General features: G+C 33.8%; 58 protein-coding genes and 1 tRNA gene (1 of these 59 only partly in view). 44 read left to right on the plus strand and 15 right to left on the minus strand.

Features of this window, described 5'->3' with window-relative positions; genetic code table 11:
• Nucleotides 1-284: 284 nt before the first annotated feature.
• A complete protein-coding gene (locus SB689_RS21565; protein WP_410694144.1) occupies nucleotides 285-2,147 on the plus strand; it encodes a M1 family metallopeptidase in 1,863 nt (620 codons plus the stop codon).
• 82 nt (nucleotides 2,148-2,229) lie between these two features.
• On the opposite strand, the gene SB689_RS21570 is transcribed toward SB689_RS21565, so the two are convergent.
• The 5 genes from SB689_RS21570 to clpB all read right to left on the minus strand — a co-directional run bounded on the left by SB689_RS21570 (nucleotide 2,230) and on the right by clpB (nucleotide 7,695).
• Entirely contained in the window at nucleotides 2,230-2,874 is a 645-nt protein-coding gene (locus tag SB689_RS21570; RefSeq protein ID WP_410694145.1) for a response regulator, read from the minus strand.
• The gene (locus SB689_RS21575; RefSeq protein WP_228394358.1) at nucleotides 2,871-3,605 is read right to left on the minus strand and encodes a sensor histidine kinase; all 735 of its coding nucleotides are present in this window, start codon (nucleotides 3,603-3,605) and stop codon (nucleotides 2,871-2,873) included. Before SB689_RS21575 ends, SB689_RS21570 begins: the two co-directional genes overlap by 4 nt.
• A gap of 29 nt (nucleotides 3,606-3,634) precedes the next feature.
• Nucleotides 3,635-4,282: a hypothetical protein gene (locus tag SB689_RS21580; protein WP_410694146.1), complete on the minus strand. Its 648-nt coding sequence runs from the start codon at nucleotides 4,280-4,282 to the stop codon at nucleotides 3,635-3,637.
• A 35-nt stretch (nucleotides 4,283-4,317) separates the two neighbouring features.
• On the minus strand, nucleotides 4,318-4,878 hold the full coding sequence (locus tag SB689_RS21585; RefSeq protein WP_410694147.1) for a hypothetical protein: 561 nt from the start codon (nucleotides 4,876-4,878) through the stop codon (nucleotides 4,318-4,320).
• A 222-nt stretch (nucleotides 4,879-5,100) separates the two neighbouring features.
• Nucleotides 5,101-7,695, minus strand: coding sequence for an ATP-dependent chaperone ClpB (clpB, locus tag SB689_RS21590; RefSeq protein WP_410694148.1), 2,595 nt, complete (start codon nucleotides 7,693-7,695; stop codon nucleotides 5,101-5,103).
• A gap of 347 nt (nucleotides 7,696-8,042) precedes the next feature.
• Here clpB and SB689_RS21595 point away from each other — a divergent pair, with 347 nt between their 5' ends.
• From SB689_RS21595 to SB689_RS21710, 24 genes are all read left to right on the plus strand, one after another.
• Complete coding sequence (locus tag SB689_RS21595; protein WP_410694149.1) at nucleotides 8,043-8,621, plus strand: TetR/AcrR family transcriptional regulator; 579 nt, start codon at nucleotides 8,043-8,045, stop codon at nucleotides 8,619-8,621.
• Nucleotides 8,608-9,324 (plus strand): hypothetical protein, encoded by a 717-nt coding sequence (locus SB689_RS21600; RefSeq protein WP_410694150.1) that lies wholly within the window; start codon nucleotides 8,608-8,610, stop codon nucleotides 9,322-9,324. Before SB689_RS21595 ends, SB689_RS21600 begins: the two co-directional genes overlap by 14 nt.
• An 87-nt stretch (nucleotides 9,325-9,411) precedes the next feature.
• Nucleotides 9,412-10,731 (plus strand): phenylacetate--CoA ligase family protein, encoded by a 1,320-nt coding sequence (locus SB689_RS21605; protein ID WP_410694151.1) that lies wholly within the window; start codon nucleotides 9,412-9,414, stop codon nucleotides 10,729-10,731.
• On the plus strand, nucleotides 10,728-11,813 hold the full coding sequence (locus tag SB689_RS21610) for a 2Fe-2S iron-sulfur cluster-binding protein (protein ID WP_410694152.1): 1,086 nt from the start codon (nucleotides 10,728-10,730) through the stop codon (nucleotides 11,811-11,813). The genes SB689_RS21605 and SB689_RS21610 overlap by 4 nt, the downstream gene beginning before the upstream one ends.
• 39 nt (nucleotides 11,814-11,852) lie before the next feature.
• Entirely contained in the window at nucleotides 11,853-12,791 is a 939-nt protein-coding gene (gene paaA / locus SB689_RS21615) for a 1,2-phenylacetyl-CoA epoxidase subunit PaaA (RefSeq protein ID WP_242803079.1), read from the plus strand.
• A 175-nt stretch (nucleotides 12,792-12,966) separates the two neighbouring features.
• Nucleotides 12,967-13,248, plus strand: coding sequence for a 1,2-phenylacetyl-CoA epoxidase subunit PaaB (paaB, locus tag SB689_RS21620; RefSeq protein WP_034679196.1), 282 nt, complete (start codon nucleotides 12,967-12,969; stop codon nucleotides 13,246-13,248).
• A 71-nt stretch (nucleotides 13,249-13,319) separates the two neighbouring features.
• Nucleotides 13,320-14,069, plus strand: coding sequence for a 1,2-phenylacetyl-CoA epoxidase subunit PaaC (paaC, locus tag SB689_RS21625; RefSeq protein ID WP_410694153.1), 750 nt, complete (start codon nucleotides 13,320-13,322; stop codon nucleotides 14,067-14,069).
• Between the two features lie 116 nt (nucleotides 14,070-14,185).
• Nucleotides 14,186-14,650, plus strand: a complete 465-nt coding sequence (gene paaD, locus SB689_RS21630; RefSeq protein ID WP_054511920.1) for a 1,2-phenylacetyl-CoA epoxidase subunit PaaD — start codon at nucleotides 14,186-14,188, stop codon at nucleotides 14,648-14,650.
• An 82-nt stretch (nucleotides 14,651-14,732) separates the two neighbouring features.
• Nucleotides 14,733-15,533: an enoyl-CoA hydratase/isomerase family protein gene (locus SB689_RS21635; protein ID WP_410694154.1), complete on the plus strand. Its 801-nt coding sequence runs from the start codon at nucleotides 14,733-14,735 to the stop codon at nucleotides 15,531-15,533.
• 86 nt (nucleotides 15,534-15,619) lie between these two features.
• Nucleotides 15,620-16,753, plus strand: coding sequence for a 3-hydroxyacyl-CoA dehydrogenase NAD-binding domain-containing protein (locus SB689_RS21640; protein ID WP_410694155.1), 1,134 nt, complete (start codon nucleotides 15,620-15,622; stop codon nucleotides 16,751-16,753).
• Between the two features lie 2 nt (nucleotides 16,754-16,755).
• Nucleotides 16,756-17,073: a hypothetical protein gene (locus SB689_RS21645; RefSeq protein ID WP_410694156.1), complete on the plus strand. Its 318-nt coding sequence runs from the start codon at nucleotides 16,756-16,758 to the stop codon at nucleotides 17,071-17,073.
• A gap of 2 nt (nucleotides 17,074-17,075) precedes the next feature.
• Nucleotides 17,076-17,489 carry a PaaI family thioesterase gene (locus SB689_RS21650; RefSeq protein ID WP_410694157.1) on the plus strand — a complete coding sequence of 138 codons (414 nt, stop codon included), beginning with the start codon at nucleotides 17,076-17,078 and terminating at the stop codon, nucleotides 17,487-17,489.
• A 67-nt stretch (nucleotides 17,490-17,556) separates the two neighbouring features.
• A complete protein-coding gene (locus tag SB689_RS21655; RefSeq protein ID WP_410694158.1) occupies nucleotides 17,557-17,811 on the plus strand; it encodes a hypothetical protein in 255 nt (84 codons plus the stop codon).
• Between the two features lie 62 nt (nucleotides 17,812-17,873).
• Nucleotides 17,874-19,079 (plus strand): 3-oxoadipyl-CoA thiolase, encoded by a 1,206-nt coding sequence (gene pcaF / locus SB689_RS21660; protein WP_410694159.1) that lies wholly within the window; start codon nucleotides 17,874-17,876, stop codon nucleotides 19,077-19,079.
• A 187-nt stretch (nucleotides 19,080-19,266) separates the two neighbouring features.
• Nucleotides 19,267-19,860, plus strand: a complete 594-nt coding sequence (locus SB689_RS21665) for a transferase hexapeptide repeat family protein (RefSeq protein WP_410694160.1) — start codon at nucleotides 19,267-19,269, stop codon at nucleotides 19,858-19,860.
• A 21-nt stretch (nucleotides 19,861-19,881) separates the two neighbouring features.
• Nucleotides 19,882-20,709: an alpha/beta hydrolase gene (locus SB689_RS21670; RefSeq protein WP_410694161.1), complete on the plus strand. Its 828-nt coding sequence runs from the start codon at nucleotides 19,882-19,884 to the stop codon at nucleotides 20,707-20,709.
• Nucleotides 20,710-21,005: 296 nt separating this feature from the next.
• Nucleotides 21,006-23,495, plus strand: a complete 2,490-nt coding sequence (gene paaZ / locus SB689_RS21675) for a phenylacetic acid degradation bifunctional protein PaaZ (protein ID WP_410694162.1) — start codon at nucleotides 21,006-21,008, stop codon at nucleotides 23,493-23,495.
• Nucleotides 23,496-23,614: 119 nt separating this feature from the next.
• A complete protein-coding gene (locus tag SB689_RS21680) occupies nucleotides 23,615-24,226 on the plus strand; it encodes a transposase (protein ID WP_410694163.1) in 612 nt (203 codons plus the stop codon).
• 157 nt (nucleotides 24,227-24,383) lie between these two features.
• The gene (locus SB689_RS21685) at nucleotides 24,384-24,920 is read left to right on the plus strand and encodes an SMI1/KNR4 family protein (protein WP_410694164.1); all 537 of its coding nucleotides are present in this window, start codon (nucleotides 24,384-24,386) and stop codon (nucleotides 24,918-24,920) included.
• A 43-nt stretch (nucleotides 24,921-24,963) separates the two neighbouring features.
• On the plus strand, nucleotides 24,964-25,743 hold the full coding sequence (locus SB689_RS21690; RefSeq protein ID WP_410694165.1) for a DUF4241 domain-containing protein: 780 nt from the start codon (nucleotides 24,964-24,966) through the stop codon (nucleotides 25,741-25,743).
• A 205-nt stretch (nucleotides 25,744-25,948) separates the two neighbouring features.
• On the plus strand, nucleotides 25,949-26,311 hold the full coding sequence (locus tag SB689_RS21695) for a hypothetical protein (protein ID WP_410694166.1): 363 nt from the start codon (nucleotides 25,949-25,951) through the stop codon (nucleotides 26,309-26,311).
• 20 nt (nucleotides 26,312-26,331) lie between these two features.
• On the plus strand, nucleotides 26,332-26,823 hold the full coding sequence (locus SB689_RS21700; protein ID WP_410694167.1) for a hypothetical protein: 492 nt from the start codon (nucleotides 26,332-26,334) through the stop codon (nucleotides 26,821-26,823).
• Between the two features lie 95 nt (nucleotides 26,824-26,918).
• Entirely contained in the window at nucleotides 26,919-27,614 is a 696-nt protein-coding gene (locus tag SB689_RS21705) for an SMUG2 DNA glycosylase family protein (protein WP_410694168.1), read from the plus strand.
• On the plus strand, nucleotides 27,611-30,301 hold the full coding sequence (locus tag SB689_RS21710) for a DEAD/DEAH box helicase family protein (protein WP_410694169.1): 2,691 nt from the start codon (nucleotides 27,611-27,613) through the stop codon (nucleotides 30,299-30,301). Before SB689_RS21705 ends, SB689_RS21710 begins: the two co-directional genes overlap by 4 nt.
• 111 nt (nucleotides 30,302-30,412) lie before the next feature.
• Here SB689_RS21710 and SB689_RS21715 read toward each other — a convergent pair whose 3' ends face one another.
• The 4 genes from SB689_RS21715 to SB689_RS21730 all read right to left on the minus strand — a co-directional run bounded on the left by SB689_RS21715 (nucleotide 30,413) and on the right by SB689_RS21730 (nucleotide 33,062).
• Complete coding sequence (locus tag SB689_RS21715) at nucleotides 30,413-31,243, minus strand: T9SS type A sorting domain-containing protein (RefSeq protein ID WP_410694170.1); 831 nt, start codon at nucleotides 31,241-31,243, stop codon at nucleotides 30,413-30,415.
• Nucleotides 31,244-31,276: 33 nt separating this feature from the next.
• Entirely contained in the window at nucleotides 31,277-31,819 is a 543-nt protein-coding gene (locus tag SB689_RS21720) for a phage tail protein (RefSeq protein ID WP_410694171.1), read from the minus strand.
• Nucleotides 31,820-31,866: 47 nt separating this feature from the next.
• The gene (locus SB689_RS21725; protein WP_410694172.1) at nucleotides 31,867-32,415 is read right to left on the minus strand and encodes a phage tail protein; all 549 of its coding nucleotides are present in this window, start codon (nucleotides 32,413-32,415) and stop codon (nucleotides 31,867-31,869) included.
• A gap of 302 nt (nucleotides 32,416-32,717) precedes the next feature.
• Nucleotides 32,718-33,062 carry a hypothetical protein gene (locus SB689_RS21730; RefSeq protein WP_410694173.1) on the minus strand — a complete coding sequence of 115 codons (345 nt, stop codon included), beginning with the start codon at nucleotides 33,060-33,062 and terminating at the stop codon, nucleotides 32,718-32,720.
• Nucleotides 33,063-33,339: 277 nt separating this feature from the next.
• On the opposite strand from SB689_RS21730, the gene SB689_RS21735 reads away from it, so the two are divergent.
• The 12 genes from SB689_RS21735 to SB689_RS21790 all read left to right on the plus strand — a co-directional run bounded on the left by SB689_RS21735 (nucleotide 33,340) and on the right by SB689_RS21790 (nucleotide 44,644).
• A complete protein-coding gene (locus SB689_RS21735) occupies nucleotides 33,340-34,104 on the plus strand; it encodes an enoyl-CoA hydratase/isomerase family protein (RefSeq protein WP_410694174.1) in 765 nt (254 codons plus the stop codon).
• A 271-nt stretch (nucleotides 34,105-34,375) separates the two neighbouring features.
• Nucleotides 34,376-37,339: a SusC/RagA family TonB-linked outer membrane protein gene (locus tag SB689_RS21740; RefSeq protein WP_410694175.1), complete on the plus strand. Its 2,964-nt coding sequence runs from the start codon at nucleotides 34,376-34,378 to the stop codon at nucleotides 37,337-37,339.
• A gap of 11 nt (nucleotides 37,340-37,350) precedes the next feature.
• Entirely contained in the window at nucleotides 37,351-38,862 is a 1,512-nt protein-coding gene (locus SB689_RS21745) for a RagB/SusD family nutrient uptake outer membrane protein (protein ID WP_410694176.1), read from the plus strand.
• 147 nt (nucleotides 38,863-39,009) lie between these two features.
• Entirely contained in the window at nucleotides 39,010-39,627 is a 618-nt protein-coding gene (locus tag SB689_RS21750; protein ID WP_410694177.1) for a hypothetical protein, read from the plus strand.
• 59 nt (nucleotides 39,628-39,686) lie between these two features.
• Nucleotides 39,687-39,977: a winged helix-turn-helix domain-containing protein gene (locus tag SB689_RS21755; protein WP_054511899.1), complete on the plus strand. Its 291-nt coding sequence runs from the start codon at nucleotides 39,687-39,689 to the stop codon at nucleotides 39,975-39,977.
• A 75-nt stretch (nucleotides 39,978-40,052) separates the two neighbouring features.
• The gene (locus tag SB689_RS21760; RefSeq protein WP_410694178.1) at nucleotides 40,053-40,352 is read left to right on the plus strand and encodes a hypothetical protein; all 300 of its coding nucleotides are present in this window, start codon (nucleotides 40,053-40,055) and stop codon (nucleotides 40,350-40,352) included.
• Between the two features lie 16 nt (nucleotides 40,353-40,368).
• Nucleotides 40,369-40,854 carry a Coq4 family protein gene (locus tag SB689_RS21765; RefSeq protein ID WP_410694179.1) on the plus strand — a complete coding sequence of 162 codons (486 nt, stop codon included), beginning with the start codon at nucleotides 40,369-40,371 and terminating at the stop codon, nucleotides 40,852-40,854.
• 7 nt (nucleotides 40,855-40,861) lie between these two features.
• The gene (locus SB689_RS21770; protein WP_410694180.1) at nucleotides 40,862-41,152 is read left to right on the plus strand and encodes a hypothetical protein; all 291 of its coding nucleotides are present in this window, start codon (nucleotides 40,862-40,864) and stop codon (nucleotides 41,150-41,152) included.
• Nucleotides 41,153-41,170: 18 nt separating this feature from the next.
• On the plus strand, nucleotides 41,171-42,541 hold the full coding sequence (locus SB689_RS21775) for a DUF4173 domain-containing protein (RefSeq protein ID WP_410694181.1): 1,371 nt from the start codon (nucleotides 41,171-41,173) through the stop codon (nucleotides 42,539-42,541).
• Between the two features lie 10 nt (nucleotides 42,542-42,551).
• Nucleotides 42,552-43,223 carry a DUF1361 domain-containing protein gene (locus tag SB689_RS21780; protein WP_410694182.1) on the plus strand — a complete coding sequence of 224 codons (672 nt, stop codon included), beginning with the start codon at nucleotides 42,552-42,554 and terminating at the stop codon, nucleotides 43,221-43,223.
• Nucleotides 43,224-43,546: 323 nt separating this feature from the next.
• On the plus strand, nucleotides 43,547-44,086 hold the full coding sequence (locus tag SB689_RS21785; protein ID WP_410694183.1) for a hypothetical protein: 540 nt from the start codon (nucleotides 43,547-43,549) through the stop codon (nucleotides 44,084-44,086).
• A 45-nt stretch (nucleotides 44,087-44,131) separates the two neighbouring features.
• Nucleotides 44,132-44,644 carry a hypothetical protein gene (locus SB689_RS21790; RefSeq protein ID WP_066752482.1) on the plus strand — a complete coding sequence of 171 codons (513 nt, stop codon included), beginning with the start codon at nucleotides 44,132-44,134 and terminating at the stop codon, nucleotides 44,642-44,644.
• Nucleotides 44,645-44,830: 186 nt separating this feature from the next.
• Here SB689_RS21790 and SB689_RS21795 read toward each other — a convergent pair whose 3' ends face one another.
• The 4 genes from SB689_RS21795 to SB689_RS21810 form a co-directional block, all read right to left on the minus strand.
• Nucleotides 44,831-46,516 carry a S8 family peptidase gene (locus SB689_RS21795; protein WP_410694184.1) on the minus strand — a complete coding sequence of 562 codons (1,686 nt, stop codon included), beginning with the start codon at nucleotides 46,514-46,516 and terminating at the stop codon, nucleotides 44,831-44,833.
• A 126-nt stretch (nucleotides 46,517-46,642) separates the two neighbouring features.
• Entirely contained in the window at nucleotides 46,643-47,326 is a 684-nt protein-coding gene (locus SB689_RS21800; RefSeq protein WP_410694185.1) for an FKBP-type peptidyl-prolyl cis-trans isomerase, read from the minus strand.
• 30 nt (nucleotides 47,327-47,356) lie between these two features.
• A complete protein-coding gene (dtd, locus tag SB689_RS21805; RefSeq protein ID WP_410694186.1) occupies nucleotides 47,357-47,806 on the minus strand; it encodes a D-aminoacyl-tRNA deacylase in 450 nt (149 codons plus the stop codon).
• A 2-nt stretch (nucleotides 47,807-47,808) separates the two neighbouring features.
• Nucleotides 47,809-48,261: a hypothetical protein gene (locus SB689_RS21810; RefSeq protein WP_410694187.1), complete on the minus strand. Its 453-nt coding sequence runs from the start codon at nucleotides 48,259-48,261 to the stop codon at nucleotides 47,809-47,811.
• A 109-nt stretch (nucleotides 48,262-48,370) separates the two neighbouring features.
• On the opposite strand from SB689_RS21810, the gene greA reads away from it, so the two are divergent.
• The 7 genes from greA to SB689_RS21845 all read left to right on the plus strand — a co-directional run bounded on the left by greA (nucleotide 48,371) and on the right by SB689_RS21845 (nucleotide 54,269).
• Entirely contained in the window at nucleotides 48,371-48,841 is a 471-nt protein-coding gene (gene greA, locus SB689_RS21815; protein WP_410694188.1) for a transcription elongation factor GreA, read from the plus strand.
• Nucleotides 48,842-48,894: 53 nt separating this feature from the next.
• Nucleotides 48,895-49,284 (plus strand): HIT family protein, encoded by a 390-nt coding sequence (locus SB689_RS21820; RefSeq protein WP_410694189.1) that lies wholly within the window; start codon nucleotides 48,895-48,897, stop codon nucleotides 49,282-49,284.
• A 66-nt stretch (nucleotides 49,285-49,350) separates the two neighbouring features.
• Complete coding sequence (gene clpX, locus SB689_RS21825) at nucleotides 49,351-50,538, plus strand: ATP-dependent Clp protease ATP-binding subunit ClpX (protein WP_410694190.1); 1,188 nt, start codon at nucleotides 49,351-49,353, stop codon at nucleotides 50,536-50,538.
• 77 nt (nucleotides 50,539-50,615) lie between these two features.
• The gene (locus tag SB689_RS21830; protein ID WP_410694191.1) at nucleotides 50,616-52,586 is read left to right on the plus strand and encodes a T9SS type A sorting domain-containing protein; all 1,971 of its coding nucleotides are present in this window, start codon (nucleotides 50,616-50,618) and stop codon (nucleotides 52,584-52,586) included.
• A 5-nt stretch (nucleotides 52,587-52,591) separates the two neighbouring features.
• Nucleotides 52,592-52,804, plus strand: coding sequence for a signal peptidase (locus SB689_RS21835; RefSeq protein ID WP_410694192.1), 213 nt, complete (start codon nucleotides 52,592-52,594; stop codon nucleotides 52,802-52,804).
• 60 nt (nucleotides 52,805-52,864) lie between these two features.
• Entirely contained in the window at nucleotides 52,865-54,151 is a 1,287-nt protein-coding gene (locus tag SB689_RS21840) for a TlpA family protein disulfide reductase (protein ID WP_410694193.1), read from the plus strand.
• Nucleotides 54,152-54,195: 44 nt separating this feature from the next.
• A tRNA-Met gene (locus tag SB689_RS21845) sits at nucleotides 54,196-54,269 on the plus strand.
• Nucleotides 54,270-54,331: 62 nt separating this feature from the next.
• Here the strand turns inward: SB689_RS21845 and SB689_RS21850 are convergent.
• Nucleotides 54,332-55,636, minus strand: a complete 1,305-nt coding sequence (locus SB689_RS21850) for an HlyD family secretion protein (RefSeq protein ID WP_410694194.1) — start codon at nucleotides 55,634-55,636, stop codon at nucleotides 54,332-54,334.
• A protein-coding gene (locus tag SB689_RS21855; protein ID WP_410694200.1) for a peptidase domain-containing ABC transporter crosses the window boundary here: on the minus strand, nucleotides 55,626-57,671 show its 3' portion. It continues 147 nt past the right edge of the window; 2,046 of the gene's 2,193 nt are visible here — the last part of the coding sequence; its start codon lies off the right edge, out of view; the stop codon is at nucleotides 55,626-55,628. Before SB689_RS21855 ends, SB689_RS21850 begins: the two co-directional genes overlap by 11 nt.

The raw sequence follows: 57,671 nt of genomic DNA on the forward strand, positions 1-57,671 counted from the left end.
AATCTATTATGCAAGTTATAAAATACACTCTTACTGTTTGATAGAATAAAGATAAGAGTTTTTATAATGGAATATATTAATATTATTGCAATTAGATATTTGTATTCTAAATGACCGTTTTAGGATTTTAATTTTCTTGCTATTTTGTATTTTAATGTAAAATTTTAATTGAAAAGACAATTAAATCAAAAAAGAGGAAAAAGTTTTTAATGCAAAGCGCAACTAGATATTGCCATTTTTGTTACTTTTATGTTAAATTGAATACTTATTGTAAAATAATTGAAATGAGAGGGATAATTTTAGCGTTTGCTTTTGCAATTTCTTGTCAGATTTCTGCGCAGGAATTATATATGCCGAGAAATATTAAGAAAGCTTATGAAAACGGAACAAGAGATATTTCTGGCGCTCCGGGAAAAAACTATTGGCAGAATAAAGGGATTTATAACGTTGATGTAAAGGTTGATGCCAACACGAAAGTCGTGTCTGGGAAAGAAACAATTGTTTATACTAACAACAGCCCGAATGATCTGAATGAATTAGCCATAAGATTCGTTAATAACTTACATAAACCACAGTCACCAAGGTCAGGATCTGTTTCCAAAGACTTTTTGTCTTCAGGTCTACATATCAAATCTTTCATCGTAAATGGTGAAAAATACGAAGTAAATAGTGACGATTGGGGAACGGTTGAAAAAGTAAAATTAAATTCAGTTTTAAAATCTAAAGCCAAAGCTGAGGTTAAAATTGAGTGGGAATATCCGTTATCTGTGCAAAGTGGAAGAGAAGGGCAAATTGATTCCGAAACGTTCTATATAGCCTATTCTTTCCCAAGAATTTCTGTGTACGACGATTACAACGGTTGGGATATGCTTCCGCACTCCGACAGACAGGAGTTTTACAACGATTTTAATGATTATAGTTTCGCGATTACGGCTCCGAAAAACTATGTGGTTTGGTCAACGGGAGATTTCTTAAATCCTGATGCCGTACTTCAACCGGAATATTTAAAAAGATATAAATCTTCGTTAAAAAGTGACAAAGTGATACACGTTGCCACCGAACAGGAAATGAAATCGGGGAAAGTAACTAAACCTAATAAGTGGAATGTCTGGAAATTTAAGGCCAATAATATCACCGATTTCTGTTTTGCCTTGAGCAATCATTACGTTTGGGATGCAGCAAGTGTTCAGTTGAAAACAAAAAGAGCCAGTGTTCAAGCGGGATACAAAGCAGGAGCAAAAGATTTTGAACATTATGTAGACTGGATGCGTTATAATCTGGATTGGTTCTCAAAAAACTGGCCGGGTGTAGAATATCCCTACAATGTGATGACGGCAATTCAGGGATATGCAGATATGGAATATCCAATGATGATCAATGATTCAACGGTTCCGGATAATTTTCAGGATGCGAGATTAACGGCGGATCACGAAATTGCACACACGTATTTCCCTTTCTACATGGGCATCAACGAAACGCGTTATGCTTTTATGGATGAAGGTTGGGCAACGACTTTGGAATATTTAATTGGAATTGATGAAAACGGAGAAGCTGCAGCCAAAGAATTCTATCAAAATTTTAGAGTTAAAAAATGGATCAATGATCCTTCTGCAGAACAAGATCAGCCGATTATTTCGATGAGTACGCAGGTAAGTGGAGCAGGTTATGGAAACAATTCTTACGTGAAAGCGTCTCTGTCTTATTTAGCATTAAAAGATTATTTGGGTGATGAAGTTTTCAAAAAAGCATTACATCATTATATGGATAACTGGAATGGAAAACACCCAATTCCGTGGGATTATTTCTATTCTATGAACTCAGGTTCAGGGAAAAATTTAAATTGGTTTTTCAATAACTGGTTTTATACCAATAATTATATTGATTTAAAAATCGCAAACGTTTCTCAGTTGAACGACCTTTTAACCGTTAATATTGATAATGTAGGTGGTTTTGCCATTCCTTTTGAAGCGATATTGACCTACGAAGACGGAACTGTGGAAAAGCTTCATTTCTCGCCATCACTTTGGGAGAAAGATCAAAAACAGGCTGTTTTAACGATTCCGATTAAAAAGAAAGTAAAATCTGTGAATTTAGACGGTGGTCTTTTTATGGATTACACGCCGGCAGATAATTCTAAGAATTTATAGAAAAAATTAAATAAAGAAAAAAATCCTTTTCAGACCGAAAAGGATTTTTTTATGTTTAAATGTGTATTTGGAAATATGTAAATTATGATTCCGCAAAGCCATTTTTAATAGCAAAAACTGCCAAACCGACACGCGTTTTTAAATCTAATTTATCACAAAGCTGATCTCTGTAACTTTCAACTGTTCTTGGACTACAGCACATTTTATCGGCAATTTCTTTATAACTGAGTTCGGTTACGGTGTATCGTAAAAACTCTTTTTCGCGGTCAGAAATTCTTACTCCGTTTTCAGTGCCTTTATCATTATTCATATTAGAAAAAATGATCTTTGAAGCCCATTCCGGATAGAAAAAACCGTCTGAATTTAATTTAATAAGAGCATTCTCAAGTTCTTTTGGGTGGGTGTTTTTCAGTAAATAACCTTTTGCTCCGTTTTTGATCATTTTAATGACACTTTTATCGTCACCCTGCATGCTCAGCGCCATTACTTTGATGTTTGGCTGATTTTCTTTGAGCCACAATACAGTTTCAAAACCATCCATAATCGGCATGCTGATGTCTAAAAGAATGATGTCTGGAATTTTGCTGTTATTCTCAAATTTTTGGATGAGGTCTTTCCCATTTTCAGCAACATAAATTACTTCAAAATCTTTAAAATTATCAATAATTCCTTCTAAAGCTTTTGCGATAAGTACATGATCATCAACAATAACTATAGTTTTTTTCATGGCTGTTTTTTTAAAATAATATTGAGTGTAGTTCCGAGGTTTTTCTGGCTTTCAAGGCTGAAATCTGCCCCGATGATCTCGGCTCTGTTTTTCATGTTGGTTAAACCGATTCCGTTTGAGGTGATCTTCGAACGATCAAATCCCAAGCCGTCATCCTTGATATTCAATTCCCAAAAAGATTCGTCAGAAGTGTTCAGATTAATGAAAATATTTTTACATTTTGCGTGTTTTATACTATTCTGAATGAATTCCTGAGTAATTCTTAAAAGCATATTTTTCTGAACAAAGTCTAAATCAAGGTTTTCGAAATTATGCTGAAAATTAACTTTACACTTTTTAAAGCTGTTGGTATTGTCAACTTCTTCCTGTATTAAAGTTACGATTTCCTTTTGACTTATATTGTCATCCGTCAATGTTTTTGAAAGGCTCCTCAAATCCTGTAAAGACTGATTGATGATCTGTGAAACCTGTTCTATCCTTTCACTCACCTCAGGAACTTTATTTTCATATAAAAGTTGCTGGGTGTAAAGACTTACAAGGGTTAATTTCTGTCCGATATTATCATGAAGCTCACGCCCGATCTGCTGCATGGTCGCCTGCTGAATTTCCAGCTGTGTTGCCAGAAGTTCTTTCTGATGGATCTCGTTTTTTATTTCAATTTCAGTTAAATATTCCTTTTTACGCTGCTTATATTTTCGGATATAAACCATGATCGCGGCGACAAACAACACAAAAAATATGTTGAATAGGATTAACGTTATTAAGAGCTCTGTTTTCCCCATATGAATGAAATTGAGAATAATAAGTACATCACGATCCCGGAAATAAGGAAGTAAGCAAAATAGATATTGTAGATTTCTCTATATGTTCTGATAAGAGGAAAAAATGTCCAGAAAGGTAAAGTCCCAATATAAAATAATGTTACTCCTAAATTGATATAAAACATTGGATTCTTACTGAAATTAAGAATATTTGATGAATTAATTTGCTTATAATATTCCATTACAACGAGTATCATCAAAATTAGGCATCCAAATGTGTAATTGATCGAAAACATTACCTTATCGGTATCCAAAATGAATTCACTTGGTATAAATGAAAGTAAATAAATTCCGGATAATACTAGAAATGTTTTCTTTTTTTCAAACGATTTAGCTGCATAAAGCCAAAAGAAAAAGATAAATTGAACTGGAATTACAAAATAGTTGTAGAATGCCTGCTTATTATAATCAACAACAAGTGATCCCCATTTTCCAATTGCTTCACACAGAAAAATAAATATTAAATAAAATACAAAGTACTTCCAAGACTGATTTTTTATACGGTTATAATATAAAATTGAGATAAGTGCAGCGATACCCTCACTCCAGAACAAAGATTCATATATCACTTTTTGGAAGTCCGTCATTGTGTTAGTTTAATATTGGATTAAATATAAAAAATTTAGAATGATTCTGTTACAGTATTATCTGGCGGAATAAGATTTCCGTGATTCTGACATAAAATAGCTGATAAAGCCTTATTCATTGCCATTACTTCTCCCTGTTCGCCATCATTATCACTGTTCTGATTATAAGTGGAAGCGTCCAAAGGATTGAAGTCATAACTTAAAGTTTCTCCTTCTGTATTCTCCATTTTCAATGTAGGAATCATTACTAAAGTATGTTTTCCTGCATAGTTCGTTCCGATTGGAGTGCCTTCCATTGTGTTCCAGTTTTCAACCTGTGGATATGCTGCATAATAAAATCTAACGCCTAAATCATTTTCTGTAATTGCTGGATTTACTTTTTTCGCTTCATTCTCAATATCTGAAATAAATTTTTTCAAGGTTGATAAATCGAAACGGATAGAATGAGCATCTTCAATCCCAAATTTGGTATTGATTGCAGCTAATTGATTATCACGGTAGTTATCAACTAATTTTTGAACAAATGATGAAGACATCGTGTTTGGAGCCTCTGTTAACTCAATGGTGTCTCCGTTAAAGATAGGTTTTGTTTTCATAATGTTAGCTTTTATAGTAGAATGTTAGTTAGTATTGCAAATTTCGTAAATTTTTTATGTTAAATGATACGTTTTTTACCTATTAATTCTCCGTGATTTTACGGATTGTTATGTATGGTTAAAATTATTAAGGATTTGGAAGTATTTGTATAAAAAAAATAAGTGCCGTAGATTGGGTCTACAGCACTTATTACAAAAATAATATATATGAAAAAAAACTACTTATTTTTCTGCAGGTCTGAAAACCAAACCTGTTTCTTCGAAATAATCTAACGTGATTCTATCGCCTTCATTCACCGTTCCTGCAAGAATCTCTCTTGATAATTTATTTAAAACTTCCTGTTGAATTACTCTTTTCAACGGTCTTGCTCCGAAAGCCGGATCATAACCTTTGTTCATTAAATAATCTACAGCATCCTGAGTAGAAGTCATAATAATATTTCGTTTTGCCAAAAGATCATTATATCCTCTCAATTGATACTGAACGATTTTTCCAATTTCTTTTTTTCTTAAAGGTTGGAATAATACGGTCTCATCAATTCTGTTCAAGAATTCTGGACGTAAAGTTTGTTTCAACAGATCAAAAACCTCAATTTTAGTTCTGTCAACAATTTGATCTTGATTTTCTTCAGTAATATTTTCAAAATTTTCCTGAATGATGTGCGAACCTAAATTCGAAGTCATAATGATAATTGAATTCTTGAAGTTTACAACTCTACCTTTATTATCCGTCAAACGACCATCATCCAAAACTTGCAATAACGTGTTGAAAACATCAGGATGCGCTTTTTCAATTTCATCTAAAAGCACGACTGAATACGGTCTTCTTCTTACAGCTTCTGTCAACTGACCGCCTTCATCGTATCCAACATATCCCGGAGGCGCACCGACAAGCCTAGACACGCTGTGTCTTTCCTGATATTCACTCATATCAATTCTGGTCATATTGTTTTCGTCGTCAAATAAAAACTCAGCCAACGCTTTTGCAAGCTCAGTCTTACCAACACCCGTCGTACCTAAGAAAAGGAATGACCCGATTGGTTTTTTCTCGTCGCTTAACCCAGCTCTGTTTCTTCTGATCGCATCTGCAACCGCACCAATTGCTTCCTCCTGACCTACAACTCTGTGATGAAGTTCGGTTTCAAGATGTAATAATTTTTCTCTTTCTGATTGAAGTAATTTGGTAACAGGAATTCCTGTCCATTTTCCGATAACTTCAGAGATATTGTCTGCGGTTACTTCTTCTTTAATTAATTCATTCTGATGGTTTTGCATCTCCAATTCGAGTTTCTGCAAAGCATCTTCCTTCTCTTTTATTTTTCCGTACTGAATTTCAGCAACTTTTGCGTAATCTCCTGCTCTTGAAGCTCTTTCTGCTTCTAATTTCAGGGATTCTATATCTTTTTTAATCTGGGTTAAATCCTCAGATTTTTGTTTTTCTTTAAGCCATTTAGCATTAATTTCATTTCTTTCCTCAGAAATTTTCGAAATATCTTCTTTTAAATGGTCAATTTTTGTTTGATTGCCTTCTCTTGAAATGGCAGCCAATTCAATTTCCATCTGCATCAATTTTCTGTCTAAAACATCCAGTTCTTCAGGTTTTGAATTGATTTCCATTCTCAACTTAGCCGAAGCCTCATCAATAAGGTCAATCGCTTTATCCGGTAAAAATCGGTCTGAAATATATCGTTGAGACATTTCCACCGCTGCAATAATCGCCTCGTCTTTGATTCTTACTTTGTGGTGAGCTTCATATTTATCTTTAATTCCACGAAGAATAGAGATTGCAGATTCAGTATCCGGTTCTTCCACCATCACTTTCTGGAAACGTCTTTCAAGCGCTTTATCTTTTTCGAAATATTTCTGATATTCATTTAAAGTCGTTGCACCAATCGCTCTTAATTCTCCTCTTGCCAAAGCGGGTTTAAGGATATTTGCAGCATCCATCGCACCTTCACCACCTCCGGCTCCCACCAAAGTATGAATCTCGTCGATGAAAAGAATAATCTGTCCGTCTGATTTTGTAACCTCATTGATAACCGATTTTAACCTTTCTTCAAATTCTCCTTTATATTTTGCACCGGCGATCAAAGCCCCCATATCCAATGAATACAACGTTTTATCCATTAAATTTTCAGGAATATCTCCGCTGATAATTCTGTGGGCAATTCCTTCTGCGATTGCGGTTTTACCAACACCCGGTTCACCAATTAAGATCGGATTGTTCTTCGTTCTTCTTGAAAGAATCTGTAAAACTCTCCTGATTTCTTCATCACGACCAATAACTGGATCTAATTTTCCCTCAGCAGCAAGTTCGTTGAAGTTTTTAGCGTATTTTTTTAAGGATTGATACGTTTCTTCTGAGCTTGCAGATGTCGCGGTACTCCCTTTTCTTAATTCTTTAATTCCGCCTTCCAAAAGACTTTTTGTAACACCCATATCTTTCAATGTTTTCGAAACTTCAGAATTGGTTTCTAAAAGTGAAAGCCATAAATGTTCGATCGTTACAAATTCATCACCCATTTTTTTGGCGATGTTGGGAGCATCCAACAAAACTTTATTTGCTGATTGTGAAAGATAAATATTTCCTCCCTGTACTTTCGGAAGTTTTTCTAAATTTTCACGGTTTCGCTCTCTTACCAAATTGGCATCTGCTTCAGATTTTTTTAATAAGAAAGGCGATATATTTTCATCTATTTGAAAGATTCCTTCCAATAGATGTTGAGGTTCTATGCTTTGATTGCCAAATTCCATAGCAACTTGCTGTGCTGCCTGGATGGCTTCCTGTGATTTTACTGTATATTGATTTAAGTTCATATTTTTATATTTTTTGTAATGGTTACGTCTGGTCTAATTTTCTTAAAAAACATCAAGAAACCAAATTTCAAGGCTCAGTTTCTTAATGCTATCAATTATTTATCATTTAATTCGATTAGCTTATCGCAAAAAGTGTTCTATTATTAAATTTTCAAATATTTAAGACAAAATTTCCGAAATATGTATTTTTGAGTAAAAACAAAACGACAAAATTTCCGATTCGTAATAATTTAGATTAAAATGATGGAAAAATCGTCAGTGTTAAAATGTAATCTAAAACTTTTCTGGGTTTTATTGCTCAAAAAACTACAGATTAAAATCAAAATAATTACTTTTGCGTTTACCAGATGGAGTTAAAAGAAAAACAAAGGAAAATACTAGACGTTGCTGTAGAACTTTTCAAAGAGAAAGGGTATATGGGCAGCTCTGTGAGAGACTTGGCGACAAAGCTTAATATTAAAGCTGCTTCTTTATATGCACACATCCGTTCAAAAGAAGAAATTCTGGAATGGATTTGTTTTGGCATCGCTCAGGAATTCTTTGACGAACTTCAATTGGTGAAAAACACAGACATCAATCCAAAAGATAAATTGAATTTATTCATTGATAAACATTTATCAATAGTTCTTAGAAACCGCGATGTCACACATATTTATTCTAATGAATGGAAGCATTTGGAGGAAAGACTTCCCGAATTTGTAGAATTAAGAAAAAAATATCAACAGGAAGTTGAAGAATTGATTTCTGAAATTTATCAAGCCGAAAACTGGGAACTCAAATCATCTACTTTTACGACAAGATTTATTCTTCATACATTAAACAATTCTTATTTCTGGTTCAAAAGAAATATAGAATCGACTACTGAAATTACTGATGAAATAAGGGATAAAATTCTTTTTGGGCTTTTAGGAAATGAAAAGCGATAAGGAATTGTCAATTTGGTTTCGCTTTTTTAGTTTTATTTACAAACCAAAAATAGATAAGCTTTCTAAATCATTTATAAGAAATAGTTTAGAACTTTTATCATTATTTATCTTTGGTTTTGTTTTAAGAATTACGATTTCTCTTATTACTCCATATTTTGTAAATATTCCAATGGAAGGTGTATCTGGAGATGATGAAACTAGTTTATATTTTATTTTAGTTGCCTGTCTACTGAGTCCATTGATAGAAGAAATTGCATTTAGGCTACCTCTACTTTTCTCTAATATAAACTTCTCTTTTTCTGCAACAATTATTTCTTTTTTTATTGTAAACAGATTTTTCCATTTAGATGATCATTTTGATGTACAGCATTATTTTATTTTAAGGGTAATAATATCATGTTTATTCGGTTTTTTAGTGTGGTTGATCGTTAGGAAGTATCATATTATTTTTGAAAATTTTTACAACAAAAGATTAGAAGTTATAGTGTATAGTTATAGCCTATTATTTGCTTTTATGCATATTGCTAATTATGATATGGAAAGCGCAAATTACTTACTGTTTTCAATATTTATAATGTTACCTCACTTTATTTCAGCATTTATTTTAAGTTTTGTCAGATTAAACTACGGATTCTCGTATGCTTTATTTTTACATATTTTAAATAATATGATCCCTTTAATAATTATTTGTTTCATTATTTAGAATCATTCAAAATATGACGAAAGTCATAAAAATTTTGTCACCTCCCAAATTCTTTTTAAATTTACACCTAACAAATGTTAGTTAGTCATGAAGTTTGATGTTGAATATTTAAATCTTAACCAATTGAAACAGCTCCAGTCGGAAAGATTGGTGAATTTGGTGGGTTATCTTGAGGAGAAGTCGGATTTTTATAAAGGAAAATTTGATGAATTAGGAATATCTCCACAGGAAATAAGGACAATTGAAGATATTACGAAACTTCCGATTACTTACAAACAGGACTTAAGAGACAATTATCCGTTCGGATTATTTACTGTTCCAAAGAATGAATTGCAAAGAATTCACTGTTCAAGCGGAACAACAGGAAAACCAACGGTGGTAGGATATACAAAAGAAGATGTTGATTTATTCAGTGAAGTGGTAGCAAGATCATTGAATGCAGCGGGAGCAGAACCGGGAATGCAGTTACACAACGCCTATGGATATGGAATTTTCACGGGCGGACTTGGACTTCATTACGGAGCAGAAAAATTAGGGATGAGTGTCCTTCCAATTTCAGGAGGAATGACAACGAGACAGGTTGATTTAATTATAGATTTTAAACCTGAAGTGATCTGTTGCTCACCGTCTTATGCTTTAACAATTGCTGATGAATTTGCTAAAAGAGGAATTTCGGCAGACGAAATCAGTTTAAAATATGCCGTTTTAGGTTCAGAGCCGTGGACGGAGATTATCAGACATCATATTGAAGAAAAATTGGGAGTTCACGCTACCAATATTTATGGCTTAAGTGAAATTATCGGACCCGGAGTTTCGATGGAAGATTTTGAGGAAAAAGGTGGTTCTTACATTTGGGAAGACCATTTTTATCCTGAAATTTTAGATCCGATTACAAAACAGCCGGTTCCTTTTGGCGAAGAAGGTGTTTTGGTGATTACGACTTTAACGAAAAAAGCAATGCCGCTTTTACGTTATTGGACGAATGATATCACAGGTCTTTATTATGAAGAAAACTCGAAAAGAAGCATGGTTAAAATGAAACCAATTCTTGGAAGAGTCGACGATATGCTGATTGTAAGAGGGGTAAATGTATATCCAAGTCAGATTGAAGAAGCATTTTCTCATGTGGAAGGAGTGGTTCCGAATTATTATTTAACACCAATTGAGAAAGAACAAATGTGTGTTGCATTGGATATTGATCTGGAAATTGATGATGAATTTGTGAGAGCCAAACAAATTGAAATAAATACCGATGATTATGCTATTTTTGTCGGAAACTTTGGAAAAAGTATAGAAAACGAAATAAAAAAACGAGTAGGAATTACCACAAAAGTGAAAATTCATGCTCAGGACAGTTTGCCTAAGTGCGAAGGTGGAAAAATTAATAGAATACTTAAAACAAAATGAATTCATTTTATAAATTAAAAACTGTAAGGGTTCAGAAAGATACCAACGATGCTGTAAATGTAGCCGTTGAAATTCCTGAGGAACTGAAAGATAAATTCAGATTCAAGCAGGGGCAGTATCTTAACTTCCGAATGATGATCGACGGAAACGAAGAGAGACGTTCTTATTCTATCTGCAATGCTCCAAGTGAAAAAAGCAACACGCTGGAAGTATTGGTTAAGCTTTTAGAAAATGGAAAAGTTTCGGGTTATTTCAACGAACATCTTCACATGGATGAAGTTCTTGAAGTGATGCCTCCGATGGGCGGTTTTCATACGTCTTATCACCCGACAAACGTGAAAACTTACGTTGGTTTGGCGGCAGGAAGCGGAATTTCTCCGGTGTTGTCGAATATTAAAGAAAGTCTTTATCAGGAACCGAATTCTAATGCTTATCTGTTCTACAGCAACAGAAGCATGAATCACGTGATGAAAAAGGCTGAAATCGACAAATTGGTTGAAACTTTTAATGGAAGACTGAAAGTTGTTTATTTAGTAAGCCGTGAGCAACATGAAGACCCGATTTTTGAAGGAAGAATTTCTCCTGAAAAATTAGACTTATTATTTGAAAGATATGCAGATATCGATGTTAAAGAATCTACATTTTTCATTTGCGGACCTGCAGAAATGATTAAAGGGATCGCAGATTATTTAAAGAAAGAGAAAAAAGTACCTGCAATTCAGGTTTTATTTGAATATTTCACCGCTCCTGACGACGAAAATTCTGAGGAAATGAGCGATGAATTCAAAGCAATTGCCAACATAGAAAGTATGGTAACGGTCATTATCGATGATGATGAATATTCGTTCCACCTTAATTCTAAAAAAGAGAGTATCTTAGATAAAGCATTGAAAGACAATCTTCCAGTACCTTTTGCTTGCAAAGGAGGAGTTTGTTGTACGTGTAAAGCGCAGGTTTTGGAAGGGGAAGTTTTCATGGAGAAAAATTTCGCGCTTACCGAAGACGAGGTAGCAAGAGGATTTGTTCTTACTTGCCAATGTCACCCGACAACCAATGTGGTGATGCTTAATTATGATGTTTAATTTTTAATGAATTTTTTTCATTATTAAAACTAAAAAAAGATGGACTTAGAAAAATTTGTTCAATACGTTCACGACGAAAATAAAGTAGAACCAAAAGATGTAATGCCCGATGATTACAGAAAATTATTGGTTCGTCAGATTTCACAGCACGCGCATTCTGAGATTGTCGGAATGCTGCCGGAAGCGAACTGGATTTCAAGAGCACCTTCATTGAGAAGAAAAATGGCTCTTTTAGCTAAAGTTCAGGATGAAGCCGGTCACGGTTTATATCTTTATTCTGCTACTGAAACTCTAGGAAACGGAACCATCAGAGCTGATAGAGATGCGACTTACGATGATATGTTGGAAGGCAAAGCGAAATACTCAAGTATTTTCAATTATCCAACATTAAGCTGGGCAGATATCGGTGCTATCGGTTGGTTGGTTGATGGTGCTGCAATCATGAATCAGGTAATGTTGATGGGAAATTCTTACGGTCCTTATTCAAGAGCGATGGTGAAAATCTGTAAAGAAGAATCTTTCCACCAAAGACAGGGTTATGAGATTTTGATGGCACTTTGCCGTGGCACAAAACAGCAGAAAGAAATGGCTCAGGCTTCGTTAAACCGTTTCTGGTGGCCAGCTTTAATGATGTTTGGACCTAATGATGACAGTTCGCCAAACTCTAAAATCTCTATGAATTACAGAGTAAAAAGAGAAAGTAACGACAGTCTTCGTCAGAGATTTATCGACGTTACCGTTTCTCAGGCTGAATTTTTAGGATTAACCATGCCTGATAAAGACCTGAAATGGAATGAGGAAAGACAACATTATGATTTCGGAGAACTTCCTTGGGATGAATTCATGGAGATCTTAAAAGGAAATGGACCTTGTAATAAGAAAAGATTACAGACAAAAGTGAAAGCGCAACAAGAAAACCTTTGGGTAAAAGAGGCAGCGATTGCTTTTGCAGAGAAACAACAAAAAGAAGTAATATAATATTTAATTTAAACCATTAAGATTTGTTTAGGAGTTTAGTTTAATTAAGATAAATCATTGTGATTGTAAATCTAAATGCGAAGCTAAACTTAATATTCTTAACAACTTAATTGTCCTTAATGGTTCAAAAATTAAAGTTTAAAATAATTCAAAACTTAGAATTTAAAATTTGACTATGGCAAATTTAGATATGTGGGAAGTGTTTATTCAGACTAAACCGGGATTATCTCACAAACACGTTGGAATAGTACAGGCGCCAACAGCAGAAATGGCTTTACAGAACGCAAGAGACGTTTATACAAGAAGAAAAGAAGGGACTTCTGTTTGGGTTGTACCAAGTAAATATATTGTGACTTCAGAAGGAATTGATAAAGAAGCTTTCTTTGATCCGGCTGATGATAAATTGTACCGTCACCCGACGTTCTACGATATTCCTAACGATGTAAAAAACATGTAATAAAGAAGTTAGAAGTTAGATTCTAGAATTTAGTCTAATTTCTAACCTCTAATTTCTAAATTCTATAAAAAATGAATCCATTATATAATTATTTATTAAAGTTTGCTGATGACAGTTTCATCATGGGACAAAGATTGTCTGCATGGTGTGGCGAAGGTCCTTATTTAGAGGAAGATATTGCCTTAACAAACATCGCATTGGACGAACTTGGGCAGGCAAATAACTTTTATGTTTACGCTTCAAGAGTTGCTGATAACGGAAAAAGTGAAGATGATTTAGCATTTTTGAGATACGAGCACGAATACGTAAATGCACATTGGGTTGAACTTCCGAATGAAGATTACGCGCAGACGATTCTTAAAGTGTATGTATTTGCTGTATATCAGAAATTGATGTACGAGGCATTATCAAATTCTGCGGATGAAGAACTTTCTGCTCTTGCTCAAAAATCATTGAAAGAAGTAAGATACCACTATACTCACGCTGCATCTTGGATGAAAATTTTTGCTCAGGGAACAGAAGAAAGTAAAGCTCGTTTGGTAAAATCTCTTGAAAATATTTGGGAATACACAAAAGGTTTATTCGCAAAAGTGGAAGGAGAAGATGATTTAATTGCTTTAAATATCGCTCCAAATGTTGATGCTCTTTATGAAGATTTCCTAGCTATTACACAAAAAGATTTTGCAGATTTTGGTTTAGAATATCCTGCAAATCCTTTTATGCAGCCAAAATCAAGAACGGGATATCACACAGAATATTTCGGATTTATGCTTTGTGAGTTGCAGTATATGCAGAGAGCGTATCCGGGTTGTACTTGGTAATTTTTTTTTTTGGACTTTGCTAAGTGAAACGCCTTTGCGAACTTAAAAACGTTTAGTAGTTTAAAAAAATCTTTGCGCACTTTGCGTTAAAATAAAACTTTCAGATAAAAAGAAGATTGAAAAATCCTTTAGAAATATTAGAATTAGTCCCCGATCCGGAAATTCCAGTAATCAATATCGTGGAATTAGGTATTGTAAGAGAAGCGAAAATTACGAGCGAGAATTCTTGTGAAGTAACGATTACGCCGACTTATTCTGCCTGTCCTGCTATGTTTACCATTGAGGAAGACATCATGAAAATCATGAAAGAAAACGGTTGGGATGCAAAAGTAGTCACCAAAATGTTTCCGATTTGGACAACAGATTGGTTGACAGATGAAGCAAGAGAAAAACTTCGTGTGTACGGAATTTCACCTCCCGAAAAAGGAGCAGACGAACATCACATCGGGAAACCGAAAAAATGCCCGCGTTGTGGTTCCATGCATTCAAAACAGATCAGCAGATTCGGATCTACATTATGCAAGGCTTCTTATCAGTGTTTAGACTGTTTAGAGCCTTTTGATTATTTTAAATGTCATTAAAATGGTGCATTGCTAGGTTATTTAATATTGTTAAATTAGAGCAGTGTAATTTTTTAATTCTTTAATCATTAAATTTAAAACCATGTATACACAACTTGATATTGAAACGCATTTTGAAGGAAAGCTAAAAATCGCTTACCTCAATCAACCCGATACAATGAACGCGCTTACAAAGCCTTCTTTATCAGATTTAAAAGATTTTATTAAAGAATGTAGCGATGACGAAACAGTAAGATGCGTGGCAATTTCAGGAAGAGGAAGAGCTTTTTGCTCAGGTCAAAACCTGGATGATGCTTTCGTACAAGGCAACGAACATCATGATAACGATATCATCAGAAAGATTGTAGTAGATTATTACAATCCTTTGGTGACAGAAATTACACGTTGCAAAAAACCGGTTGTTGCATTGGTAAATGGTCCTGCAGTAGGAGCTGGTGCGATGTTGGCATTAATCTGTGACTTCGTTTTAGCGGTTGATAAATCATATTTTGCTCAGGCATTTTCAAATATCGGCTTGATTCCTGATACGGGAGGAACGTATTTCTTACCAAAATTATTAGGAAGACAATTGGCAAATTATTTAGCATTCACAGGGAAAAGATTATCTGCTGATGAAGCAAAATCTTACGGTTTGGTTGCTGAAATTTTCAATGAAGAAGAATTCGCTCCAAAATCAATGGAAATCCTTGAAAAAATGTCAAATATGCCGACTGCAGCGATTAAATTGACTAAAAAAGCTTTCGCTCAGTCTTATACAAATACTCTGAGAGAACAACTTGAATTAGAAGGAGATCTACAGCAGGAAGCTGCTGAAACAGAAGATTTCAAAGAAGGAGTAAGCGCCTTTTTACAAAAAAGAAAGCCTAATTATAAAGGAAAATAATATTATAGAAATTAGAAATTAGAGGTTAGAAATTAGCAGGTAAAAAATCTAACTTCTAACTTCTAGATTCTAACATCTATAAATTAATGAAAAATATCGGAATTATTGGTGCAGGAACTATGGGCGTAGGAATCGCTCAGGTGGCTGCAACAGCGGGTTGCAAAGTTGTTTTATTCGATGCAAATACTCCGCAAATTGATAAAGCACTTTCAGGCTTAGAGAAAACATTAAATAAGTTAGTTGAAAAAGCTAAAATTTCTCAGGAAAAAGCCACAGAAATCAGAAATAATATCGTTAAAGGTGAAACTTTACAGGATTTAAAAGATTCTGATTTAGTGATCGAAGCCATTATCGAAAACAAAGAAATCAAAACCAAAGTTTTCACAGAATTAGAGACTTACGTTTCAGAAAACTGTATTATTGGTTCTAATACATCATCTATTTCCATCACCTCCCTTGGTGCGGAATTACAAAAACCGGAGCGTTTCATCGGAATTCATTTTTTCAATCCGGCTCCTTTAATGCCTTTAGTTGAGGTCATTCCATCTTTATTAACAGAAAAAACTTTAGCGGAAAAAATCTACAATCTGATGAAAGATTGGGGCAAAACTCCAGTTATTGCTAAAGATATTCCCGGATTTATCGTCAACAGAATTGCTCGTCCTTACTACGGTGAAGGATTGAGAATTGTTGAAGAAAACATCGCAACTATAGAACAGGTTGACGACGCAATGAAAACAATCGGAAACTTCAAAATGGGACCTTTTGAATTAATGGATTTAATTGGTGTTGATGTAAATTTCTCAGTAACCACAACGGTTTACAAGGAATATTTCTACGACCCGAAATATAAACCATCTCTTCTTCAACAAAGAATGTCTGAAGCCAAGCTTCACGGCAGAAAAACAGGAAAAGGTTTCTACGATTATAATGAAGGCGCAGAAAAACTTGTTGCAGAAAAAAACGATGCTCTTTATCAACAAATATTTTTGAGAATTATTTCAATGTTGATCAATGAAGCGGTTGAAGCAAAAAGATTAGGTATTGCCAACGATGAAGATCTTGAATTGGCAATGCAGAAAGGCGTAAATTATCCAAAAGGATTATTGGCTTGGGGAAAAGAAATCGGATATGCAAAAATCTCCGAAACCCTGCAAAATCTTTACGAAGAATATCAGGAAGAGAGATATAGACAAAGCTCTTTGTTGAAAAAATTGTAAAAATGGATATAGATGGATTCAGAGCCGAATTAGAAACAAGGCTTATCATTGAAAAAGAATATATCATTCAGGAACTTTCTTCGATTGATGATGATCAGGAAAGACTTGAGTTATTAGGAAAATTTAATGAAAAATATAAAGAGCTGATCAAAAGATTGGCTAATGAAAATGGTATTGACTTAAATGCTCTTTATCAAAATGAATCTAATCTATCAAATTCAGAAAATCTTTCATACGAGCAGATAATTCTTGGTAAAACGATGAGTATTTATGAGAAGTTGGTTGAAGAATTATATGAAGAAATAACAAACTTAAATTAGAAATGAATCCAAGACAAGTTGCAGAATATATGTTCGATCAGGATTATTTTTCCCAGTGGATGGATATCAAAATGATCGAAATCAAAGAAAACTATTGTTTACTGGAAATGCCCATTAAAAAAGATATGATTAATGGGTTGAAAACCGTTCACGGAGGCGTTACGTTTGCTTTTGCGGATTCTGCATTGGCATTTTCGTCCAACAACACCGGAGACGCTGCCGTTGCATTGAATTGTATCATCAATTTTACGAAAGCCGGAAAAGAAGGCGATGTTTTCAGAGCAGAAAGCATTTTGGTAAACGACACCAGAAAAACTGCTGTTTTCGATATTAAAATTACCAATCAAAACGATGAATTGATTGCAAAATTCGTCGGAACAGTTTATAAAATCGGAAAAAAAGTAGTAGAGCTTTAAAGATAAATTGGATAAGAATAAAATTTTAAAAAAGTTTTCAAGTACTTTTTCCATTGAAGGAGAAAAGATGAAAAGTTATTTCGAAGATAATAATCTTAAAAATTTCGATGAAATTTTAAAAGAGTTTGAAGATATGCGAACTGATACTTTCAATATCATTTGGAATAAATCTGAGCATTCACAATTTACATCCAAAGAAATTGAAAACCTATCCGAAAAATATTTAAAAGAAAATCATTTTTGGATTGATGAAGAGGGAATTAAGACAGTTAATAATTATTTATTGTGGATGTCTTGGCATGAAGGAATTTTGAAAAATTAGTAAGCGGTATAAAAAATAAACAGTCAATTTAGCATTGCTAAATTATTATATTAAAAAACATTATGAACAACGTATATATCATAGATTACATCAGAACTCCTATTTCAAAATTACAGGGAGGTTTATCAGAAGTTAGAGCCGATGATTTGGCAGCAGTTGTGCTTAAAGAAATTGTTGCAAGAAATCCTGAAGTTCCAGTTGAAGAAATAGAGGATGTTATTTTCGGATGCGCAAACCAGGCAGGTGAAGACAACAGAAACGTCGCAAGAATGGGACTTTTATTGGCTGGACTTCCTTATAAAATAGGTGGTGAAACGGTAAACAGACTGTGTGCTTCCGGAATGTCGGCGGTAGCAAATGCTTTCCGTTCAATTGCTTCAGGAGAAGGTGAAATCTACATTGCAGGTGGAGTCGAGCACATGACGCGTTCACCTTATGTAATGTCAAAACCAAGCGCAGCTTTTGGGAGAGATAGCCAGATGTTTGATACGACTTTCGGATGGAGGTTTGTAAATCCAAAAATGAAAGAATTATACGGCGTTGACGGAATGGGAGATACTGCTGAAAACTTAGCAGATATGCATAACATCAGCCGTGAAGATCAGGATAAATTTGCTCTTTGGTCTCAGCAAAAAGCAACCAAAGCTCAGCAAAGTGGAAGATTGGCAGAAGAGATTATAAAAGTTGAAATTCCACAGAAAAAAGGTGATCCAAAAATTTTCGATAAAGACGAATTTATTAAACCGACTTCTTCAATGGAAGGATTAGGAAAACTTCGTCCGGCTTTCAGAAAAGAAGGAACGGTAACAGCAGGAAATGCTTCAGGAATGAATGACGGAGCAGCTGCTTTAATTTTAGCAAGCGAAGAAGCTGTAAAAAAATATGGTTTAAAACCAAAAGCTAAGATTTTAGGATCTTCTGTTGCAGGTGTTGAGCCAAGAATTATGGGAATCGGACCTGTTGAAGCGACTCAAAAATTATTGAAAAGATTAAACCTTTCTTTAGACGATATAGATGTTATTGAATTGAACGAAGCGTTTGCCGCTCAATCTTTAGCGGTGACTAGAAGTTTAGGATTGAAAGATGACGATTCAAGAGTAAATCCAAATGGAGGAGCAATCGCAATTGGTCATCCACTTGGAGTTTCAGGAGCAAGAATAATAGGTTCTGCAGCGATTGAACTTCAAAAACAAAATAAAAAATATGCATTATGTACGCTTTGTATCGGTGTCGGACAAGGCTATGCAATGGTAATCGAACGTGTCTAAAACGACATCTAAACTTTTAGCGTTAAGCAAATTTCAAAATTACCGTTAAGAAAAGTTTTATGTTTGAGCGAAGCGAGTTTTAAACTTTTTAGGAAATTTTTCAATTTGTAGCATAAAAGTTTACAGTCTTGAATTTTTGTTTCTTTTGTTTCAAGACAAAAGAAATTAATAATAAAAACTAAATAAAATGAATATTTACTCATATCACGGAATTCGTCCCATTATCAAACCATCCGCATACGTTCATCCACAAGCGGTAATTATTGGAAATGTAGAAATTGGCGAAGAAGTTTATATCGGTCCCAATGCGGTGATCCGTGGCGACTGGGGTAAAATTATCATCAAAGACGGAGCCAATGTTCAGGAAAACTGTACGCTTCATGTTTTTCCGGGGATTGAAACCATTTTAGAAGAAGGTGCGCACATCGGTCACGGTGCAATTATTCATTCAGGACACATCGGTAAAAATTGTTTGGTTGGAATGAATGCAGTGGTGATGGACAAAGCCGTTATCGGTGATGAATGTATTATTGGAGCTTTGGCTTTCGTTCCCGCGAACTTCAAATGTGATGCAAGAAAATTAATCGTTGGAAGTCCTGCAAAAATCATTCGTGATGTTTCTGATGAAATGATTAAATGGAAAACAGAAGGAACAAAGCTTTATCAGGAGTTGGCAAGAGAAGGCAAAGATGCAATTCTTCCTTGCGAACCGTTTACAGAATATGTTGAGCAGATCCCTACGAAAGTTGTTGATTACAGCATTTGGGATGATGTAAAATAACCTCACCTTACAAAATTTAATATGTTAAAAAAACTTCTAATTTTCTGCAGTATTATATTTACATTTCAATCTATGGTTTTAGCCCAAAAAGGAAATGTGAAACCATTGAATATTGGAGAAATCAGAACAATAAAGTCTAAAATTTTAAATGAAGGCAGAATTTTAAACATCTATCTTCCGCTAGGATTTGATAAAACGAAATCTTATCCGATCATCTATCTTCTGGATGGGAGTATGAATGAAGACTTTATCCATGTTACAGGATTAGTTCAGTTTTTTAATCAAATGTATGCAATGCCGGAAACAATCGTGGTTGGAATCGCTAATATTGATCGAAAAAGAGATTTCACGTTTCATACCGATTTAAAAGATTTACAGAAAGATTACCCTACGACGGGACATTCTGATAAATTTATTAATTTCCTGGAAAAAGAATTAAAACCTTATATAGAAAGTCAGTTTAAAACAACTGATAAATACTTATTTGGTCAATCTCTTGGTGGACTTTTAGCAACAGAAATATTGTTGAAAAAACCTGAAATGTTTAATAACTATTTCATTATCAGTCCAAGTTTGTGGTGGGATGATGAAAGTCTTTTGAAACAGTCCAATCAATTATTATCCAAAATTCCGGATACTAAAAAATTCGTTTATGTTTCTGTGGGAAAAGGCGAACATCCTGTGATGGTAAAAGATGCAGAAGATTTCTATGATGTTCTAAAGAAATCAAACAAGAAAAACTGGACGGTAGAATATAAAATGATGGAAGGAGATAATCATGCAACTATTCTTCACAGAAGTTTGTATGAAGGATTGGTGAAATTGTTTCCTTATAAGGAACCGAAATAAATTAATGTTAAAATGATAAATGTTTTAAAGAAATATTGGTTTTTAATATTGATCATTTTAATCATAATTAATGTTTTTGGATTTCATTTGTTAGGAGAATCAATCGGAATCTCAGATACTTTAGAACATGTTGAATCAGATAAAGTAATTGAAAGTCTTAAACGTAAAGATTTCTTCTACACAGTATTTATTGAGTTCGTTTTAATAATAGATTTTTGGGTGATAATTTTTGTGCCTTATCTTATTATTAGAAACATAGTCAAAAAATTAAATTTAAGTAAAAAGTAAAAAACTATATGGAAAAGTTAAAAAACTATATCCACGGAGAATGGATCGAAGGTTCCGGAAACGGAATTCCTTTATACAATGCCGTGACGGGAGAGCAGGTTGCTGTTTCGGATACGGAAGGGCTTAATTTTGAACAGGCTCTAGATTACGGAAGAACAGTTGGTTACAAAAATCTTTCATCCATGACGTTCTACGATCGTGGAGAAATGTTGAAAAAAGTGGCGCTTTACCTTTTAGAGAGAAAGAAAAAATATTACGAATTATCATATAAAACAGGGGCAACTCACGCAGATTCTTGGGTAGATATTGAAGGAGGTTTTGGTACGTTCTTTACGTATTCAGGATTGGCAAAAAGAATGCTTCCGAACACTCCGTTTTGGGTAGATGGGGAAACTCAGAAAATTTCTGCAAACGGAACTTTCTTGGGAACTCATATTCTAACGCCTAGTGAAGGAGTTTCTGTGCAAATCAATGCGTATAACTTTCCTGTTTGGGGAATGTTGGAGAAATTATCAACTTCATTATTGGCGGGTGTTCCTTCTATTGTGAAGCCATCTCCTTTTGGTTCTTATTTGACCAACGCAGTTTTTCAGGATATGATTGAAAGTGGAGTTCTTCCTGAAGGAGCGCTTCAACTGGTTTGCGGGGAGCCGGGAAATATTCTGGATTATGTTCAGGATGGAGATTCTGTATTGTTCACAGGTTCTGCAACAACAGGTAGAAAATTAAAAGCTTTGCCGTCTGTTTCAGGAAATTCTGTTCGTTTCAATATGGAAGCAGATTCTTTGAACTGTTCAATTCTTGGATTGGATGCAAAACCGGGAACTCCTGAGTTTGATTTGTTCATCAAAGAAGTTCGTACAGAAATGACAACAAAAGCAGGTCAGAAATGTACAGCGATCAGAAGAATTATTGTTCCTGAAAACTTAATCGGGGATGTTCAAAATGCTTTGTCTAAAGCTTTAGATCAAACTAAAATCGGAAACCCGTTAAGCAGAGATACAAGAATGGGTTCTTTGGTTGGAAAACAACAGTATGATGAGGTTCTTAGAAAAATAAATATTTTGAAAACTGAAAACGAACTTATATACGACGGAAAACACGAGCTTGTAGATGCAGACTATGAAAATGGTGCATTTATGAGTCCAAAGTTATTCTTAAATGATTCTCCGTTTACTAAAAATATCTCTCACGATGTTGAAGCTTTCGGACCGGTTTCTACGTTGATGCCTTACAAAGATGCAGAAGAAGCGGCAGCCTTGGCAAAAAGAGGAAAAGGAAGTTTGGTAGGCTCTATTGTTTCTCACGATGAGAAATTCGTAGCAGAAACTTCTTGGAAAATGGCTTCTCAGCACGGTAGAATTTTCGTGTTAAACAGAGATAATGCGAAAGAAAGCACAGGTCATGGTTCTCCACTTCCGACTTTAATGCACGGAGGTCCTGGTAGAGCAGGAGGAGGTGAAGAAATGGGAGGATTGAATGGTCTTCATTTCTTCCTTCAAAAAACAGCAATTCAAGGTTCTCCGGATATTTTGACGGCTATTACGAAAGTATATCAGCAAGGTGCAGAGAAAAAATATGCAGATAAACATCCTTTCCAGAAATATTTTGAAGATGTTGAGGTGGGAGATTCGTTGGAAACAGCAGGAAGAACAGTTACTGATGCAGATATTGTTAATTTCTCTAATGTTTCTTGGGATCATTTCTATGCACACACAGATGCAACAAGCTTGACAGGAACTATTTTCGATAAAACTGTGGCTCACGGATATTTCATCCTTTCTGCGGCAGCTGGTTTGTTCGTTTCAGGGAAAAAAGGACCTGTTATCGCGAACTATGGATTAGAAAACTGTTCGTTCTTCAAGCCTGTTTATGCGGGAGATACGATTACGGTTTATTTAACAGCGAAAGAAAAAATCAACAGAGGAGTAAAAGGAAGAAATATTCCTTCCGGTGTGGTGAAATGGCTGGTTGAAGTTGTGAATCAGAGAGAAGAAGTAGTTTGTGTAGCGACGATTTTAACATTGGTAGCAAAGCATTCTCCTTTTATCGAGCTTAAAAATGTTCAAAAAATAGTCAATGGATTAACTGAAAATACACAATCAAATTGGGGTAAAATGTCTCCTCAACAAATGATCGAGCATTTGGAACACGGTGTTTTGGTAAGCCTTGGCGAGCCGGAAGCTGATAAATGCTTCACTCCTGAAGAACACTTGGAAAAATGGCAGGATTCTCTTTACAATCACAGAAAGATGCCAAAAGATTTCCCTGCGCCATTCTTAGCTGAGGATGAAAAGTTATTGGAATTAAGACATAAAAATCTGGACGCTGCAAAACAGTCTTTCTTAGAAAGTTTGAAGAAATTCTCAATATATTACAAAGAAAATCCACAGGCTGAACACATGAATTTTGTTTTCGGAAAATTAAATAAAGAAATGTGGGAACTGATGCACAAAAAGCATTTCACTCATCATTTTGAGCAGTTTGGATTGATTTAATTCAAAATAAATAAAATTTTATAATCCCTTTTGGTTTTTACTGAAAGGGATTTTTTTAATACTTTTAATCCTTGTCAAGGTTCCAAACCTTGACAAGGATTAAAACAACACACACACAAATGACAGACATTAGAACTACTCCCATTGAAGCAGATTGTTTTTACCATATTTATAATCGTGGAATTAACGGTGAAAATATTTTTAAATCAGATCGGAATTATTTGTTCTTTCTCAATAAAGTTTCTGAATTTCTTATTCCTGTTTGTGATGTATATGCATATTGTCTTATGTCCAATCATTTTCATCTTTTGGTTAAGATAAAATCTGATGTAGAGTTGGAAAGCCTTATTAAAGTTAGAAACCTAGACAAAGCATTTGTAGGACTTCACTCACCACAAAATATTTTCTCAAAACAATTTGCTCGAATTTTCAATTCTTACTCGCAAGCTTTTAATAAGGAAAATAACAGACATGGCTCTTTAATAGAATCTCCATTTAAAAGAAAACAGATTACGTCGGATGAATATTTAATTAATACAATTATTTATATTCATCAAAATCCGCAGAATCATTCTATGGCGAGCGATTTTTCAAAATATAATTTTTCCTCCTATCAATCCATTTTAAGCCATTCTAAAACTTTATTGAAAAGAAGTGAGGTTATTGAATTATTTGATAATAGAGAAAATTTTATTACGTCGCATAGAAAAATGATTGATTTTGAGTTTTGATTTTGAAGTCTGTTGCAAGCTCCCATCCTTGTCAAGGTTTTAAACCTTGACAAGGATTACAATACTCTATGTAAAATATTAGTTAAAGAGAAGTTTTAATTAAAAATGATAATTACTTTTACAGTAAAATCAGAATCTCATTTATTTAAAATAAAATATGGAACTACAATTTTTCAAAGACTTTGACTTTACAGATTTCTGGAGTGAAAGCAGTTATTCAGTAAGAGATTATATCGAAGAATTTCCTGATGATGAAATGATTGCTTCAATTGAAAACGAATTGGGTTACAAACTTCCTGCTTCTTATATCGAATTAATGAAAATCCAAAACGGAGGATTAGTCGAAAAAAGCTGTTTCCCAACAACAGAAGAAAATTCCTGGGCAGATGATCATGTTGCAATTACCGGAATTATGGGAATCGGAAGAGAGAAAACCTATTCTGTTTGTGGAGAACTCGGAAGTCAGTTTATGATCGATGAATGGGGATATCCAGCGATCGGAGTGTATATTGGCGATTGTCCTTCTGCTGGTCATGATATGATCCTGCTTGATTATTCGAAATGTGGTAAAGACGGCGAACCCGAAGTCGTTCATGTAGATCAGGAAGCTGATTATAAGAAAATTTTTCTGGCAAAGGATTTTGAAACATTTATTAAAGGATTAAAAGACGAAGAAGAGTTTGATGTAGACTAAATAAGCTGTATTTTTAATGCTTACAATTAAATCATAAATTATAATGAACGAAAACTGGATGCAAAAATGGGAAGAAGTAAAAGATATCATGGTTTGTCCTACAGACCTTGAAACCTATTTTACTTCGAATGAAATTCTGGGACAAAAAATGGAAACAATGGCCATCGGAAATGTTTCTCTTCCTTCCGGAAAAGTGGTGGTGAGAGATCCGCTTGTTTATCTGAGTTCTAATGAAAAACCTTATTTCATTCAGGCTCCGAAAGGAAATTTCCCTGTGACGATTGCTGTGGTAAAATCTGAAGATTGGGGCGACAGATACGCTGTTGTAAAAGTTAAATTTACCAAAGAGAAACCTGTTGTTTATCGTGAAGCTCTAATCGGAATTGAAGAATTGGAAGGAGTAACTGAAGACGATTTTTTCGGTTTCGGAGTTGATGCAGGTTTAGGATGTATTACTGATGCTGAAGTTCTTCCATTTATAGATAAATTTGTAGCTGAGACGGATGTCGACAATGTTTACGATGATTATTTTGCCGGAATTTTCGAACAAAGCTATAAAGACCATCCTAACAATCAGAGAGAAGCAGGAGATTGGATCAATTGGACGGTTCCTAATACAAATTATCAGATTCCGATGTTTGCAAGTGGCTTTGGTGACGGAAGTTACCCTGTTTACTTTGCTTATGATGCCAACGGCGATATTTGTGGTTTATATATTCAGTTTATTGATATAGAATTGGCTTTAAGTGAAGAAGGAGACGAAGATGATGTAGACGGCGATGAGGATAATGAACCTGAAAACTTTATTTTTCTTAAAGATTAAATTTCATTAATTTTTCTAAATGTAAGTAAAGTATTTATAATTGAGTTAAAAATTCAGAATGTTATTTTTAAACTGATTTAATTCAAAATAAGCATAAAATTTATATAATCCCTTTTGGTTTTAAACTGGAAGGGATTTTTTATTCACTAATTTTTGAAATATTTGTTATAAATTTTATATTTTTATTAAACTAAAAATTTTAACCATGAAAAAAACAATTTTATTTATTGCAAGTGCATTATCAATTATTTCATGTAGCAATGAAAGTTTAGCAATCTCACAGGAAGCTAATAAGACAGATGCTATGAAAAATTTTGCACAGGCAATGAAAATTATGACTAGACCAGAAAACCGAGCAACAGACGAGGAAAAACGCATGAAAAATTATCCGGAGCTAAGTGAAAGGAGAAAAGATTTATTGATACCGTCTGCAAAAGAACTCATAAAATCTAGAGATGTAAGTGATACTGAAATAGATGGAAAAACGCATGGAAACAAAGGAGATATTATAAATTGGGCTTTAGATATCTATTTCGATAATAAAAAAATTGCCAATTCTAAAAACTAATCCTTTAAATCTAAATTAACATGAAAAAAATATCATTACTACTTTTGCTTTGCTCAAGTTTATTTTACTATTCACAAATAAATGATTTCAAAATAGATAATGCTTCGTCTCAGGATATTACGTTTGTATCAATAAGTATGAATTTGGCTGATCCGCTATTGAATTGCGCTCCTTTGATATATAATGAATATCCCACATTGCTTCCGGCAGGAAAATCAACCTCTCATCAACAAATTAATAATGCACTTTCTGATGATCCTCCTGTGCAGTTTTGGCACTTAGTTGGTCAAAATTTTGATAAAGTGTATGATTTAACAATAGGTCCATTGGATAATGCAGATACAGACCTTGTTACTTGGTATCAGGTAATTATAAATTTACCGAACGGACAGAGCTTTACTCTTGGGAATGGCTGTATGGGAGGAGGTGTCTTTTCCTTTACATCGGGCAATATTTATGGAGAACTAATGTTTTTATCGGGTGCTGCTTACGTTCGTATAGAAGATATTTAAGCATAAAATATATTTCGAATAGCTTCAAAAACTTTTGAAGCTATTTTTTTATGCATTTTTGTTATATTAGTTTTTCTTTATCTAAACGACAAATTATGTTTAAAACCTTCGCTGAACAAGTCGTTCAGTTCAATAAAAATCTGGAATACTCAGGAGATCTTCCCGAAGGTTTTCAGGTCTTGAATCCATATTTGGATAATCCTGAAACAATGGAGGTCATGCAAAAGTTTTATCAAAAATATTATAACGATTCCAACAAAAGGAAATTCATTATTGGAATTAATCCTAGTCGTAATGGAGCAGGAGTGACAGGCGTTCCATTCACCGATACAAAACGATTGGAAAGCGTTTGCGGAATTACAATGAAATCTGCCCATACGCACGAAATTTCTTCTGTTTTTATGTATGATATGATCGAAGCATACGGTGGTGCAGAAGAGTTTTACAAAGATTTTTATATCAATTCTCCTTTCCCTTTAGCGATTGTAAGAAAAGCAAAAACAGGCTGCTTGAATGCCAATTATTATGATGATAAAAAGCTTTTCGAAGATGTAAAAGCTTTTATGATTGATTCTTTAAGGAAACACATCAGTTTAAATCTCGATACCTCAGAAGTCTTTATTTTAGGAAAGAAAAATGCAGACTTTATTTCTAAACTTAATAAAGAAGCAAAACTTTTTGATAAAATGACTGTTCTGGAGCATCCGAGATATATTCAACAATATAAATTGAAGGAAAAGGATTTATATATTGATAAGTATATTTTAGCCTTAAAAAATAATGTAGGATGAATACGTTTCCAGAAGGTTTAAAATTTAAATATGATTGGAGAAAATATCAGAAAAATTTTCTTGATAATGTTGACGAATATCTTACAGATAATCATCTTCATATTGTAGCTCCTCCAGGTTCTGGGAAAACGGTTTTGGGATTAGAGGTAATGCTAAGGCTCAATAAACCTGCACTGATTATGGCGCCGACTTTAGCCATCAGAAATCAATGGATTCAAAGATTTTGTGAGCTTTTTCTCAACAGAGAAACCACTCCTGATTGGATTTCTACAGATATTAAAAATCCCAGTTTTATTACCGTTACTACTTATCAGGGAATTCATGCTGCCTGCAATAACGTAAAAGAAATTGTTGATGAAGAAACAGCTGAAATTTCTTCCCATTATACAATTTCAGAAGTTGTAAAGAAATTAAGAAAGCAGAAAGTAGGAACTTTTATTTTAGATGAAGCCCATCATCTTCAAAATGCATGGTGGAGAAGTTTAATAGACTTAAAAACTGAAATTAACCCGACCATTGTAGCGCTTACAGCAACTCCTCCTTTTGATATTTCTGGCGGCGAATGGCAAAAATATATTCAATTGAATGGTGCTGTAGACATTGAAATCTCAGTTCCGGAATTGATGATTGAAGGAGATTTATGCCCGCATCAGGATTTAGTTTATTTTACGTTGCCAACACAACAGGAACAACTGAAAATTGAACAATATCATCTTCAGGCTAATGAATTTTTTCAAGAAATTAAAAATGATAATGTTCTTTTAAATGCAATAGAAAATCATTCTGTATATCAAAATCCGCAATTGCATTTAGAATGGATCTATGAGAATGTATCTTCCTATACTTCAGGGTTAGTTTATATGAATTTTAGAGGTAAGGAAATTCCTGAAATTCATTTTGAAATCATTGGTGACGAACAAAAATTTATCCCGGAATTTGATTTCTTTTGGTTTGAAGAATTACTTGATTTTTATTTATTTGTTGACGGAATCGATTTTAAAGATTCCGAAGAACATAGCACGGATCTAGAAAACCGATTAAGGCGACACGGTTTTCTAGACAAGAAAAGAGTTAGTTTTTTTGATAATAAAAATCTATCTCAGATTCTTAATTCAAGCATGGGAAAACTTCAAGGGATAAAAGATATAGCAGATTTTGAGTATTCTGTTTTAAAGGAAGATTTGAAAATGGTCATTCTTACAGATTTTATCAAAAAAGAATATTTAAGCACTGAAAAAACAAATAACTTCGATCTTGATAAGATGGGAGCTATTTCAATTTTTGAAAAATTAAGAAGAGAAAATTCTCAACATAAAAAAATAGGTGTTTTAACAGGCAGTATTGTAATTATTCCTAAAACAGCCTTAGAATTATTTGATGAGCTTTGTATGAAAAAAGGGATTCCAAAAGTTTCTGTTTCTGAGCTTTCGTATGATTGCGAATACTTTTTGGTTAATCTTTCAGAGTCTATAAAGCACGATATTGTGCATATTATTACAGAAATTTTTCAAAATGGTGAAATTCAAATTTTAATAGGAACAAAATCGCTTTTAGGCGAAGGTTGGGATGCTCCTAAAATGAACGCGCTTATCTTGGCAAGTTTTGTAAGCTCATTCGTTCTGTCCAACCAAATGAGAGGGAGGGTGATAAGAACCCAAAAAGATAATCCTGATAAAACCGGCAACATTTGGCATCTCGTATGTTTTGATGAAAATAGCGAAAATGGCGGACAAGATTTTGATATTGTAAGAAAACGATTTAAAACTTTTGTAGGAATTTCAAGTAAAGACAATCCTACCATAGAAAATAATTTTGAAAGATTAAATATCAAGACTATTGAGAATATTCACGAAATTTCATTAATTAATCAAAATACATTTGCTTCTGCCAGTGATAGGAAAAGTCTTTCTAATCATTGGAAAATAGCTTTAGATAAAGGAAATATTCTCATCGAAGAAATACAGATTCCTTTTGAAGAAATGAAAGACAATGAAAAAATGAAGATGAAATATCTTGGCAAAATGATAGGAAATTTTTCAGGAATTGCTGTTTCTTCTGTTGTTATGTTTTGGTGGGATTTATTGGTGGGAATGTTTCGATCAGCTAAATCGATTAATTCTGTAACAAGCTTTTCGTGGTTTGCATTTTTATTCGGAGCTGCTGGATTCTTGATCTATGGTGGAAAGTTTTACAGGGCATTACAACAATATTTTAAATATAAAAACATAGCAAAGCATATTGAATTAATAGGAAATATTGTTGTAGAAAGTTTAATTAATGAAAGAATTATAAGAACACCTTTTGAGAAACTTAAAGTAGTAAGTTCAGCTGATCATTACAAAAACTCAGCTTGTCATTTGGAAGGTGGAAGCAATTATGAAAGATCTCAATTTATACAAACGTTGCAGGAATTAATTTCTCCTGTTGATAATCCAAGATATTTGTTGGAGCAAAAAAGAAATTTATTTTTTATAAAGAAGAATAGTTACTATCCATTACCTGAAATTTTTGCTAAAAATAAAAAAAGTGCAGAGTTTTTCTGTAACAAATGGAGCGAAATGATGGAGGCGTCTAATTTAATCTTTACCCGAACAATCGAGGGTCGAAAAGTATTACTTAAATTAAGGTTTCAATCATTAATGAAAAGAAACGTAAGAATTGAGCATCTCCATAAATGGACAAGATAAAATAAAAATCCCCTGAAATAATTCAGGGGATTTCTTCACTTATGTATTAGAATCTTCGTGGTTAAAACTTATAGTAAAAAATTCATGGTTATTAGTTATTTACCCTATAAGTTACTTTTTAATAATTTTATAAGACTCAGAAGCTGTTTTCATGATGTAAACTCCGGTTGGAAGTTCAGAAATATTAGCTTCATTGATGCCTTTTTTAATCTCTAGGCTTTTTACCAGTTTTCCTTCCTGATTGTAAACCTCAGCTTTGGTATTTTCCTCAGTTTTTATTGTAAGAGGACCAGTTGTTGGGTTAGGATAAATGCTTGCCTGTTTTTTGGCGATGTTTGCATCTTCATTGGTTGCTAAGACAATACCTGTATCTTTTACCCAAGTGAAAGCGTCAAGACCTACATAGGTATAAAGACCGCCTGCTGTAATTTGAAGCTGATCAACAATAATATTTGAATAGTTCTGACCATTAAGGTTGGTTAAATCTATCAAAGTATATCCATTCGTAGAGCCTAAACTGGTTACGAAACCTGTAGTTTTGGTTTGTGTATACTTTGTAACTCCGTTTAGTTTACCTGTTATGGTAAGCGTACCAGCTACCGCTTGATTTAAACTTGTATCAGATAAGAATACCCAAAATCTGTTTACTTTATACAAATTTGATGTTGTTTTGATACTGAATGATGCTCCAACTGCAATATTTCCCGCTCCTGAATTGTCAATATATCTATTGTCGTTTGCTGTTCCATTCCAACCTGTATTTGGGTAGTTGGCCTGAATGTCAAACCCGCCTACATGAGTTAGAATGTTAAAGATTACTCCGTTATCTGTGAAGCTTGAACTTCCGTGAGATTCCGTTTCAAATTGTTCAGTACTAGTCTGCGCAAAGGTGAAAGTAGAAATGAGCAGACTACAGATTAAGAAAAAAGTAGTGCTTTTCATGATTTTAATTTTTAGATGTTTATAAAAGTAATTTTATGGTCTTGAAGGAAAAATTCCTTCTACACAAATCATATAGTTCATACCTAAGTATGGTGGCATATTTTCAATCGGTAAGTTTGCACCTGCAAAAGTAACTGAGGTTGCATTGATTACAGTGTCCGGCGCTGTATCTACAAAACTTGGAACCGCAGTGAAGTCTCTACCAACAGTTGTTCCTGAAACAGCAATTGATGAAGCTGATGATGGAGAAGCTGTTGTTGCATTAGATTTAGAGATTTTCAATTGGCTCATAAAACTTGGTAAGTTTGAGTTAAGCAAAGTTGTAGTTGGAGCTCCACCTACTTCACCAAGATTTACGGATTTTCCTGTATTAGCAATTCCTGAACCGATTGGTGCACGACCGTTTAGATTAGGTAAAGCAAAGTTTGTTGTACCGTTTCCTCCATAAGTCGTTCCTAGAAGTGAGAAAAGAGCTTGGTTTTGTGCAATACCTAATAAAGCTCCGTTGCATGCTAAATATCCTCTTGGGATAAAGTTTCCTGCAAACATTTTGATGGTTCCTAAATATTCTTCCATGATATTTTCTTTTTAATTGTTGGTTATTATTAATACTTATTTTTAAATTAAGGTCTTGAAGGATAAATTCCCTGAACACAAATAATGTAGTTAAGTCCCATATAAGGCATCATATTATTGGTGGGTTGATTCTGTCCGATAAACATTACAGATTGTGGATTAAGAAATGTAATAGATGCTGGAGGTGCATTGTCGATGAAACTTGGTACAGCTGTAAAATCTCTTCCGACAGTTGTTCCCGGGATTGCAATTGATGAAGTAGTAGATGGCGAAGCTGAAGTAGCATTAGCTTTAGCAACTTTTAATTGACTTGTAATCGTAGGTAAGTTCATAGACATGATCGTCGTTTGTGGAGTTCCAGACTGTTCTCCCAATATGTAAGTTTGGCTTCCGTTGCTTCCAACTCCCAGAGGATAACGCCCGTTAAGGTTTGGTAAAGCAAAAGTTGAAATACCGTCCCCTCCATAGGTAGTTCCTAAAAGAGAGAAAAGAGCGGAATTTTGTGCAATACTTAATAATCTTCCATCGCAGAACATAAAGTTTACAGGGGCAAAGTTTCCGGAGAATGATTTGATGACTCCCATTAATTCTTCCATGATATTATTTTTTTCAGTTTTAAATGTTCCTACTCTTTTTTAAGGCTTTTCGGATCTCGCCAGTGTTGTGATGATTGTTTTAACACATTTCAAAGGAACGATTTATACAAAAGCAGAAATAGAGTAGAAAATACCAAATTGAGGACTCCGTATTTCTACGTAACGAATATTTTTTAGATATTAAATTCTTTAAAATGTATAGATATAGAAAGCCCTTCAGAAGATTCCGAAGGGCTCGATCTATTTTTTAAGATGTGATAACTTTTCTGATTGTAAACTCATGAAAAATTAGTGAAGAATCTTTATTTCTGTTGAGTTGTAGGCTCTACATAATCTTCAGGAATTGCATCTTCAGCTGAATTTACGATTCTTGTAACAGCGAAAACGGTTGGTGTTTTCTGTATAATAGCAAACTGGCTGTAAGAAGTTCCTGATGATTCGTAAGGAATCGCCACGATATCTCCGTTTGGAGTTTTAACAGTAGCTGTGATTTTCGTTAGTAAGCATACGCCTCTGCTGCTTGCTTTCCATGTTGTAAGCGGAGTTACGGTATAACTGTCATTTGAACAGAAAATACTTGCGTAATCAACATTTCCTGATACAACATAATTTGTCGAATTGTAGATTTCTACTAGTGGATAACCCATGATAATTAGTTTTTGTGATTAGTTTTTTTCCTACTCGTTTTTCAATGGTTTTTCGGATTTCACCATATTCATATTTTTTTTGAAGCTTCGTTAAATGAACAATACAAATGTAGTTTCGTATACAGGCAAAAAATAGAGTAGTAGTTACCAAATTGAAGATTGAGTATTTATACCTATTGTAAAAATTGAATTGATGTAAGCTTAATTTATATGGTTTAAATTTTCGTTAAAAGCTTCGTATTTAGTATTTTTGTAAGAATCTAATTATAATTAAAAAATGAACGAATTCGTAGTTTCAGAACTGAAAAACAATATCGCCGAGATCACATTCGGAACTCCAAAAAGTAATTCTCTTCCGGGAGCAATTTTAGAAAAACTGGCTCAGACCATTTTGGATGAAGGTGCTAAAGATGAGGTTAAAGTTATTCTTGTAAAAAGTGAAGGTGAAAAAGCATTCTGTGCAGGAGCAAGTTTTGACGAACTTTTATCTATTGAAGAGCTGGAAGCATCAACAAAATTTTTCGGAGGTTTTGCTAAAGTTTTGAATGCGATGAGAAATTGCGGTAAAATTGTTGTCGTAAGAGTTCAGGGAAAAACGACCGGAGGTGGAGTAGGTCTTGCTTGTGGAGCAGATTATTGTTTTGCAACAAAAGATTCTGCTTTGGCTTTAACGGAGATCAACTTAGGAATCGGGCCATTCGTGATCGGGCCATATGTTGAAAGAAAAATTGGCAAGTCTCAGTTTTCAGCAATGGCTATTGATGCAGATTTCAGATCAGCAGAATGGGCAGAGCAACATAATGTGTATCATTCAGTTTCAGAAAATATTGCAGAAATGGATGTTAAGTTAGAGAAATTTATGCAGACACTAGCTACAAGAAGCAGTGATGCTTTGGCTTTAATTAAAAAAGTATCTTGGGAAGGAACCGATCATTTCAATGAATTAATGCCTGCAAGAATTCACATGAGCGCAAGTTTGATTCTTGAAGATTCTGCGAAGAAAAATATTGAATCTATTAAAGAAAGGTTGAGAGCTAAGTAAATATTCAATTAAATAAAATGTAAATCGTTGATTTTTTCAACGATTTTTTTTTGTTTTTAAATGTGCTTTGTCGTGAAAAAATATTTTACTTTTTAAATATTTCTTTAATGAATTATTTAAATTTATTTAATTGCTTATTTGTTAATTTATTGATTAATGATCTTATTTAATTAAGATTTAATAATAAATCATTAAATTATTAATAAATATTTTGCTATATTAATATTTATTAACACATTTGTGTCCTAAAGAGAAAACAAAAACACACAAAATGATGAAATTAAAGTTTTGCACGCTTAGCGTTGCAACAGTATTCTTTATTGGTCAAAATTTTTCTGCACAAAAAAAGAAAAGTGACACTCTAACCAAAGAAAAGCAAATTGACGAAGTTGTGATTGTAGCCTATGGTTCTCAGAAAAAAGAAACACTTGTTGGTTCAAATACTGAGATCAAAGCCAAGCAATTTGCAGACCGACCTATCACCAATATCGGGCAGGCTATTGACGGCGCGAGTCCCGGTGTAAAGATAAGTACGGGAACAGGACAGCCGGGAAGCGCTCCCAGTATTCAGATAAGAGGAATCAGTTCTTATGCGGGCTCAAACGATCCTTTAATTATCTTGGACGGAACCCCTTTTACCGGTTCATTATCTGCAATTAATACGAATGATATCGCATCTTTTAATATTTTGAAAGATGCCGCATCTACATCACTTTACGGATCTGCAGCTGCTAATGGAGTGATCCTGATTACAACAAAATCAGGTAGAAAAGGAGGGAGAGATTTGCTTAATTTTAATATGAGTACCGGGTATGTAGGAAGATCAATATCTGAATATGACAGAGTAAATGTATATCAATATTATCCTCTTATCTGGGAGGCTATGAGAAACGGACAATTGGCTACAGGAAGTACTTTGGCAAATGCAAATGCGTACGCTTCCAACAACTTAATTTCGGGAGTTTTAAAACAAAATGCTTTTGACATTCCAAATAATTTGTTGGTAGTAGATGGGATTCTTAATCCTGATGCAAAATTAAAATATACTGATCTTGATTGGCAAAAACCATTAATCAGGACAGGTTTCAGACAAAATTACGAATTGAATTACAGTGGCGGGACAAACAAAACCACTTATTATTCATCAGTAGGCTATACCAATGAATCCGGATATCTTGTAAAGTCAGATTTTGAGAGATTTACGGCAAAATTAAAAGTAGATTCACAAATTCGAGACTGGTTAAAATTAGGAACAAGTCTTAATGCTGTATCTTCTTACGGAAATAATGCTATAGATGGAGCTAATAGCAACAGTTCTTATGTTAATCCGTATAACTGGATAAGAAACATTGGCCCAATCTACAGCCCATTTGCACACGATCCTAATACATTTGCTACTCTATACGATACAAACGGGAATGTAATTTATGATAATTCTGCAAGAGGTGCAGATGCTGCGTCCGGAAGAAATGTTATTCAGGAGAATCTTTTAAATAGTGATATTTCTAAAAACTTTTATATTGTTTCCAGAGCATATGCCGAGTTTAAAATTGATCCCTATCTTACACTTTCTACCAATGTAGGATATGATGTTAGGAATAACAGAAGAAGTAAATATGGAAATAAAATTATTGGGGATGCAGCACCTGCAGGATCATCTGAAAGAACTTCTATCATTGAGCAAACACTTACATTCAATCAATTATTAAATTATAAAAGAAAATTTGGAGCACATAATTTTGAACTTTTGCTAGGTCATGAAAACTATAAGTATATGTACGAATATTTGTATGGATACAAAACTGGGCAGGTTGTTGATAATAATGTGGAATTAATCAACTTTATTACTCCTACTTCTTTAACTTCTCAGACAGATAACTACCGTAAAGAGAGTTTCTTCTCAAGGTTGAATTATGATTATCAATCCAAATATTTATTATCAGGATCTGTGAGATGGGACGCATCATCAAGATTTGCTAAAGATGTGAGATGGAACCCATTCTGGTCTTTGGGAGCAGGATGGAGAGTAAAAGCGGAAGATTTTCTTAAAAACTCTAGTACAATAAGTGAATTGAAATTAAGAGGTTCATATGGACAAGTGGGGAACGATAATACGAATACAAGCGACAATGCCCAGAATTTTTATATGTATCAGAATACCTATAGTTTAGGGTATAATAATGCTCAGGAAGCTGGGATATTATTTAACACAAAAGCTGATCCTACAATTACATGGGAATCAAATAATCAATCTGATGTGGCTTTGGATTTTGGGCTTTTCAATAACAGAATTACAGGTACGGTAGAGTATTACAATAGGATTACAAAGGATATGATATTCCCTGTTCCTCAGCCTGTTTCTGCGGGAATTCCAGGGAACGCTATTTATAAGAATGTAGGAACAATGTATAATAGAGGGTTTGAGATTGGTATAAATGCTGATGTAATCAAAACTCCAAATTTCGTATGGAGCCTAAATGCAAATGCTTCTACTCTTAAAAATGAAATAACTGAATTATCAGACGGAATTACAGAAATTATTAATGGAACTAAAAAAATATCTGTAGGACATTCGGTATATGATTATTGGATGAAACAATGGTATGGTGTAGATCCTGCAGATGGATCACCTTTATTTTTGGTTGCCGATGCATATGCCAATACTCCGGCTTCAGATATAAGAACAGTAAATGGTGTTTTGGTTACCACTAACCATAATAAAGCTAAACTTGATTATTCAGGATCTGCTATCCCTAAAGTGTTTGGTAGTTTTGGAACATCTTTAAGTTATAAGCAATGGGCTTTATCAACAATGTTTACTTATCAAATCGGAGGTAAGACATATGATTCTAATTATCAAGGTTTAATGTCGAGCTATTCTCAGGGAGGAGCTCTAAGTACAGATATTTTGGATCGATGGACGACCACGGGACAAATAACGGATATCCCAGCTTTAAACTCTTCAACTTATCTAAATTCTAATGCTACCTCAAGCAGATGGTTAGTAAAATCAGATTTTATATCATTAAGACAGGCTACTTTAAGCTATAGTTTCAATCCCGATGAAATTTCAAGGTATGGACTTTCCTCTTTAAAATTACTTTTATCGGGCGAAAATATTTGGAGCAAAACAGCAAGAAAAGGTTTAGAACCTGGCCAGTCATTTAATGGGACTACAACAAACAGATATACTCCGGCAAGAATTATTTCAATCGGAGCCAATTTATCATTTTAAAAAAACACATTATGAAAAATATCAGAAAACATTATAAAAAAATATTTGCAGTTTCTTCAGTATTAGCCATACTTTCGATGAGCTCTTGTCATAGCGATTATTTAGACACAGATCCTACAACTTCAGTTTCGGAGCAGGCAGCTTACTCTACAGCAAGTAATTTAATGGCGATCATCAATGGGATGCATAGAGATATGTATTACCGACAAAACTCTAGTCAGGGACAAAATGGTCAAGGCGGGATTATGATCATGATGGATGCACTCGGAGAAGATTTGGTTTTTCCATCGACAGGTAATAATTGGTACATTTCAACCGTCAGATGGCAAGATCAGGTAAATGAAAATGCTTCAAATGATTTTTATCCATTTCAATTCTATTATGCATTAATTAGAAATGCAAACCTAGTAATAGCAAATGGACCAAATGTTCCGGCTCCTACTGCAGCTGATGCTACAACAATAAAGCAGGCAATTGGGGAAGCTTATGCATTTAGAGCATTTAGTTATTATATGTTGGCGCAGATTTATGGTAAAAGATATGTACCAAACACAACAAATAACCAGCTGGGCGTGCCGTTAAGATTAGTTGCAGATGAGGTACCAATGGCTAGAAATACAGTTGAGGAAGTTTATACTCAAATAAATAATGATTTAAATGAAGCATTAACTAGGCTTACCGGAAGTACCAGAACAACAAAATCGCATTTTGATGAAAAAGTAATTTTAGGTTTAAGAGCAAGAGTAGCTTTAACACAGGGAAATTATACATTAGCTGCATCTTCTGCTAAAGCGGCACGAGTAGGATTCAATCTTATGGATAACGCTACTTATATGGCTGGATTTAATAATTTGGCAGGAAATGGAGAATGGATGTGGGGAGCTATTATTATCTCTGATCAGACCGATTATTTTGGAAATTTTGGAGCTTATATGTCAAGAAATTATAATTCTACCAATATCCGTCAGGCTCCTAAAGCTGTGAACAGTAAATTGTATAATATGTTCCCGACGACAGATGTAAGAACAAAAGTTTTTGATCCTACTGGAGCTCATACTTCTTTGGGGTTACCTTCAAATTTTGCAAAGTTTCCTTATACAAGCCAGAAATTTCTCTCGGCAAGTGTCTCAGACAGTAGAGTAGATGTGCCTTACATGAGAGCGGCAGAAATGTATCTTATCGAAGCGGAAGCATTGGCAAGACTAGGAGATGAAGCAAATTCTAAAATAGTTTTTAATGCATTTACGAAAAACAGAAACGTACCATATACAGGAGCTTCTACAACGGGGGTTGCGTACATAACTGAAATTTTGAACAGCAGAAGATTAGAATTATGGGGTGAAGGATTCAGATTTTTTGATCTTAAAAGACTAAATCAAGGATTAGATAGAACAGGTGCTAATCATTCAACTGTTGTAGATAATAATGTATTGACAGTTGCAAACACGGATAAGCGTTGGGAATTTCTTATTCCAAAAGCTGAAATCAATGCCAATCCATTGATTGTACAAAATCCTTTGTAAAAAACATTTTCAAACAAATTTTAATATTTTTGATAGACCTCGCATTAGCAAGGTCTATTTTTTTATTTTGAAATTATCCTGAATCATTTCAAAAAATATTTTGCAGATTGAAAATAAATTATAACTTTGTATTTCAAAGTTCTTTATATGGATTCAAAAAACTATCACGAAGATCTGTCGCATATTCGTTCCATGATGGAGCGTTCTTCCAGATTTATTTCACTGAGCGGGTTATCCGGAGTTGTTGCTGGTTTGACTGCACTTATTGGTGCCGGTTATGTGTATGTTGTTTTTCAGAGAGAGGGAATCAGTTATTTAGATGGTGAGAGAAATATTCTTGGTCCATCTTTAGTCAAAGAACTTGTTTTCATTGGTGTCGTAATCTTGTTGGTGGCAATTCTTAGCGGCTATATTTTTACTGCAAATAAAAGTAAAAAGAAAGGATTGAAGATTTGGGACAGTACAACAAAGCGCCTTTTGGCGACCTTTGCAGTACCTTTGGTAGCGGGCGGGTTCTTTTGTTTGGCTCTTCTTTATCATCATCTTTTTGTTTTCATTGCTCCAGCAACACTGATTTTTTACGGTTTGGCTTTGGTAAGCGCAGAACGATATACATTGACAGATGTAAAATATTTAGGATACTTTGAAATAGTTTTAGGATTACTTTCCCTATTTTTCTTGGGATGGGGATTGTTATTTTGGGGATTTGGCTTTGGAGTTTTGCATATTGTGTATGGATTGATAATGCATAAAAAATATAAATAAGACATAAATTTGCGCTTCGGAAACTAATTCCTAAGCCCTGCAATCTATCACCTGAAATTATGATCAATATAAATCAACTCAATAAAGAATTCGAAAGCCGTGTAAGATTGGGCATTATGTCCGTTCTCATGGTCAACGACTGGGTTGATTTCTCGGAAATGAAGAGTCTTTTGGAAATTACAGATGGAAATTTAGCCAGCCACAGCAATGCTCTGGAAAAAGCAGCTTATATAGAAGTGAAAAAAGAATTTGTAGGTAAAAAACCTAAAACATCTTACAGAGTCACACAAAGTGGGAGGGAAGCCTTTACAGAACATTTAAATATGTTGGAAAAATTAATAGGGAGATAAGCTCTATATTTTTTTGTCTTTAAACTTTGTAATTCAAAGTTCTTTGTTTAAATGAGATTAAAAAAAATAATCAATATGGAAAACCGTGAAATTTTAAATGTTGGAAAATCTATGTTTTGGGGCTCTTTTATATTAGGAAACATCTGCCTTTTTGGATACTTGTTTACAAAAAATGAGGAGTTTGCCATCGGAGGATATTTGCTTCTAATTATAGGTTCTATTATAAACTTTATTGTAGTCTGCTGTCTGGTAATTGGTGGACTTATTAACAAAAATAAATTTGGTATTTACTTAAAATCAATTGGTATCATTCTCATTAATATTCCTTTAGCAATAATTTATACCATAATAGGACTTAGTATAATAGGATTTTAATTTAAAAATATAAACTATGAAAAAATTACGCGTTCAATTTTTGCTTTTCATGTACGAAAACTCTCAAAAACAATATCGAAAATACTTTAAAAAGAAAAAAAGACAATGGCAATTCAATGAAAAGCAATTGTTAAGCTTTAAAGAAGATTCACTTGGAAAAACGATGGGAGAATTTTATCAAAAACACGGCTTCAGAATGATTCCCAAGATGGAAAACCACGATGTCTACCACCTTATTACCGATTACAGCACCAATATTCAGGATGAGATTGCGATGCAGTATCTGCTTTTCGGGAATGGTAAGAGAAGCGCTTACCTTTTAGGAGTTTTGCTGTTGGGAACTTTTGTCTTTCCTGAATACTTTAAAACCTATAGAAATGCTTTCCAAAAAGGCCGTAACATGAGATCATTTCACGATTGGGATTTTGAAAATCTCTTGTGGCAAAATTTTGATCATTTGAAAGATTTTATCCAACAAAAACAAACTCCGGTTTTATATTAATAAAGTCATGAAGAATATAAAGTTTAGCACAATAGGAAAGAATGTATTTCTTATTTCATTTTTGTTTGGGACAGCGATCTTTCTTGGATTTTGCATCACAAAATCATGGTTTTTTGTATGGATGGGATTCTATTATATAGTTGCTGCTGTTATCGTAAACATTATTGTTTTTCTACACGAATTGTTAGCATTTATAATTGATGTAACAGATGAAAAACTTCACGGAAATTCTATGCTGCTTGTTCTTCTCAATATTCCGATAGCACTATTATATTTTTTCATATTCATTCAATTTTAACCCTTTAATTATAAAAACATGAAAACACATCATTATATATTACTGACAACCTTAGCATTTATCATCGTATTTTACGATGAAAATGTAGGATTGAACCTGGGAATTCTAGGAATCATTTATGCAGCACTTACGTTATACAAAACGCCTGAGAAAAACAGAACCAGAACATTTCTCATTCTTTTTGTAACGAGCATTCTTTCGAGCATTGCTTTTGCTTGGTATGGGGATTTTCCTTCGTTTTTGGCGATTGCAAGTTCACTTTTGCTGTTGTCTTACAGATCAAAAAATAGAAGATTGAAAACCCTTTTTCTTATCCCCGTTTTTGTGGTCAACTGCATCACATTTATCTGTAGATTTTTCAATTTTGATAAATGGCTACCGAAAAGAAATATCTCCGGATTATGGCAAAAAACATTGGCTTTTGTACTAATTCCGCTTGTGTTGATCGCTATTTTCTTTGGAATTTATTCCGCGGGAAGTGATCATTTTGCGAATCTTTTCAAAAATATCGAATTAGATATTAATTTCTGGCAACTTTTAGTAATCACGGTTTTAGGCTTCTTTTTCGCATTCAATTATTGGAATTATTCAGTTGAAAAACTGATCTACAAAAAGAATCATATTTTAGATGATAATTTCACGGAGGAAAATAAAATTCAGAAATCAACATATTCTTTTCTTGATCTGGATGCTGAAAGAATGAGTGGAGTTATTTCTTTTTTTTCATTAAATATTTTATTAATATTCTTTATCGCCACCTACAATTACGAACAGTTTTTTGAATCTGTAAAAACGCCCAATCAACTTTCTGAAGAAACACACGAAAGGGTAAATGCGGTAATCGTTTCGATCGTAATGGCAATTTTGGTGATTATGTTTTATTTTAAATCGAGTTTCAATTTCGATTCTAAAGCAGGGTTAATGAAAATTTTAGCGAAAATCTGGATTGCATTAAATGTAATTCTTGTTTTCTCTGCAATGATGAAAAACTATGAATATATAGTGAGTTATGGTTTTACGTACAAAAGATTAGGCGTTTGCGGATTTTTAATTTTATCATTAATTGGTTTAATTATGACATTCATTAAGATTCAAAAGAAAAAAAGAAACGCATTTCTATTCAATACGATGGTTGGATATGTGTACGGAACTATTTTGGTTTGCAGTTATTTCAATTGGGGAGGTTTTATAACTTCTCAAAACTTAAAACGCAATCATTTTGATGAATATTATCATACAACTTTTGTTAATTTTAATGAAGAGTATTTATTAAAATATGCTAAAGAAAAGCATTCCAATGTTATAAAAAATAGTGTTCTGGAAAGAGTACGAATTCAACAAAAGGAAAATTTCTTATCCAAGGTTCTTTATTATCAAACCATTAAATAATTTGTTCACAATGATGGAAAAGTTAAAAAACAGCCACAGATTTGAAATTACGATTTTGCTGATATTGATGACATTATTTTGTTTCAGCCTTTCAATTTTCAGATATTATTTGAGTGATACAAAAGTGTTTTTCTTTCTGAACTGGAATTTATTCTTGGCATGGATTCCTTTTATAATAAGCAGTTTTTTATTGATATTTAATATTAAAAGTAAAGTTGCATTAGCTTTTGCGATTGTCGTTTGGATATTATTTTTCCCGAATTCACCCTATATTCTGACTGATCTTTTTCATTTGAAAACCAGAAATTCAGTGCCTATTTGGTATGATCTTATCGTTATTCTTTCATACGCTTGGGCAGGATTAATTTGCGGTTTTATAAGTTTATTGGATATTGAGAAAATGCTTTCATCCTATTTTAAAAGATCTACGATTAGCATTATTGCTGTTTTATTTCTATTCCTAAGTAGTTTTGGAGTGTATCTTGGTCGATTTTTAAGATGGAACAGTTGGGATGTTTTAAACAACCCGTTTGGATTATTTAATGATATTGCAGTGAGATTTATCTATCCATTAGACTACACAAAAACATGGGGAGTTACTGTATTAATGGGAATTATGCTCAATTTCATGTACTTTATGTTGAGAGCAGTCAGAAAGGGGACTTTGATTCCTGAAAAATAACAGACTAAGCATTTTTTAAGGTTTTAATATACTTTATGGAACAATTTTAGCTTCTAAATAGATTCATTAGTTAAACTTGTTTAAAGCTTAGTTATTTTAACCACAAAAGAAACAAAAGATTAAACAGATTATTTAAGTTTATAATGAACGGCAAAAAAGAACACATAAGTTTTTAAAAATCTTTGATTTTTATTCTTTTGAGAGCTTTTGTTTTCAAAATAGTTAAAATTAAATAGTTCAATCATGGCTTTTGTATCTTTTGTGGTTAAATTTTTTAATAAGCTTAAATTAAAACTCCAATGTCTCATTTAAAAATAACTATTATGAAAAAATCCTTATTGTTGATCCCATTGATTATCATTTCTTGTAAAAAAGAAGCCAGTATTACGGAAACACCGAGTAAAGATTCAATGGCGGTCACAGAAATGCCGGACTCTCCATCCAAAGTAGATTCGGCGACAATAAGAATGAAAGATTCAATCATCAACAATTCTCCTGTTACAAAAGAGGTCTTGAAAACCGGAGTAATGAGGAATATGAAAGAAGGACAGATCATCAGAACAGCCGATGCTTCTCAACTTCCGTTTACGCTTGGAGAAGAGTTTACAAAAGATAATCAGGAATTGGTTTTAAAAATTACAAACTACGAAAAACCCGATATCAAGGCTGCGATTTCCACTAAAGAAAAAGATTTTAATATCAGATTCAATCAAATAAAAACACCGGATGGAAAGTATGACGGACCTTTCGGAAGAGAGATGACTCATGAGGTTGTCGGTAAAGGTGAAGTTTGGCTAATTATAGGAAAGAGTAATATGGCTTCCGGAAATACAAAAGGGAATTTTAAAGTAAGCGTAGAATAATTTTGGTACAATTTCTGTAAGTCATTCTATAAAAGAAGTACTATTATGAAAAATATGATATTAACAGCGATGGTAGCCTCTGCAGCTTTAGTGAGTTGTGGAACGGTACAGTCGCTTGTCCAGAATACATTTCCTTATACAACCAATGTTTTAATTTCTACGGGAGTTCCTGCTGATAAAGAAGTTTCTTCTACTGCAACGGCTACGAATGTTCAGACTTGGTTTGGAGGGAATAACAATGCACAGATTAAAGATGTAAGAATTTCAGATGCTAAAATTTCTGTGGTTTCTCCATCAGGAGGAAACCTGAGCGCTCTAAAATCTATCAAAGTATTTATTTCTTCAAGCGGAACCAAAGAAAGATTAGTAGCTTCTCGTTCAAGTATTTCTACTGATGGAGCAAGTTTAAATCTTGATCTGAATGACACAGGATTTTTGGATGAAGTAGTAAAAAGTTCAGGAGTTACTGTAAGAACAGTTTACGAATTGAAAAATCAGACAAGTTCAGATATGAACTTAAAAATCGCACTTAATTTCAGCAGTGTACCTGCGAAATAGTTTTTATAAAAGGTTATTTAAAAAAACGTCTCTCAAAATTTTGAGAGACGTTTTTAATTTTATCGTTATAACTGAAAAGATCTTTGTGAACTTTGCTGAGTAGAACGCCTTTGCGAACCTTAAAAACAATTAGTAGTCAAAAAATCTTAGTGGACTTTGCGTTAAAAATTATTATTAAAATTAAATTTATTGCTTAATAAATTTCTCAACAACTCTTCTTTGCCCATCTGTAGCATTAATAATATAAGTTCCTTTTGGAAAATCAGAAATATTCAATTTTTCATCAGATGAAGTTGAACCTTTTAAAATAGATTGTCCTGCCATGTTAATGATCTCAAAGTCTATATTTTTTTCCGGGCTTCTCACTGAAATAGAATTGGTTGCCGGATTAGGATAAACTTCAATTTTTAATGGAGTTACATTTGTACTTCTTGCAGAAAGTACAAGACTGCTTTCCAATTGCTCGATAGCAGCTTTGATGTTCGGAAGAGGGCCGATTTTTGTGGTTAAAGTTCCTCCCTGAGGAATTCCTGTTGTTATCAATAGGTTTTTCATCGCTGCCGGAGTTAAAAACTGCCCGGTAGCCTGACGATAATAAGATTGAATTAAAATAGCTGCAGAAGATACAATTGGTGTTGCAGAACTTGTCCCACTGAAAAGCGTGTACGTTCTGTTGGTATCTCCGTCATAAGTCGCCCAACCGCCATAACCTGCGGCTAAAACATTTTGCCCCCAACCTTGTACATCCACTCTGTTACCATACGTACTGAAACTTAATTTTGAGTGTGCGGTCGTATTAGTTCCTGCCCCAACAATGATAGCACCGCTGTTTCCTCTTGCGTTATAAGCCGCATAAAAAGAAGCATCAAGATTTTCGTTACCATTTCCTGCTGCTGCAATAATGATAATTCCGGATTCTGTTGCTGCTTTTGTTAAATCCCAGATAAGATTGTCATATTCTGCCGGAACATAATTGGAATTTTGACCTCCGGTTTGCATTTCGTACAAAACAATATCTCCGGCCTGAGAAGCATTAATAGCTCTTGTTACGGCTGCAACTCTGTTGTATGAAGCGGTTGTCCATTCTAAGAAACCTTTCATTTCAGTTGCATTGTAAGCACTTCCAGAAAGTCCGATATTATCTTTTGCTGAACCTAAAATACTCATCACGGCAGTTCCATGATCAAGCCAGCTGTAATAAGTACTTGTTGGAGTTGTTAATGATGTATTTGGAGTAACTCCGGATTCTAATTGAACGGTATTTCTGTCAACCAACATTTCATGAGTTTTGTGGAAACCATATTCTACATCACGAACTCTCACATTTTGCCCTGTGATTCCTCTTGACCATGCATAATTTACATTGATTCCTGGATTTTCAAATAAATAAGTTTGAGAAGCCTCTAAATTAGGCGTAATGACAAAAGTAGCCGTTGCAGGCGGTTCAATGGGTTCATTACTTAATATTGAAGCATATTCTATTTCTGAAAATTTTTCAAAACTTTCTGCTAATTTCAAAATATCTTCATTGCTTTTCACTGAAGTTTCAACTTTGAAAATTCTTCTTAATTTTTCAATTGATTCTCCCGAGTTTTTATTTTTCTTGCTGCTTTCAATCATTTCGTTCAGTTTTCTATCACTGAAACCGAGATCGTTCACAAATGAAATTTCGTTTGCTCTTACAAATTCTTTGAATGCAGGATTTTTGCTTTGTGTGTAATTAATAATATCAACAGCATTGGCGTTTTTAGAAAAAGCAACATAAAGACTGTGTGAGTTTGAGTTTTTCTGTAATTGAAATTCTCCCTTTCTATTCTGTCCAAAAGATAGGAAGAAGCAGAAAATCGATATAATAAAGATTCTGGTTTTCATAGGCGTTTTTCAGGTTTTAGGTTTTGTTTAATTCTGTAATTAGGGAATAAAGATAGTGATTTTAAGTTTATTACAAAAAAACGTCTCCCAAATTTTGAGAGACGTTTTTTATTGTAAATCAATTTCTTATTTAAAATCTACAAGCTCAACATCGAAGATTAACGTTGCTCCTGGAGGAATTACTCCGCCAGCTCCACTGTCTCCATATGCTAAATCAGAAGGAATATAAAATCTGTATTTAGCACCTTTGCTCATTAATTGAATACCTTCTGTCCATCCTTTTATAACAGATGAAATATTTAATTCAATCGGTTTTCCACCTTGTTTTTCTGTAGAATCGAAAATGGTTCCATCCATCAATTTTCCGCTATATGATACAGTAGCCGTGCTTGAAGCAGTAGGTTTTGCTTTTCCGTCACCTGGAGCCAAAACTTCATATTGTAAACCGCTTGCTGTAGTTGTTATTTTCTTGTTTAGCTTATTTTTTGTAAGAAATTCGGCTCCTTTCTTTTTGTTTTCTTCAGCTTTTAATTTGTCCTGAGCCTGTCTTTTCTCATTTTGTTTCTGCATGAAACCTTGTAAGAATGGACCCATTTCTTCTTTTGGTAATAATCTTGGCTTATCCGAAAGCTCATCTTTTATTGCCTGAGCCAAAAGATCCGGATCAATAGTAAGTCCTTGCTTTTTAAGATTTTGAGCAATGTCAAGACCTATGTAATAAGACGCTTTTTGATCGTCAGTATAAGATTTTTGAGCATAAGAAAAATTAATTCCTGCAAGAAGAACTAAAGTAACTAAGGTTTTTTTCATTTTTTGTATAAATTATTATCTGTTGTAAATTTAAGCTTTTGTAATGGAATCCATGACAATTGTCACGGGTCCGTCATTAATTAGGGATACTTTCATATCAGCTCCAAAAATTCCACTCTCTGTTTTTAGTTCTGATTTTGAAATTTCTTCTTTAAAATAATCAAAAAGAGGTATGGCTTTATCCGGTTTTGCTGCTTTGATGAAAGACGGACGGTTTCCTTTTTTGTAATCAGCAATTAACGTAAACTGACTGATGCAAAGAATCTCTCCGGAAATATCTTTTACAGAAAGATTGAGTTTATCATCTTCATCCCCGAAAATTCTAAGACTTAAAATTTTCTGAACCAACCAATCGGCGTCATTTTTTTCGTCATTTTCATCAATACCAACCAAAAGCATCAGCCCTTTTCCGATTTCTCCTACAATTTTGCCATCGACTTTTACGTTCGCTTCTGAAACTCTCTGTATTACGACTTTCATTTTTAATAATATATATTTAAAACATTACTATTTGAGTCATAATTAGACAGATAAGTCTTTGGTGGAATGTTAGCAACAGCAGTTGGCTGTCCGGTTAGTAAGATCCATTTTGCATTGTCTTTCGGGCACACCACACTGATGTCATCCTTAACCTCAAGAGTAGTGTTGGTATCTGGACAAATATGTGGTGCATTTCTGTCGTAGATTTTAAATGTCGTGCTGGAAGCTCTAACAACGATCAGCCCTCTGGTACCCGAACTTTGTTCATCAATGTATTTCCAGCCTCCAACCTGGTTCAGAGAATAGTAAGCAGGAAGATTAAGGTTTAATATTACACCAATGGGAGCGTTCGGAAAACAACTGACAGTATCTTCCCTGCTACCGCATGAATTTATAGTTAAATTACTGAATATCAGCAATATGAAAATAGATAAGATTGAGAAACTTTTTTTCATTTCAATTTAAATTTTTATATATTTGTAAAACTTAAACGATTATTACAACAAAACATTGTCCGGCAAATGTCGGATTATTTTTTTATACTAAAACTAAATTTTGAAAATTATGGCAAGCTATGTAACAAAGGAGGGTTTAGAGAAAATGAAAGCTGAGCTGGAACAGTTAGAAACTGTAGAGAGACCAAAAATTACTCAGCAGATTGCAGAAGCCAGAGACAAAGGAGATTTGTCGGAAAATGCAGAATATGATGCTGCTAAAGAAGCACAAGGTATGTTGGAAATGAGAATTTCTAAACTTAAAGACGTTGTTTCTTCTTCAAAAATTATAGATGAAAGCCTATTAGATACTTCAAAAGTTTCAATTTTAACAACAGTGAGACTTAAAAATAATGCGACAAACCAAGAACAGACTTTTAAATTGGTACCAGATAACGAAAGTGACTTAAAAACCGGGAAGATCTCAGTAAATACTCCGATTGCTAAAGGTTTGCTGGGAAAAGTAATTGGTGACACTGCAGAAATTACTTTACCAAACGGAAACAAATTGTCTTTCGAAGTTTTGGAAATTACTCTATAAACTAATATCTAAATTCTAACATCTAACATCTAACATCTAATTTCTAATAAAGGATGAGTACAATATTCACAAAGATCATTAATGGAGATATTCCATCATATAAAATTGCAGAAAATGAAGATTTTGTTGCTTTCTTAGATGCAATGCCGTTAGTGAAAGGACACACTTTGGTAGTTCCTAAAAAAGAAGTTGACCTTATTTTTGATCTTGACAGCGAAGAGTATAAAAACCTTTGGGGATTTGCTCAGGAAGTTGCCAAGAAAGTAAAGAATGCGATTCCTTGCGTAAGAGTAGGAGTGGCAGTTGTAGGATTAGAAGTTCCTCATGCACATATTCATTTAATTCCTTTAAATAACGTGGAGGAAATGAATTTTAAGAATGAGAGATTAAAATTAACAAACGAAGAATATACCGAGATTCAAAACTCAATTATTAATTCTTAAAAAATAAGGAGATCGTAAAGAAGAAATTTTTTACGATTTTCTTTAACATATATATAATAGTATAAGATGAATTCAAACCAATGTTCTTTCTGTGGCAGAAAAAGAAGTGAAGTTCAAATGCTTATTTCTGGTCAGAACGGTTTTATTTGCGAAAATTGTATAGAACAGGCTCATTTAATTGTAAAGGATGGCGGTTCTAAAACAGAACAGTCTCCTGCAGAAAATATTGAAGAGCTGAAAAAGCCTAAAGAAATCAAAGAATTTCTTAATCAATATGTAATAGGACAGGATCAGGCAAAAAAACAATTGTCGATTGCCGTTTACAATCATTATAAAAGATTACTTCACGCTCAAAACGAAAATAGAGAAGTGGAGTTGGAGAAATCAAACATCATCATGATTGGTGAGACGGGTACAGGAAAAACTTTATTGGCTAAAACTATTGCCAGAGAGTTGAATGTTCCGTTTTGTATCGTAGATGCAACGATTTTAACAGAAGCTGGATATGTGGGAGAAGATGTTGAAAGTATTTTGTCGAGACTTTTGATGGTTGCTGACTATGATGTTGAAAAAGCAGAAAAAGGAATTGTATTTATTGATGAAATTGATAAAATTGCAAGAAAATCTGATAACCCGAGTCTTACAAGAGACGTTTCCGGGGAAGGTGTTCAGCAAGGTTTATTGAAATTATTGGAAGGAAGTATTGTGAATGTTCCGCCTCAAGGAGGAAGAAAGCATCCTGACCAAAAATATATTCAGGTAAATACTCAAAATATTTTATTTATTGCAGGTGGAGCTTTTGATGGGATCAAGGAAATCATCGAAAGAAGAATGAATAAGCAGGCAATAGGTTTCAGCTCAGAAAAGATCAATAAAGTGGATGAGGATGATTATGTATTAACAAATATTAATGCAATCGATCTTCGTACTTTCGGATTAATTCCCGAACTTTTGGGCAGATTTCCAATCATTACTTATCTCGATAAACTCACGAAAGAAGTAATGGTTCGTATCATGAAAGAGCCAAAAAATTCAATTGTGAATCAATTTGTGGAGCTTTTTAAAATGGATGGCACGAATTTAGTATTCACAGACGGTGCAATTGAAAAAATTGTAGAGGAAACAATGGAGAAAGGTTTGGGAGCCAGAGGGCTTAGAGGAACCACTGAGAAAGTACTTGAAGACTACATGTTTTCAATAGGAGAGGAGAAAGAAATAGTATTAACCGAAGATAATATTTTTGTTAATAAATAAAATATATTTTTTTCCTTGAAAAAAAAATCTTACCTTTGCGGGTGAAGATTGTATTAACACACAAATAATTATATACAATGAGAAAAAGTTTATTTGCTATTGGTTTATTAGCAGCCGCTTATTCTGTTCAGGCGCAGAATGTTCTATTACATGTAGACGATACGGCTACTACGTTCGTGAGTAAAGGCACCCTAGTATTTTCTGGAGGTGGCGTACAAATGAGAGGAAATGGAGTCGTTGAAAATCACGGTAACTTTATGGTTAGCGGGACTACATCAGATTCCTTTAAGACAATTACTACAGGAGATGTAGATAAGACAGAAGCTAACGGAGGAAGTAACTTCGTTAACAAATTAAATGAACCTGCTGCTTATGATCAGCAGAATGCTAATGATGGAGGGGTGACAGCACCTGTTTATACATATGGGCAGCTTTATATTACTGGTGTTCCACAAGGTAATATTACAGGTATCGTTGACGAAGAAATGAGACAGATTAAGCATGGAGATTACCAACAAATGGGTATGCCGTTCTTTCAAAAATCTGTTGCTTCTTTAGGAACTGAAGTTGGAAAAACATTTAGTAATGTAAGAGGATCTAAAAATGATGTTCTATTTTGGAGAAACAATCAGGTAGATGCTAATCATTTTGCTAATCTTAATATTCATAAATTTGGAGATTCTGCTTTAGGATTTGCTTATTACATGATTGGAGGTCAGGGTCTTGATTTAACTACTACAAGAACAATAAAAGGACGTCCTCTTTCAGATGACGGATCAGTTATTGTGGCTTCTCCAACACTGCACGGAGCTGGTGAAAATGTTACTTTTGGTAACTTCGGACAGGGACATAATGCTTTTAATGAAGCATATAATACTTATGTTTCAGATGAATTCAATACTGCATCAGGTAAGTGGCAAGGTAATTTTGGTAAAAACATGTACCAATTTGCTAATCCATATCTTACTAATTTAGATTTAACTAACATTGGAATAGCTGAGACTAATGGAGATGGTGTAAATCTAAGTAATATCTATGGTGTAAGAACAGAAGCAACGGGAGTTGTTCAATCTGGAACAGGTAATACTGCTGCAAGTTATAAAGTAGTTACTTTTAATGCTGGAGTTCCTACGGGAGATGCTTCATCTTTAGTGGTAAGACCGTTCGGTGCATTTACTATTAAACTTAATAATAATTCTAACAATGATGTTCTAAACTTTGGTAATCTAAGAAGATTTAATTATCATGGTAGATCATCAGGTACTCCTTATAGTGTTGCTGCAGCTAAAAATGGTGCAACAGGAACTGTTAAACAATTAGGAGTTATTGCTCTTGATATTAACGGCAAAGAATTAGATAGAACATATTATGTTGTTTATCCAAACGGTACTACAGGAAATACTTCAGCTCAGAAAACTCAGTATGCGGCAACTACATCTAATCTTTTAGGTACTTTTGAAGAAGCTGCAACTGGAGGTATTGATCCTAACTTTAGTTCTAACTATTGGTTATACATCAACGAAGCTAATGAAAATGACTTTAAAGGTAAGAATATTAGCTTGATGAATTATAGTTCTCAAATTAAATCTTATAAATTTGAGATCAGAGAGAATGCTGAATTAGTTGCTAACGGAACACACCAACTTTCAACAGGTGTTGGTTTCTATTACAAAGCTCCAAATGGAACTGTAATGCAGGCAAAACAAGGTGAAACAATCCCTGTTACTACTAATGCATCACCTTATGATTTATACTATGGAGAACCTAACCGTGATGTTTTAGCAACAGCGCAAAGTCCTGTTAAGTCTTCAAGAACGATGGTTGTTTATAACCCGGAAATTACTAACTACATTGTTAGATTTGATCCAAACTGGAAAAAAGCAGATATTGAAGTTTATGATATGAGTGGTAAACTGGTAATCTCTAAAAAAGCAGTAAATACTTCTACGGATTTTGTAATTGAATTAGATAACTCTATTAAAAATTCTTACGTAGTAAAAATTGTTTCTGATAAGGGAGAAACTGTTAATACCAAAATCTTAAAATAAAATATATGAAAACTATAAATAAACTAGTAGGTACTTTTTTTCTTTTAATTGCATTTATGGGAAATGCGCAAAAAACAATTGTTGTAGATGATCCTACTGTACAAGGTACAGGGCCAGGTGTTTCATCACCGATTGATATGTATGTTTATGCTTTAGGCGCTATTGCAATCATGTTTATTGCATTTTATACTAAAAGATATAAAGGTCAAAAAATATAAAATTTTATTAAAATATTTTAAACTCTCCGATTAATCAGAGAGTTTTTTTATTTTTACATTATGAAAAAGATTTACATACTATCAGCAGTATTATCTGCATTTTCTTTACAGGCTCAGTTCACTGTTACAGTACAGACGCCTGCAGATTTTAAAGAACAAGATGCTATTCTATATACTTTAAACGGTTCGAAAGATATCATTGCATCCAAAGAGCAGGTTAAAAACAATACTTGGACTTTTAAGTATCCTAAAAATTATTCGGGTATGATGAAGATCTACTTTCCGAATACTAATAATTCGATTAGTTTTATTTCAGAAAATAAAAATGTAAGCATAAAATTAGAAACTCAGGATAATAAAGTTAAGAATATTGTTTATCAGGATGAGTCTAATGATTTAATGAGTAAGTTACAGGAAGGATCTCAGAAAAAAGAATTGATTTTACCCGCTTTGGCTCAAATTAAAGAATATTATAAAGACAATACTGATTTCGGGAAAGCTTTAAAAACAGAGATAAGCAGACTTTCTGGAGGACTTAGTTCTGTTGATCAGGCTCAACATCCTTTTATTTATTATTATAATACTAATTACAGTAAGTTTTTATCGGCGGATAGCGCTAAAAAGGTTACTCAGGACGATATCGTTAACTTCCTTGATAAATCTAACGATCTTCTTGAAACATCATCATTATTAAGACCTATACTTGTTGCTTACCTGAATACTGGAGGGAACACGAATGTTGGTGCTTCTGTAGACAAGCTTTTAGATACATTAAAAGTAGAAACGCCACGTGGGCAGACCGTTTTATCTGAATTGATTGATATCTTTGATGTATATGATATGAATGAATTCAAGGATAAATATCTTGGTCTTGCTAAAAACCTTAAGTGTACGATTAATGACAGGTTAGCTTCAACGATTAAATCGAATACAAATGTTGAGATGGGAGCTACCTTCCCAAATAATAAATTCCAGTCTCCTTTGAATACAACAGCAAAGTCATTGTATGATGTAAAAGCTGATAAGAAAGTCATTGTTTTTTGGTCGTCTACTTGTTCACATTGTGAAAGTGAACTTCCAAAATTATTGGAAAAATATAATGATTTAAAAGCTAAAAACATTCAGGTAGTTGGGCTTTCTTTAGATACAGATAAAGATTCATACAGCAAAAAAATAACTGTATTTCCATGGATCAATGATTCGGAATTAAAGGGATGGAACAGTAGTTATGTAGATACTTACAATGTTCATGCAACTCCGACGTATTTTATTTTAGATGCTAACAATAAGATAATCAGCAAACCAGAACATGTAGGCGATGTTTTGGAATATTTTAAGATAAAATAATTTTGGTGGTAAGTAAATATTTTCTATATTTGCACCACCAAAACGGCGAGGTAGCTCAGTTGGTTAGAGCGCAGGATTCATAACCCTGAGGTCACGGGTTCAATTCCCGTCTTCGCTACAATAGCGAGAAAAACCGCAACATTAAGTTGCGGTTTTTTGCTTTTCTATATGTAAAGAATATCAACTTTGATATCCCAATAATTTTCTGATTTGATAGAAGAACCTCTCGATAAGTCTTAAATCCTGAGTTACAATTTCAGCGCTTCCTCTAAGCTCTTTATCAAAAACTAAGGTTTTATTATAACTTGTCTTTAATCCTTTCGGAAGAATAACGTCTACATAATAATTTCCTTTATCATCTGAAGAAAGAGAAATATTTTGAACCCTTCCTTCTACTATTCCATATTCCTGGAAGCGATAATTATCAAGTTTAATTAAAACTTTTTCTCCTGGAGTTATCTTCCCTGAGTTTACCGCCGGTACAGACATTCTGCCTACTAATTTATCCTTGTTTTTAGGAAGAATGGATAAAATAGCATCTCCGGTTTTTACGAACTGATTTTCGCCAAAAAACTGCTGAAAACTGGCCACACCATCTGTTGATGAGATAACCAGATAGTTCTGCTCCCATTGCTTCAAAGATTTTCTTAATTGCTCAAATAACTGCAATGTTTGTGAAGAATAGGTGATTTTGTCTTTTTCGGTATTAATAACAGTTCCGCTTTTTGTTCTATTAAGATTAGAAATACTTTCTTCCATTTGAGATAATGAAATATTGATATTTTCTAAATTCTGCTGAGCCTGTAAGTATTTGATTTTTTCATTTTCAAGTTCCATTGCAGCAATAACCCCTTGATTGAACAATTCCTGTGAACGTTGATAGCTTTTCTTTGTAATCTCATACTTTGCCTGTTCCAGACTTTTCTGCTGTTTCATCGTTAGAATTCTCATTCTATATTCAGATAGACTCTGATTTGCAGCTAAACTTTCCGGAGCATAAGGTTGTAATCTTGTAAAAAGTTCTTCATCCTGAAAAGCTTTGGCAAAATTATTATAATCACCCTGTAATTCGCCCAATTTAAAATGTGAACTCTGACGAACTGGAAATGAACCTAGCTGATTAGGAGAAATAGAATCTACCAGCTTTTTAAGCTCTAAAATATCGCTATAATTAGCAGCAGACTGCATCACCATTAAGACCTGATTTTTTTTAACCTCCTGATGGTCTTTAATGAATATTTTTTCAATTTTAGAACTGATTCTTGCCTCTAATTTTTCCGGAGGATTTTGTGATGTAACAACAATAGGAGCGGGGATAAATTCCGGATATTTTATTACATAACTCATTCCTAAAATAAGCAGAAGTATAATAAAAATAATGGTATTTCCCCAACGGATCATCCAGTGGGGCGGTTGTGTAAGAATGTCCTGAACACTTTCAGAACGTAATTCTATGTTATCTAAAATATCTTTGTTAGTTTCCAAGTTCTAATTGATTTTTTACAAGTCTGTAATATTCGCCTCTTAATGCCACTAATTCTGCATGACTTCCTTCTTCAACCACATTTCCTTTGTCTAAAACGATAATTTTGTCTGCATGTTTTACGGTAGAAAGTCTGTGAGCAATAACAATGGCAGTTTTTCCCTTAAAGAATTGTTCCAGATTTTCCATAATGATTTTTTCATTGTTGGCATCTAAAGCGGATGTTGCTTCATCAAAGAAAATATATTCCGGAGATTTATAAACTGCTCTTGCGATGAAAAGTCTTTGTTTCTGGCCACCGCTTACACCTAAACCTTCATTTCCAATCTTTGTGTTATAGCTTAATGGTAAACCTTCGATAAAGTCTTTAATATTGGCAATTTCTACGGCTTTTCTTAGCTTTTGTTTATCAATGTAATCTTCGCCAACTCCAATATTATTGGCGATAGTATCATTGAAAACATAGCCTTCCTGCATTACCACACCGCATTGATCACGCCAAAATCTTGGAGAAACATTCTTCAATTTTGTATTTCCGATTTTAATATCACCTTCAGTTGGTTCATAAAACTTCATTAATAGTTTTAAAAGCGTAGTTTTTCCACTTCCACTGGCTCCAACAATAGCTGTTGTTTTTTGGTATGGAATAGTTAAGTTTAACCCTTCAAAAACAAAAGCATCAGAACCAATATATCTGAACGACATATCCTTGATATCTATATCCTTTTGAGGAATTTCGGCAACGTATTGTTCTTCTTTATTTTCTTCATCATCCTTATCATGGATTTCACCTAGCCTTTCAAGAGAGATCTTGGCATCCTGAAATTGTTTAATGAAATCAATAAGCTGTAAAAGCGGACTGTTAAGCTGTCCGATAATATACTGAACGGAAAGCATCATTCCCAGTGTTAGATTTCCTTCCAAAACCAATTTAGCAGAAAGAAAACTTACTAGAATATCTTTCATTTGGTTAATGAAATTTCCTCCGACAGACTGCCATTGTTCTAATGATAAAGATTTAATTCTAATCTTAAATAATTTTACTTGCAAGAATTCCCAGTCCCAGCGTTTTTGCTTTTCGGCGTTATGCATTTTAATTTCCTGCATTCCGTTGATAAGTTCAATCACTTTACTTTGTTCCTGAGAAACCTGTGAGAATCTTTTATAATCTAATTCTTTTCTTTTATTAAGGAAGAAAGTAATCCATCCGATATATAAAACAGCGCCTATCAAATAAACGACAAACAGCCTGTAATCATAAAACAAAAGAACAATACTGAAAATAACAAGATTCACCAATGAGAAAAGGGTATTTAGAGATGAACTCGTCAAAAGCTGTTCTATTCTGTGGTGATCGTTGATACGCTGCATGATATCTCCGGTCATTCTGGTATCAAAGAAACTTATAGGAAGTTTCATTAATTTGATAAAGAAATCCGAAATAATAGAAATATTAATTCTCGCAGACAGGTGGAGCAGGATCCAGCTTCTTATCATTTCAATTCCCATTCTGCCAAGGAAAAGCATAACTTGGGCTAATAAGACAACGTAGATGAAATTTAAATCCTGATTCTGAATTCCGACATCAACGATACTTTGGGTAAGAAAAGGGAAAATTAATGATAATAAGCTTCCCGCTAAAAGCCCGACCGCCAATTGAGCGACCAATGATTTATATTTTAATAAATATTTTGAAAGGAAAGTAAAACTTGCTTTGCTTTCTTGATCATCAAATTCGGTTTGAAAAAACGCGGGAGTGGTTTCTAAAATAAGAACGATACCTTCTTCTGTTTTTTCATTGGCATTTTCGCCGATCCATAGTTTGATGAATTCATCTCGGGAATAGGTGATCAGCCCATAACTTGGATCTGAAATATATACTTTGTTATTTTTATCAATTTTATAAACGACTACAAAATGGTTTTTGTTCCAGTGAACAATGCATGGGAAGGGAACTTCTTCTGCAAGGGTTTCAAAATCAATTTGAACTCCCAATGAGCGAAAACCTAAGTCTTCCGCTGCATCGCTTAAACCTAA

The organism is Chryseobacterium sp. SIMBA_038 (assembly GCF_046535115.1).
Classification (GTDB): domain Bacteria; phylum Bacteroidota; class Bacteroidia; order Flavobacteriales; family Weeksellaceae; genus Chryseobacterium.

What these genes read in the sequence shown, in the direction of transcription:
- SB689_RS21565 (WP_410694144.1), top strand. Translation starts at nt 285, where the DNA reads ATGAGAGGGATAATTTTAGCGTTTGCTTTTGCAATTTCTTGTCAGATT.
- SB689_RS21570 (WP_410694145.1), bottom strand. Translation starts at nt 2,874, where the DNA reads ATGAAAAAAACTATAGTTATTGTTGATGATCATGTACTTATCGCAAAA.
- SB689_RS21580 (WP_410694146.1), bottom strand. Translation starts at nt 4,282, where the DNA reads ATGACGGACTTCCAAAAAGTGATATATGAATCTTTGTTCTGGAGTGAG.
- SB689_RS21585 (WP_410694147.1), bottom strand. Translation starts at nt 4,878, where the DNA reads ATGAAAACAAAACCTATCTTTAACGGAGACACCATTGAGTTAACAGAG.
- clpB (WP_410694148.1), bottom strand. Translation starts at nt 7,695, where the DNA reads ATGAACTTAAATCAATATACAGTAAAATCACAGGAAGCCATCCAGGCA.
- SB689_RS21595 (WP_410694149.1), top strand. Translation starts at nt 8,043, where the DNA reads ATGGAGTTAAAAGAAAAACAAAGGAAAATACTAGACGTTGCTGTAGAA.
- SB689_RS21600 (WP_410694150.1), top strand. Translation starts at nt 8,608, where the DNA reads ATGAAAAGCGATAAGGAATTGTCAATTTGGTTTCGCTTTTTTAGTTTT.
- SB689_RS21605 (WP_410694151.1), top strand. Translation starts at nt 9,412, where the DNA reads ATGAAGTTTGATGTTGAATATTTAAATCTTAACCAATTGAAACAGCTC.
- SB689_RS21610 (WP_410694152.1), top strand. Translation starts at nt 10,728, where the DNA reads ATGAATTCATTTTATAAATTAAAAACTGTAAGGGTTCAGAAAGATACC.
- paaA (WP_242803079.1), top strand. Translation starts at nt 11,853, where the DNA reads ATGGACTTAGAAAAATTTGTTCAATACGTTCACGACGAAAATAAAGTA.
- paaB (WP_034679196.1), top strand. Translation starts at nt 12,967, where the DNA reads ATGGCAAATTTAGATATGTGGGAAGTGTTTATTCAGACTAAACCGGGA.
- paaC (WP_410694153.1), top strand. Translation starts at nt 13,320, where the DNA reads ATGAATCCATTATATAATTATTTATTAAAGTTTGCTGATGACAGTTTC.
- SB689_RS21635 (WP_410694154.1), top strand. Translation starts at nt 14,733, where the DNA reads ATGTATACACAACTTGATATTGAAACGCATTTTGAAGGAAAGCTAAAA.
- SB689_RS21640 (WP_410694155.1), top strand. Translation starts at nt 15,620, where the DNA reads ATGAAAAATATCGGAATTATTGGTGCAGGAACTATGGGCGTAGGAATC.
- SB689_RS21645 (WP_410694156.1), top strand. Translation starts at nt 16,756, where the DNA reads ATGGATATAGATGGATTCAGAGCCGAATTAGAAACAAGGCTTATCATT.
- SB689_RS21650 (WP_410694157.1), top strand. Translation starts at nt 17,076, where the DNA reads ATGAATCCAAGACAAGTTGCAGAATATATGTTCGATCAGGATTATTTT.
- SB689_RS21655 (WP_410694158.1), top strand. Translation starts at nt 17,557, where the DNA reads ATGAAAAGTTATTTCGAAGATAATAATCTTAAAAATTTCGATGAAATT.
- pcaF (WP_410694159.1), top strand. Translation starts at nt 17,874, where the DNA reads ATGAACAACGTATATATCATAGATTACATCAGAACTCCTATTTCAAAA.
- SB689_RS21665 (WP_410694160.1), top strand. Translation starts at nt 19,267, where the DNA reads ATGAATATTTACTCATATCACGGAATTCGTCCCATTATCAAACCATCC.
- SB689_RS21670 (WP_410694161.1), top strand. Translation starts at nt 19,882, where the DNA reads ATGTTAAAAAAACTTCTAATTTTCTGCAGTATTATATTTACATTTCAA.
- paaZ (WP_410694162.1), top strand. Translation starts at nt 21,006, where the DNA reads ATGGAAAAGTTAAAAAACTATATCCACGGAGAATGGATCGAAGGTTCC.
- SB689_RS21680 (WP_410694163.1), top strand. Translation starts at nt 23,615, where the DNA reads ATGACAGACATTAGAACTACTCCCATTGAAGCAGATTGTTTTTACCAT.
- SB689_RS21685 (WP_410694164.1), top strand. Translation starts at nt 24,384, where the DNA reads ATGGAACTACAATTTTTCAAAGACTTTGACTTTACAGATTTCTGGAGT.
- SB689_RS21690 (WP_410694165.1), top strand. Translation starts at nt 24,964, where the DNA reads ATGAACGAAAACTGGATGCAAAAATGGGAAGAAGTAAAAGATATCATG.
- SB689_RS21695 (WP_410694166.1), top strand. Translation starts at nt 25,949, where the DNA reads ATGAAAAAAACAATTTTATTTATTGCAAGTGCATTATCAATTATTTCA.
- SB689_RS21700 (WP_410694167.1), top strand. Translation starts at nt 26,332, where the DNA reads ATGAAAAAAATATCATTACTACTTTTGCTTTGCTCAAGTTTATTTTAC.
- SB689_RS21705 (WP_410694168.1), top strand. Translation starts at nt 26,919, where the DNA reads ATGTTTAAAACCTTCGCTGAACAAGTCGTTCAGTTCAATAAAAATCTG.
- SB689_RS21710 (WP_410694169.1), top strand. Translation starts at nt 27,611, where the DNA reads ATGAATACGTTTCCAGAAGGTTTAAAATTTAAATATGATTGGAGAAAA.
- SB689_RS21715 (WP_410694170.1), bottom strand. Translation starts at nt 31,243, where the DNA reads ATGAAAAGCACTACTTTTTTCTTAATCTGTAGTCTGCTCATTTCTACT.
- SB689_RS21720 (WP_410694171.1), bottom strand. Translation starts at nt 31,819, where the DNA reads ATGGAAGAATATTTAGGAACCATCAAAATGTTTGCAGGAAACTTTATC.
- SB689_RS21725 (WP_410694172.1), bottom strand. Translation starts at nt 32,415, where the DNA reads ATGGAAGAATTAATGGGAGTCATCAAATCATTCTCCGGAAACTTTGCC.
- SB689_RS21730 (WP_410694173.1), bottom strand. Translation starts at nt 33,062, where the DNA reads ATGGGTTATCCACTAGTAGAAATCTACAATTCGACAAATTATGTTGTA.
- SB689_RS21735 (WP_410694174.1), top strand. Translation starts at nt 33,340, where the DNA reads ATGAACGAATTCGTAGTTTCAGAACTGAAAAACAATATCGCCGAGATC.
- SB689_RS21740 (WP_410694175.1), top strand. Translation starts at nt 34,376, where the DNA reads ATGATGAAATTAAAGTTTTGCACGCTTAGCGTTGCAACAGTATTCTTT.
- SB689_RS21745 (WP_410694176.1), top strand. Translation starts at nt 37,351, where the DNA reads ATGAAAAATATCAGAAAACATTATAAAAAAATATTTGCAGTTTCTTCA.
- SB689_RS21750 (WP_410694177.1), top strand. Translation starts at nt 39,010, where the DNA reads ATGGATTCAAAAAACTATCACGAAGATCTGTCGCATATTCGTTCCATG.
- SB689_RS21755 (WP_054511899.1), top strand. Translation starts at nt 39,687, where the DNA reads ATGATCAATATAAATCAACTCAATAAAGAATTCGAAAGCCGTGTAAGA.
- SB689_RS21760 (WP_410694178.1), top strand. Translation starts at nt 40,053, where the DNA reads ATGGAAAACCGTGAAATTTTAAATGTTGGAAAATCTATGTTTTGGGGC.
- SB689_RS21765 (WP_410694179.1), top strand. Translation starts at nt 40,369, where the DNA reads ATGAAAAAATTACGCGTTCAATTTTTGCTTTTCATGTACGAAAACTCT.
- SB689_RS21770 (WP_410694180.1), top strand. Translation starts at nt 40,862, where the DNA reads ATGAAGAATATAAAGTTTAGCACAATAGGAAAGAATGTATTTCTTATT.
- SB689_RS21775 (WP_410694181.1), top strand. Translation starts at nt 41,171, where the DNA reads ATGAAAACACATCATTATATATTACTGACAACCTTAGCATTTATCATC.
- SB689_RS21780 (WP_410694182.1), top strand. Translation starts at nt 42,552, where the DNA reads ATGATGGAAAAGTTAAAAAACAGCCACAGATTTGAAATTACGATTTTG.
- SB689_RS21785 (WP_410694183.1), top strand. Translation starts at nt 43,547, where the DNA reads ATGAAAAAATCCTTATTGTTGATCCCATTGATTATCATTTCTTGTAAA.
- SB689_RS21790 (WP_066752482.1), top strand. Translation starts at nt 44,132, where the DNA reads ATGAAAAATATGATATTAACAGCGATGGTAGCCTCTGCAGCTTTAGTG.
- SB689_RS21795 (WP_410694184.1), bottom strand. Translation starts at nt 46,516, where the DNA reads ATGAAAACCAGAATCTTTATTATATCGATTTTCTGCTTCTTCCTATCT.
- SB689_RS21800 (WP_410694185.1), bottom strand. Translation starts at nt 47,326, where the DNA reads ATGAAAAAAACCTTAGTTACTTTAGTTCTTCTTGCAGGAATTAATTTT.
- dtd (WP_410694186.1), bottom strand. Translation starts at nt 47,806, where the DNA reads ATGAAAGTCGTAATACAGAGAGTTTCAGAAGCGAACGTAAAAGTCGAT.
- SB689_RS21810 (WP_410694187.1), bottom strand. Translation starts at nt 48,261, where the DNA reads ATGAAAAAAAGTTTCTCAATCTTATCTATTTTCATATTGCTGATATTC.
- greA (WP_410694188.1), top strand. Translation starts at nt 48,371, where the DNA reads ATGGCAAGCTATGTAACAAAGGAGGGTTTAGAGAAAATGAAAGCTGAG.
- SB689_RS21820 (WP_410694189.1), top strand. Translation starts at nt 48,895, where the DNA reads ATGAGTACAATATTCACAAAGATCATTAATGGAGATATTCCATCATAT.
- clpX (WP_410694190.1), top strand. Translation starts at nt 49,351, where the DNA reads ATGAATTCAAACCAATGTTCTTTCTGTGGCAGAAAAAGAAGTGAAGTT.
- SB689_RS21830 (WP_410694191.1), top strand. Translation starts at nt 50,616, where the DNA reads ATGAGAAAAAGTTTATTTGCTATTGGTTTATTAGCAGCCGCTTATTCT.
- SB689_RS21835 (WP_410694192.1), top strand. Translation starts at nt 52,592, where the DNA reads ATGAAAACTATAAATAAACTAGTAGGTACTTTTTTTCTTTTAATTGCA.
- SB689_RS21840 (WP_410694193.1), top strand. Translation starts at nt 52,865, where the DNA reads ATGAAAAAGATTTACATACTATCAGCAGTATTATCTGCATTTTCTTTA.